This is a genomic window from Cupriavidus taiwanensis (genome assembly GCF_900250115.1).
GTDB lineage: Bacteria > Pseudomonadota > Gammaproteobacteria > Burkholderiales > Burkholderiaceae > Cupriavidus > Cupriavidus taiwanensis_B.
In genome coordinates, this window is record NZ_LT984803.1 from 165751 (window position 1) to 220232 (window position 54482).

The 54482-nt window shown below is 68.8% G+C and carries 55 protein-coding genes, 1 pseudogene and 2 riboswitches (2 of these 58 only partly in view); of the genes and pseudogenes, 37 read left to right on the forward strand and 19 right to left on the reverse strand.

Going from position 1 to position 54482, the window contains the following annotated elements; translation table 11 throughout:
- Positions 1–396, forward strand: partial view of an ATP-dependent protease ATPase subunit HslU gene (gene hslU, locus CBM2586_RS00825; protein ID WP_115663292.1) — the 3' portion only. It extends 936 nt beyond the left edge of the window; 396 of the gene's 1332 nt are visible here — the last part of the coding sequence; its start codon lies off the left edge, out of view; its stop codon occupies positions 394–396.
- A 210-nt stretch (positions 397–606) separates the two neighbouring features.
- On the forward strand, positions 607–900 hold the full coding sequence (locus CBM2586_RS00830; protein ID WP_115663291.1) for a hypothetical protein: 294 nt from the start codon (positions 607–609) through the stop codon (positions 898–900).
- A gap of 81 nt (positions 901–981) precedes the next feature.
- On the opposite strand, the gene CBM2586_RS00835 is transcribed toward CBM2586_RS00830, so the two are convergent.
- Both CBM2586_RS00835 and CBM2586_RS00840 read right to left on the reverse strand, forming a co-directional pair.
- The gene (locus CBM2586_RS00835; RefSeq protein ID WP_115663290.1) at positions 982–1593 is read right to left on the reverse strand and encodes a response regulator transcription factor; all 612 of its coding nucleotides are present in this window, start codon (positions 1591–1593) and stop codon (positions 982–984) included.
- Entirely contained in the window at positions 1590–2984 is a 1395-nt protein-coding gene (locus CBM2586_RS00840) for an ATP-binding protein (RefSeq protein ID WP_115663289.1), read from the reverse strand. Before CBM2586_RS00840 ends, CBM2586_RS00835 begins: the two co-directional genes overlap by 4 nt.
- A gap of 186 nt (positions 2985–3170) precedes the next feature.
- On the opposite strand from CBM2586_RS00840, the gene CBM2586_RS00845 reads away from it, so the two are divergent.
- Positions 3171–3662 (forward strand): copper chaperone PCu(A)C, encoded by a 492-nt coding sequence (locus CBM2586_RS00845; RefSeq protein ID WP_115686625.1) that lies wholly within the window; start codon positions 3171–3173, stop codon positions 3660–3662.
- A gap of 20 nt (positions 3663–3682) precedes the next feature.
- Here CBM2586_RS00845 and CBM2586_RS00850 read toward each other — a convergent pair whose 3' ends face one another.
- A complete protein-coding gene (locus tag CBM2586_RS00850; RefSeq protein WP_115686626.1) occupies positions 3683–4618 on the reverse strand; it encodes a LysR family transcriptional regulator in 936 nt (311 codons plus the stop codon).
- 93 nt (positions 4619–4711) lie between these two features.
- Here CBM2586_RS00850 and CBM2586_RS00855 point away from each other — a divergent pair, with 93 nt between their 5' ends.
- On the forward strand, positions 4712–5266 hold the full coding sequence (locus CBM2586_RS00855) for a DMT family transporter (protein ID WP_115686627.1): 555 nt from the start codon (positions 4712–4714) through the stop codon (positions 5264–5266).
- Here CBM2586_RS00855 and CBM2586_RS00860 read toward each other — a convergent pair.
- Positions 5215–5469, reverse strand: coding sequence for a cysteine-rich CWC family protein (locus CBM2586_RS00860; RefSeq protein WP_115686628.1), 255 nt, complete (start codon positions 5467–5469; stop codon positions 5215–5217). The genes CBM2586_RS00855 and CBM2586_RS00860 overlap by 52 nt on opposite strands.
- Positions 5470–5842: 373 nt before the next feature.
- Here CBM2586_RS00860 and argB point away from each other — a divergent pair, with 373 nt between their 5' ends.
- The 5 genes from argB to metW all read left to right on the forward strand — a co-directional run bounded on the left by argB (position 5843) and on the right by metW (position 10516).
- A complete protein-coding gene (gene argB / locus CBM2586_RS00865) occupies positions 5843–6760 on the forward strand; it encodes an acetylglutamate kinase (RefSeq protein WP_039008462.1) in 918 nt (305 codons plus the stop codon).
- A 71-nt stretch (positions 6761–6831) separates the two neighbouring features.
- Positions 6832–7791 (forward strand): pyrimidine 5'-nucleotidase, encoded by a 960-nt coding sequence (locus CBM2586_RS00870; protein WP_115686629.1) that lies wholly within the window; start codon positions 6832–6834, stop codon positions 7789–7791.
- The gene (gene slmA, locus CBM2586_RS00875) at positions 7788–8450 is read left to right on the forward strand and encodes a nucleoid occlusion factor SlmA (RefSeq protein ID WP_115686630.1); all 663 of its coding nucleotides are present in this window, start codon (positions 7788–7790) and stop codon (positions 8448–8450) included. Before CBM2586_RS00870 ends, slmA begins: the two co-directional genes overlap by 4 nt.
- A 276-nt stretch (positions 8451–8726) precedes the next feature.
- Positions 8727–9908: a homoserine O-succinyltransferase MetX gene (gene metX, locus CBM2586_RS00880; RefSeq protein ID WP_115663282.1), complete on the forward strand. Its 1182-nt coding sequence runs from the start codon at positions 8727–8729 to the stop codon at positions 9906–9908.
- Positions 9905–10516, forward strand: coding sequence for a methionine biosynthesis protein MetW (gene metW, locus CBM2586_RS00885; protein WP_013955295.1), 612 nt, complete (start codon positions 9905–9907; stop codon positions 10514–10516). The genes metX and metW overlap by 4 nt, the downstream gene beginning before the upstream one ends.
- A gap of 31 nt (positions 10517–10547) precedes the next feature.
- Here the strand turns inward: metW and CBM2586_RS00890 are convergent, their stop codons facing one another.
- The gene (locus CBM2586_RS00890; RefSeq protein ID WP_115663281.1) at positions 10548–10976 is read right to left on the reverse strand and encodes a VOC family protein; all 429 of its coding nucleotides are present in this window, start codon (positions 10974–10976) and stop codon (positions 10548–10550) included.
- A 61-nt stretch (positions 10977–11037) separates the two neighbouring features.
- Here CBM2586_RS00890 and CBM2586_RS00895 point away from each other — a divergent pair, with 61 nt between their 5' ends.
- A complete protein-coding gene (locus CBM2586_RS00895; RefSeq protein ID WP_115663280.1) occupies positions 11038–11634 on the forward strand; it encodes a TetR/AcrR family transcriptional regulator in 597 nt (198 codons plus the stop codon).
- A 10-nt stretch (positions 11635–11644) separates the two neighbouring features.
- Here the strand turns inward: CBM2586_RS00895 and CBM2586_RS00900 are convergent, their stop codons facing one another.
- The gene (locus tag CBM2586_RS00900; protein ID WP_115663279.1) at positions 11645–12559 is read right to left on the reverse strand and encodes a LysR family transcriptional regulator; all 915 of its coding nucleotides are present in this window, start codon (positions 12557–12559) and stop codon (positions 11645–11647) included.
- Between the two features lie 111 nt (positions 12560–12670).
- Between CBM2586_RS00900 and CBM2586_RS00905 the strand changes: the two genes are divergently transcribed.
- Together CBM2586_RS00905 and CBM2586_RS00910 are read left to right on the forward strand one after the other, a co-directional pair.
- Positions 12671–13558 carry a DMT family transporter gene (locus CBM2586_RS00905; protein WP_115686631.1) on the forward strand — a complete coding sequence of 296 codons (888 nt, stop codon included), beginning with the start codon at positions 12671–12673 and terminating at the stop codon, positions 13556–13558.
- Between the two features lie 116 nt (positions 13559–13674).
- Complete coding sequence (locus tag CBM2586_RS00910) at positions 13675–14523, forward strand: acyl-CoA thioesterase (RefSeq protein ID WP_115686632.1); 849 nt, start codon at positions 13675–13677, stop codon at positions 14521–14523.
- A gap of 9 nt (positions 14524–14532) precedes the next feature.
- Here CBM2586_RS00910 and CBM2586_RS00915 read toward each other — a convergent pair whose 3' ends face one another.
- Positions 14533–15792 (reverse strand): muropeptide transporter, encoded by a 1260-nt coding sequence (locus CBM2586_RS00915; protein WP_115663276.1) that lies wholly within the window; start codon positions 15790–15792, stop codon positions 14533–14535.
- Positions 15793–15891: 99 nt separating this feature from the next.
- Between CBM2586_RS00915 and CBM2586_RS00920 the strand changes: the two genes are divergently transcribed.
- Together CBM2586_RS00920 and CBM2586_RS00925 are read left to right on the forward strand one after the other, a co-directional pair.
- Complete coding sequence (locus CBM2586_RS00920; RefSeq protein WP_115663275.1) at positions 15892–16860, forward strand: M48 family metallopeptidase; 969 nt, start codon at positions 15892–15894, stop codon at positions 16858–16860.
- A 94-nt stretch (positions 16861–16954) separates the two neighbouring features.
- Complete coding sequence (locus CBM2586_RS00925; protein ID WP_115686633.1) at positions 16955–19042, forward strand: S8 family peptidase; 2088 nt, start codon at positions 16955–16957, stop codon at positions 19040–19042.
- A gap of 69 nt (positions 19043–19111) precedes the next feature.
- Here CBM2586_RS00925 and argC read toward each other — a convergent pair whose 3' ends face one another.
- Positions 19112–20059: an N-acetyl-gamma-glutamyl-phosphate reductase gene (argC, locus tag CBM2586_RS00930; protein WP_115663273.1), complete on the reverse strand. Its 948-nt coding sequence runs from the start codon at positions 20057–20059 to the stop codon at positions 19112–19114.
- A gap of 220 nt (positions 20060–20279) precedes the next feature.
- Between argC and CBM2586_RS00935 the strand changes: the two genes are divergently transcribed.
- Positions 20280–20609 carry a type II TA system antitoxin MqsA family protein gene (locus tag CBM2586_RS00935; RefSeq protein ID WP_240987881.1) on the forward strand — a complete coding sequence of 110 codons (330 nt, stop codon included), beginning with the start codon at positions 20280–20282 and terminating at the stop codon, positions 20607–20609.
- A gap of 8 nt (positions 20610–20617) precedes the next feature.
- Here the strand turns inward: CBM2586_RS00935 and CBM2586_RS00940 are convergent, their stop codons facing one another.
- On the reverse strand, positions 20618–21394 hold the full coding sequence (locus CBM2586_RS00940; RefSeq protein WP_115663271.1) for an exodeoxyribonuclease III: 777 nt from the start codon (positions 21392–21394) through the stop codon (positions 20618–20620).
- 27 nt (positions 21395–21421) lie between these two features.
- On the opposite strand from CBM2586_RS00940, the gene pyrE reads away from it, so the two are divergent.
- Positions 21422–22126: an orotate phosphoribosyltransferase gene (pyrE, locus tag CBM2586_RS00945; RefSeq protein ID WP_115686635.1), complete on the forward strand. Its 705-nt coding sequence runs from the start codon at positions 21422–21424 to the stop codon at positions 22124–22126.
- A gap of 90 nt (positions 22127–22216) precedes the next feature.
- Complete coding sequence (locus CBM2586_RS00950) at positions 22217–23524, forward strand: patatin-like phospholipase family protein (protein ID WP_115686636.1); 1308 nt, start codon at positions 22217–22219, stop codon at positions 23522–23524.
- 18 nt (positions 23525–23542) lie between these two features.
- Here the strand turns inward: CBM2586_RS00950 and CBM2586_RS00955 are convergent, their stop codons facing one another.
- The 4 genes from CBM2586_RS00955 to CBM2586_RS00970 form a co-directional block, all read right to left on the reverse strand.
- The gene (locus tag CBM2586_RS00955) at positions 23543–24352 is read right to left on the reverse strand and encodes a polyphosphate kinase 2 family protein (RefSeq protein WP_115663268.1); all 810 of its coding nucleotides are present in this window, start codon (positions 24350–24352) and stop codon (positions 23543–23545) included.
- 99 nt (positions 24353–24451) lie between these two features.
- Positions 24452–25318, reverse strand: coding sequence for a diaminopimelate epimerase (dapF, locus tag CBM2586_RS00960; RefSeq protein ID WP_115686637.1), 867 nt, complete (start codon positions 25316–25318; stop codon positions 24452–24454).
- Between the two features lie 41 nt (positions 25319–25359).
- Positions 25360–26253: a lipid A biosynthesis lauroyl acyltransferase gene (locus tag CBM2586_RS00965; protein WP_115686638.1), complete on the reverse strand. Its 894-nt coding sequence runs from the start codon at positions 26251–26253 to the stop codon at positions 25360–25362.
- The gene (locus tag CBM2586_RS00970; protein WP_115663265.1) at positions 26250–27155 is read right to left on the reverse strand and encodes a lysophospholipid acyltransferase family protein; all 906 of its coding nucleotides are present in this window, start codon (positions 27153–27155) and stop codon (positions 26250–26252) included. The genes CBM2586_RS00965 and CBM2586_RS00970 overlap by 4 nt, the downstream gene beginning before the upstream one ends.
- A 280-nt stretch (positions 27156–27435) precedes the next feature.
- Here CBM2586_RS00970 and metK point away from each other — a divergent pair, with 280 nt between their 5' ends.
- Positions 27436–28599, forward strand: a complete 1164-nt coding sequence (gene metK / locus CBM2586_RS00975; RefSeq protein WP_115663264.1) for a methionine adenosyltransferase — start codon at positions 27436–27438, stop codon at positions 28597–28599.
- 496 nt (positions 28600–29095) lie between these two features.
- On the opposite strand, the gene CBM2586_RS00980 is transcribed toward metK, so the two are convergent.
- Positions 29096–29239, reverse strand: coding sequence for a hypothetical protein (locus CBM2586_RS00980; RefSeq protein ID WP_172583290.1), 144 nt, complete (start codon positions 29237–29239; stop codon positions 29096–29098).
- 337 nt (positions 29240–29576) lie between these two features.
- Here CBM2586_RS00980 and CBM2586_RS00985 point away from each other — a divergent pair, with 337 nt between their 5' ends.
- Positions 29577–30521: a Kdo hydroxylase family protein gene (locus CBM2586_RS00985; RefSeq protein ID WP_115686640.1), complete on the forward strand. Its 945-nt coding sequence runs from the start codon at positions 29577–29579 to the stop codon at positions 30519–30521.
- 56 nt (positions 30522–30577) lie between these two features.
- Here the strand turns inward: CBM2586_RS00985 and CBM2586_RS00990 are convergent, their stop codons facing one another.
- Complete coding sequence (locus tag CBM2586_RS00990) at positions 30578–31981, reverse strand: coniferyl aldehyde dehydrogenase (RefSeq protein WP_115686641.1); 1404 nt, start codon at positions 31979–31981, stop codon at positions 30578–30580.
- Positions 31982–32253: 272 nt separating this feature from the next.
- On the opposite strand from CBM2586_RS00990, the gene CBM2586_RS00995 reads away from it, so the two are divergent.
- The gene (locus tag CBM2586_RS00995) at positions 32254–33933 is read left to right on the forward strand and encodes a GMC family oxidoreductase (protein ID WP_115686642.1); all 1680 of its coding nucleotides are present in this window, start codon (positions 32254–32256) and stop codon (positions 33931–33933) included.
- On the opposite strand, the gene CBM2586_RS01000 is transcribed toward CBM2586_RS00995, so the two are convergent.
- Positions 33930–35600, reverse strand: a complete 1671-nt coding sequence (locus CBM2586_RS01000; RefSeq protein WP_115686643.1) for an acyl-CoA dehydrogenase family protein — start codon at positions 35598–35600, stop codon at positions 33930–33932. The genes CBM2586_RS00995 and CBM2586_RS01000 overlap by 4 nt on opposite strands.
- 210 nt (positions 35601–35810) lie before the next feature.
- Positions 35811–35912, forward strand: a riboswitch (TPP riboswitch).
- 101 nt (positions 35913–36013) lie between these two features.
- On the opposite strand from CBM2586_RS01000, the gene thiC reads away from it, so the two are divergent.
- The 7 genes from thiC (at position 36014) to CBM2586_RS01035 (ending at position 42643) form a co-directional block, all read left to right on the forward strand.
- Positions 36014–37894 carry a phosphomethylpyrimidine synthase ThiC gene (gene thiC, locus CBM2586_RS01005; protein WP_115686644.1) on the forward strand — a complete coding sequence of 627 codons (1881 nt, stop codon included), beginning with the start codon at positions 36014–36016 and terminating at the stop codon, positions 37892–37894.
- Positions 37895–38050: 156 nt separating this feature from the next.
- Positions 38051–39241 carry an FAD-dependent oxidoreductase gene (locus CBM2586_RS01010; RefSeq protein ID WP_115686645.1) on the forward strand — a complete coding sequence of 397 codons (1191 nt, stop codon included), beginning with the start codon at positions 38051–38053 and terminating at the stop codon, positions 39239–39241.
- Positions 39242–39253: 12 nt separating this feature from the next.
- Entirely contained in the window at positions 39254–39451 is a 198-nt protein-coding gene (gene thiS / locus CBM2586_RS01015) for a sulfur carrier protein ThiS (protein ID WP_115686646.1), read from the forward strand.
- Between the two features lie 3 nt (positions 39452–39454).
- Positions 39455–40288, forward strand: a complete 834-nt coding sequence (locus CBM2586_RS01020; protein ID WP_115686647.1) for a thiazole synthase — start codon at positions 39455–39457, stop codon at positions 40286–40288.
- Complete coding sequence (locus CBM2586_RS01025; protein WP_115663256.1) at positions 40285–41418, forward strand: thiamine phosphate synthase; 1134 nt, start codon at positions 40285–40287, stop codon at positions 41416–41418. Before CBM2586_RS01020 ends, CBM2586_RS01025 begins: the two co-directional genes overlap by 4 nt.
- A 7-nt stretch (positions 41419–41425) precedes the next feature.
- Positions 41426–41962 carry a GNAT family N-acetyltransferase gene (locus CBM2586_RS01030; protein ID WP_115686648.1) on the forward strand — a complete coding sequence of 179 codons (537 nt, stop codon included), beginning with the start codon at positions 41426–41428 and terminating at the stop codon, positions 41960–41962.
- A gap of 231 nt (positions 41963–42193) precedes the next feature.
- Positions 42194–42643, forward strand: coding sequence for a PaaI family thioesterase (locus CBM2586_RS01035; RefSeq protein ID WP_115663254.1), 450 nt, complete (start codon positions 42194–42196; stop codon positions 42641–42643).
- Positions 42644–42666: 23 nt separating this feature from the next.
- Here the strand turns inward: CBM2586_RS01035 and CBM2586_RS01040 are convergent, their stop codons facing one another.
- Together CBM2586_RS01040 and thiD are read right to left on the reverse strand one after the other, a co-directional pair.
- Entirely contained in the window at positions 42667–43101 is a 435-nt protein-coding gene (locus CBM2586_RS01040) for a PGDYG domain-containing protein (protein WP_115686649.1), read from the reverse strand.
- 7 nt (positions 43102–43108) lie between these two features.
- Positions 43109–43945: a bifunctional hydroxymethylpyrimidine kinase/phosphomethylpyrimidine kinase gene (gene thiD, locus CBM2586_RS01045; protein WP_172587047.1), complete on the reverse strand. Its 837-nt coding sequence runs from the start codon at positions 43943–43945 to the stop codon at positions 43109–43111.
- 58 nt (positions 43946–44003) lie between these two features.
- Positions 44004–44118, forward strand: a riboswitch (S-adenosyl-L-homocysteine riboswitch).
- 120 nt (positions 44119–44238) lie between these two features.
- On the opposite strand from thiD, the gene ahcY reads away from it, so the two are divergent.
- The 6 genes and pseudogenes from ahcY to CBM2586_RS01075 all read left to right on the forward strand — a co-directional run bounded on the left by ahcY (position 44239) and on the right by CBM2586_RS01075 (position 49677).
- Complete coding sequence (gene ahcY, locus CBM2586_RS01050) at positions 44239–45657, forward strand: adenosylhomocysteinase (RefSeq protein WP_115663250.1); 1419 nt, start codon at positions 44239–44241, stop codon at positions 45655–45657.
- 181 nt (positions 45658–45838) lie between these two features.
- Positions 45839–46189 (forward strand): phage holin family protein, encoded by a 351-nt coding sequence (locus tag CBM2586_RS01055; RefSeq protein ID WP_115663249.1) that lies wholly within the window; start codon positions 45839–45841, stop codon positions 46187–46189.
- A 40-nt stretch (positions 46190–46229) separates the two neighbouring features.
- Positions 46230–47060 (forward strand): methylenetetrahydrofolate reductase [NAD(P)H], encoded by an 831-nt coding sequence (gene metF, locus CBM2586_RS01060; protein WP_111521693.1) that lies wholly within the window; start codon positions 46230–46232, stop codon positions 47058–47060.
- A 5-nt stretch (positions 47061–47065) separates the two neighbouring features.
- Positions 47066–47422 (forward strand): TfoX/Sxy family protein, encoded by a 357-nt coding sequence (locus tag CBM2586_RS01065; protein WP_115663248.1) that lies wholly within the window; start codon positions 47066–47068, stop codon positions 47420–47422.
- 123 nt (positions 47423–47545) lie between these two features.
- Positions 47546–48657: pseudogene (locus CBM2586_RS01070) on the forward strand (IS481 family transposase).
- A 261-nt stretch (positions 48658–48918) separates the two neighbouring features.
- The gene (locus tag CBM2586_RS01075) at positions 48919–49677 is read left to right on the forward strand and encodes a Mut7-C RNAse domain-containing protein (RefSeq protein WP_115663247.1); all 759 of its coding nucleotides are present in this window, start codon (positions 48919–48921) and stop codon (positions 49675–49677) included.
- On the opposite strand, the gene CBM2586_RS01080 is transcribed toward CBM2586_RS01075, so the two are convergent.
- Positions 49674–50261, reverse strand: coding sequence for a 5-formyltetrahydrofolate cyclo-ligase (locus CBM2586_RS01080; protein WP_115686651.1), 588 nt, complete (start codon positions 50259–50261; stop codon positions 49674–49676). The genes CBM2586_RS01075 and CBM2586_RS01080 overlap by 4 nt on opposite strands.
- A 104-nt stretch (positions 50262–50365) precedes the next feature.
- On the opposite strand from CBM2586_RS01080, the gene CBM2586_RS01085 reads away from it, so the two are divergent.
- The 4 genes from CBM2586_RS01085 to CBM2586_RS01100 form a co-directional block, all read left to right on the forward strand.
- Positions 50366–52330, forward strand: a complete 1965-nt coding sequence (locus CBM2586_RS01085) for a lytic transglycosylase domain-containing protein (RefSeq protein ID WP_115686652.1) — start codon at positions 50366–50368, stop codon at positions 52328–52330.
- 123 nt (positions 52331–52453) lie between these two features.
- Entirely contained in the window at positions 52454–53476 is a 1023-nt protein-coding gene (locus CBM2586_RS01090) for a complex I NDUFA9 subunit family protein (protein WP_115663244.1), read from the forward strand.
- Between the two features lie 199 nt (positions 53477–53675).
- Positions 53676–54374 (forward strand): glutathione S-transferase family protein, encoded by a 699-nt coding sequence (locus tag CBM2586_RS01095; protein WP_115686653.1) that lies wholly within the window; start codon positions 53676–53678, stop codon positions 54372–54374.
- A 65-nt stretch (positions 54375–54439) separates the two neighbouring features.
- Positions 54440–54482 carry the beginning of a multifunctional CCA addition/repair protein gene (locus CBM2586_RS01100; protein ID WP_115688590.1) on the forward strand. 1208 nt of this gene lie beyond the right edge of the window, so 43 of the gene's 1251 nt are visible here — the first part of the coding sequence; its start codon is at positions 54440–54442; its stop codon lies off the right edge, out of view.

Genomic DNA, 54482 nt, shown 5'->3' on the forward strand with positions numbered 1-54482 from the left:
TCCAAGCCGAGCGACCTGATCCCCGAACTGCAGGGCCGCTTCCCGATCCGCGTGGAACTGGAGTCGCTGTCGGTGCAGGACTTCGAGGCCATCCTGACGCAGACCGACGCCAGCCTGACCAAGCAGTACCAGGCGCTGCTCAGCACCGAAGAGGTCAACCTGGTGTTCGCGCCGGACGGCATCCGCAGGCTTGCCGAGATCGCGTTCTCGGTCAACGAGAAGGTCGAGAACATCGGCGCGCGCCGGCTCTACACGGTGATGGAGCGGCTGCTGGAGGACCTGTCGTTCCACGCCAGCAAGTCGTCCGGCGAGACCGTGACCATCGATGCGGCGTACGTGGACCAAAGGCTGGGCGACCTGGCCGGCAACGAGGATCTGTCGCGCTACGTGCTGTAAAGCCCGCAGCAAGGCAAGCGAAAGGCGCACGACGGTGCGCCTTTTTTCATGTCCGTGCGTTTCCACCTGCCACATCCCGGTAAGGCTCGTAAGCATTGGTAAGCCCGCTGGCCGGCGTTGCCGTGCGATGCGACCCTTGCGCACCTTGACGGTCGATTGACCGGTGCGGGAGCCACCGCATCCCCTCAACTCACTGGCAGGAGAAATCACATGGTTTATTACAAGACCCGCCGGGTCGTGCTCGCCACGGGCGGCCTGCTGGCCGCGCTGGCCGCTGCCACGGCCTTCCTTTGCATCCGTCCGGCCATGCCCGCGGCCGAAGCCGCGCAAGCGGGCACCCTCGGCGCGGCCGCCGCCGCGGCGGCGACGCTGGCACTGGATTCGGGCGCGCTGTTCACGCTGGCGGACCGCCATGCCGGCGACGCCATGCGCATTGCCGACAGCGCCGCGCCACCCGATGGCGCCGACGGCCTGGACTGGGACTACGTCCAGCTGCGCCTGTAAGCGGCGCCATGCCATGCCACGCAGAGCCACGTAGAAAGGCCGCGCACTGCGCGGCCTTTTGCGTGATGGGGGACAGCGCCGTCAGCGTGATACCGGCCGCTTGCCCAGCTTGCGCTGCAGGGTGCGCCGGTGCATGTTCAGCGCCCGCGCGGTGGCGGAGATATTGCCGCCATGCTCGGCCAGCACGCGCTGGATATGCTCCCACTCCAGCCGCGCCACCGACAGCGGCACCGGCTCTTCCAGCGCGGCCTGCGCCGCGTCCTCGGACACGCCCGCCATCAGCGCGGTCAGGATCGAATCGACATTGGCCGGCTTGGCCAGGTATTCGTCGGCACCCTGCTTGACCGCCGCCACCGCGGTGGCGATGCTGGCGTAGCCGGTCAGGATCAGGATGCGCGCGTCGGGCAACGCCTGGCGCAGCGGCGCCACCAGTTGCAGCCCGGACTCGGCGGGCGCGGTGCTGCCGGCTGCGGGCGGCGGCTCCAGGTGCAGGTCCAGCGTGACATAGGCAAAGTCGGTGCGCGCCGCCAGCGCCAGCGCGGTGCGGCCGTCGTGCGCCACCGCCACGGCATAGCCACGGCGCGTCAGCGCGCGCGCCAGCGTGCCGGCAAAGACTTCGTCGTCGTCGATCACCAGGAAGGGCGTGCCGGCCGGTGCGGTGGCTTCGGGTACCGGGGTGAAGGCTTCGTTCATAAGGCAGAGGGCACGGTCGCGGCCGGGGCCGCCGATGCGGAAAGCGTGGAAAGGGCAGGCAGGCGCAGTTCGGCAACGGTGCCGCCGCCGGGGCGGTCATGCCAGGCGAGTTCGCCGCCCATCTGCCGGGCGGCGCTTTGCGCCAGGTACAGGCCGATGCCCTGGCCGCCGTGCTGGCTGGCCACCGGGGTTTCGCCGAGCTGGCCGCGCAGCGCTTCGGGGATGCCGTCGCCGTGGTCGGCGACGCGGAACGACAGCCACGGCGCGGTGTTGCCCGGGGCCATGGCGATCTGCAGCTGCAGCGGCTGCGCGGCGCGTCCCGCGGCCTGCTGGCTGCGTGCGGCGTTGTCCAGCAGGATGGTCAGGATCTGGCCCACGCGCGCGGTTTCCACCGACTGGGCGCCGGCGCCCGGCGTGGCCGCGGCCTGCAGGCTGGCATTGGGGTGGCGCAGCTGCCAGCGTTCTGCAAACGCCGGCAGCCAGCCATCGATGCGCTGCGGCGCCAGCGTGGCCGGGTCTTCCCGCAGCCGCGCCAGCGTCGAGCGGCACAGCGCCAGTTGCTGCTCCATGGTCTGCAGATCGGGCAGATAACCGCTGATGGCGGCGGCGCCGCGGCCGGGGTCGGAGGCATCGGCGCGCAGCTCGCCGGCAATCACCGCCAGCGTTGCCAGCGGCGTGCCGATTTCATGCGCGACCGCGGCGGCCTGGCCGTTCAGGTCTTCGACGCGCGCTTCGCGCAGCAGCTGCTCGCGCGCCAGGTTCAGCTGCGCTTCGCGCTGGCGCAGCACGCCCGACAGTCGCGCCACGAACAGCGCGATCATCACCGCGCTCGCGACAAAATTCAGCCACATGCCGGCGAGGTGGTAGGTCACCGCGTTGTCCGGGTTGTGCAGGTCCAGCGGCACGTATTCGATCAGCAGCACCGTGTAGCAGGCCAGCGCGTACAGCGCCAGCGCGATCACCTGGCGCCACGGCAGGATGGCCGCGGCGATGGCCAGCCCCGGCAGGTAGAACGAGACGAACGGGTTGGTGGCACCGCCGGTATAGAACAGGATCGCCGACAGTGCGGTCAGGTCCACCAGCAGCTGGCCCATCAGCTCGGCCTCGCCGGGGGCGCTGTTGCGCCGCGTGTGCTGGCGCAGCCGCAGGCCGGTGAGCAGGTTGAACAGCGCCTGCAGGCCCAGCACCACCAGCAGCGGCGTGTAAGGCAGGCGGATGCCGGCAATCGGCTCGCACACCAGCACGGTCAGCGCCTGCCCGCCCAGCAGCGCCCAGCGCAGCCAGAACAGCCGGCGCAGCGTGACCTGGCCATGGCGCGCCGACCTGCCGGCCGGCAGGGGCGACAGGAAGGGGAAGTCGGGCAGGCGGGTCATGGCTGGGGCGGGGCGCATGGCGCGAGTGTATCAATGCCGCCGCGCGGCGCCGGCGCGTGCGACACCTTGCCGCATTGGCGCGTCGCCGCGCCGGCTGCCAGACTGGCTGGTTGCGTTGTCGATCGCGCGTGCCGGGCGGCCACGGCGGGCTCAGGCATGGGCGGTCCCCGCATGGTCTAATGTCTGCTTTCAGGAGAGCCTTTGATGCAAGCCAAGTTCCGTCCGGCCACGCTGGCCGCTTCCTTCGCCCTGGCCGCCACGCTGGCCTCGGGTGCCGCGCTGGCCCAGGTCGATGTCAGCAACGCCTGGGTGCGCGGCACGGTGCCGACCCAGACCGCTTCCGGCGCTTTCATGGTGCTGCACGCGCACCAGGACGCGAAGCTGGTCGGCGTGTCGTCGCCGGTGGCGTCTGCCGAGCTGCACGAGATGAAGATGGAAGGCAACGTGATGCGCATGCGCCCGCTCAAGTCGCTGGACCTGCCCAAGATGCAGAACGTCGAACTGAAGCCGGGCGGCTACCACGTGATGCTGATGGACCTGAAGGGCCAGCTCAAGCCCGGCGATACCGTGCCCATCACGCTGAAGATCGAGCAGGGCGGCAAGGTGGTCGAGCAGAAGGTCACGGCCGAAGTGCGCAGCATGGTGCCGGCTGCCGCCAGCGGCGGCCACGCCGGCCACGGCGACCACAAGCACTGACGATCGCCGGCGCCGCGGCGTCAGCCGCGCAGGCTGATAGGCTCGTCCGCTGCGGGGCTCGACGCCGCCGCCAGCACCCGCTCGCGCAACCAGGCGTGGGCGGGATCGGCCTCGGTGCGCTGGTGCCAGATCATGCTGAAGGTAAAGTCGTCCAGCGCGAACGGCGGCGCGAACACGGCGTAGCGCGGGTCGTCCTCGAGCGCGGCCAGGCTGCGCCGCGCCGTGGTCAGCACCAGGTTGGTCCCGGCGATCAGCGCCGGCGCCACGCTCCAGTGCGGCACCACGCAGGCGATCTTGCGCCGTCCCCCCAGCTTTGCCACGGCGGTGTCGATGGCATCCATGCGTTCGCTGTGGGTGGCCACCAGCACGTGCGAGCGCGCCAGGTAGGCCACCTGGTCGAGCCGGCCGGTATCGCGCACGGTGGCGGCATCGACCGCGCAGGCATAGCTTTCGCGGAACAGCTCGGCGGATTGCACGCCTTCGGGCTGGTGGCTGAACACCCCCAGCGCCATGTCGATCTCGCCGTCGGCCACTTGCGCGGTCATGCCTTCGCGGCTGGCCTGCGACACCACCAGGTCGATATTGGGCGCGGCCTTGCGCACCGCGCGCAGCAGCCGCGGCAGCACTACCAGCGCGCCGTAGTCGGACATCGCCAGCCGGAAGCTGCGCCGCGCGGTGACCGGCTGGAAGCCGCTCGGCCCCAGCAGGATACGCACCTGCGCCAGCGCCTCGGCGAGCGGGCCCGACAGCTCGTGCGCGCGCGCGCTCAGCACCAGCCCGCCCTTGCCGCGCACCAGGATCGGGTCGTCCAGCAGCTGCCGCAGCCGCCCGAGCGCATGGCTGACCGCCGGCTGGCTCAGGTGCAGCCGCAGTGCGGCGCGGGAGATGTGGCGCTCCGCCAGCAGCGCTTCCAGCACCACCAGCAGGTTGAGGTCGATTCCGCGTAGGCTATTCATTCGGCGAATATTAAACGTACGAAAGCAGAATTGGAAATTCGCAAAGCGATATTTCAAACTGCTGGCATCGCATCTTGCCCGATGGAGCGCCCCATGTCAGGCATCCAGCAGTCTTTTTCGATCCCGGCCTCGCTGTGGCTGCCGCTTGGCACCGCCGTGCTGGCCGGTGCCGCGATCCCGTTCCAGGCCGGGGCCAACGCCACGCTCGGGCGCATGCTCGGCCACCCGCTCTCGGCCACGCTGGTGTCGCTGCTGGTCAGCCTGGTGGCGCTGCTGCCGGTGCTGTGGCTGATGCGGGTGCCGCTGCCGTCGCCGGCGGCGCTGGCGCAGGCGCCGGCCTGGCTCTGGAGTGGCGGGGTGCTGGGGGTGTTCTATATCTCGGCCGCGCTGATCATGGCGCCCCGGCTGGGCGCCGCCGGCTTTATTGCCGCGGTGGTCGCCGGCCAGGTGCTGGCGGCACTGCTGGTGGACCAGTTCGGCCTGGCCGGGTTTGCGGTGCGCGCGCTGACGCCGGCGCGGCTGGCCGGCGCCGCGCTGATCGTCGCCGGCATGCTGGCGCTGCAATGGGACCGCGGTGCGGCGACCGCTCCGGCGCGTCAGCCGGCCGCCGGATCGGGTACGGAACCGGGGGTGGCGTCCGGCGCCTGATCGGCCTCGTGCCGGGCAGCCAGGCAGACCGGGCACAGGCAGCGCTGGCCCGGCACGATCTGCCGCGCCGGCAGCAGCGGCTGGCTGGCGCACCAGCACGCCGGCAGCCCGGCCACGTAGCCGCAGACAAAGCCGGCGCCGCAGCGGATGCAATGTTCGACCGGGCGCAACTGGCCGGTCAGCACCGCGCTGGCATCGCTCATGGCCGCCTCCGCGGGCGTGTCTGGAGGGAACGGTGTCGGTCAGGCGAGCGGCGCATGGCAGCGGACATGATGGAAGCAATTCGGGAACACTGTGCCGCGGCGCCAGCCCAATGGCTGATGGAGGCCGGCCTGGACCGTGGCTGCGCTTGTTGCATCGACGGAACGCGCCGGTGCCCCGCAGGCCGCTTGCAGCCGGTTCGCCGCGCCCCATTCGGCCGGCGCGCTTTCGCGCCGCGCGGTTTCTTGTAAAATCGGCGCCTGCCGTGGCCGGATGGCGCACTTTCGGGCGATCCCCGGGGGCGATCCGTCGGGCTTCCCCCCGGGGACGCGGCGGCTTAGCCATCATACCTGTTGATTCTCACGGATGTCCCCCATGAACGCCGACAACCCTGGGCCTGCCGCGACCGCGGTGGCCGCCATCGCTCCCGCACTGAAAGCCGAGATCCTCGCCGAGGCGCTGCCGTATATCCGCAAGTTCCACGGCAAGACCATCGTGGTCAAGTACGGCGGCAATGCCATGACCGAAGAGAAGCTCAAGCACGGCTTCGCGCGCGACGTGATCCTGCTCAAGCTGGTCGGCATGAACCCGGTGGTGGTGCACGGCGGCGGTCCGCAGATCGACGAGGCGCTGAAGAAGGTCGGCAAGGTCGGCACCTTCGTGCAGGGCATGCGCGTCACCGACGAAGAGACCATGGAAGTGGTCGAGTGGGTGCTGGGCGGTGAAGTCCAGCAGGACATCGTGATGCTGATCAACCAGTACGGCGGCCAGGCCGTCGGCCTGACCGGCAAGGACGGCGGCCTGATCCGCGCCAAGCGCCTGCAGATGCCCGACCGCGAGAACCCCGGCGCGTTCATCGACATCGGCTATGTCGGCGACATCGAGGCGATCAACCCGGCGGTGGTCAAGGCGCTGCAGGACGACGCCTTCATCCCGGTGATCTCGCCGATCGGCTTCTCCGACGATGGCCAGGCCTACAACATCAACGCCGACGTGGTCGCCGGCAAGATGGCCGAGATCCTCAAGGCCGAGAAGCTGGTGATGATGACCAACATCCCGGGCGTGATGGACAAGAAGGGCAACCTGCTGACCGACCTGTCCGCGCGCGAGATCGAGGAGCTGTTCGCCGACGGCACCATCTCGGGCGGCATGCTGCCGAAGATTTCGTCGGCGCTGGACGCGGCCAAGAGCGGCGTGCATTCGGTGCACATCATCGACGGCCGCATCGAGCATTCGCTGCTGCTGGAAATCCTGACCGAGCAGGCCTTCGGCACCATGATCCGCTCGCACTGAGCGGAGCCCCGGAGCGGCGCCGGCCCCGGCCGGCCGCTCCGGCATATCCCACCACCTCCGAGCTGCCCGGCGTGCCTTCCAGTCTTCCCTCATCGCGCCGTGTCCGCGCTCGCCTCTGCCGCCGCCCCGCGGGCAACACCTCGGGCGGCACGGTCTGGCTGTTCGATCTCGACAACACGCTGCACGACGCCTCGCACGCAATCTTCCCGGCGATCAACCGGCTCATGACCGCCTACGTGGCGCGCGTGCTCGGCTGCGACGAGGCCACCGCCAGCCGCGTGCGCGTGGACTACTGGCAGCGCTACGGCGCCACGCTGCTCGGCATGATCCGCCACCACGGCGTCGACCCGGCGGACTTCCTGCGCGCCGCGCATGAATTCCCGGCACTGGCCGAGATGGTGCGGGTGCGGCGCGGCCTGGCCGCGCACCTGCGGCGCCTGCCCGGGCGCAAGATCCTGGTCACCAATGCGCCGCAGGACTATGCGCGCGAGGTGCTGCGGATCGCGGGCATCCGCCATTGCTTCGAGCGCGTGGTGGCGATCGAGCAGATGTGGGTGCATGGCCATCTGCGGCCCAAGCCTGACCGCCGCATGCTGCGCCGGCTGCTGGCGCAGGCGCGCATCGCGCCGCATCGCGCGGTGCTGGTCGAAGACACCGTGTCGCACTTGAAGCGCTACGCCGGCACCGGCATCCGCACCGCGTGGGTGACGGGCTACCTGCGCACGGTCGCGCCGTCGCGCCCGCACGCGGTGCCCGCCGCGCCCGCCGCGCCCGCCGCCGCACACGACGACGGCAGCCGGCGCGACGCCGCGGTGCGCTCGACGCTGCAGGCCGAGGACCGCCGCCACGCCGGCCACGCCGTGCAGGAGCGCTCGGTCACGCTGGTGGCCGCCGAGGCCCAGGCACCGCAGGCCCAGCCCGGCAACGTGCCGCGCGTGCGCGCCCGCGTGCCGAACCGGCCGGCCTATGTGGACATAAAAGTACAATCGATGCATCAACTCCAACGACGAATGCGGAGAACCGGGTCATGACGCAAAGCAACGGGCGCGAACCAGAGGCGGTCATCGCGGGCAGCGAGCAGGACGCCGACCAGCAGCCGGCGGCGCCGGCGCGCAAGCGCCCGCGCCCCGGCGAGCGGCGCGTGCAGATCCTGCAGACGCTGGCGACCATGCTGGAGCACCCGCGCGGGGAGAAGATCACCACCGCGGCACTGGCCGCGCGCCTGAGCGTGTCCGAGGCCGCGCTGTACCGGCATTTCGCCAGCAAGGCGCAGATGTACGAGGGCCTGATCGGCTTTATCGAGCAGACCGTGTTCGGCCTGATCAACCAGATCACCGGCAAGGAAGAGCACGGCCTGCGCCAGGCGCACGCGATCGTGCGCATGCTGCTGTCGTTCGCCGAAAAGAACCCGGGCATGACCCGCGTGCTGACCGGCGAGGCCCTGGTGGGCGAGCACGAACGGCTGCAGGAGCGCATCAACCAGGTGGTGGATCGCATCGAGGCCTCGCTGCGCCAGTGCCTGAAGGTCGCGGTGACCCAGGCCGCGTTCCCGGCGGATGCCGATATTCCCGCGCGCGCCGCGCTGATCATGGCGGCGGTGCAGGGCCAGTGGCACCGCTATGCCAAGAGCGGGTTCCGCAAGTCGCCGTCGGACCATGCCGAGGCGCATCTGCGCGTGCTGCTGGCCTGAATGCAACCTGCCGGGCCGATTGCTCTATAATTGCCCGGTCGCGCCGATTTGATGACTGGCTTGCGGGCGCGCGGCGGCCACGGAACAGGTTCCGGGGGCTTGCCACTATAAATGCGGCTAAAGAGGTTGGGTCGGCGCCCCATGCCACCACGGCAGTGGATGGCGCCGGCACGCGGAATCCCGCAAGGAATCCAGCGAATCCCGACTTGGCTGCGACGCTTGATACGCAAATGCCGGTCGGGTTTTTTTATGCCCGTTCGCCACGGGCCGGATTCCATGACTGATGTCGCCCTGCCGACCGCCGCGCCTGCCGCGCTCGACCTGCCGCCCGATTCGGTCGGCGTGGTCGCGCCGCAGCGCATGCACTTTGCCGAGCCGCTGAAGCTGCGCAACGGCTCGTCCATCGCCGGCTACGACCTGATGGTCGAGACCTACGGCACGCTCAACGCGGACCGCTCCAACGCGGTGCTGGTCTGCCACGCGCTGAACGCCTCGCACCATGTCGCCGGCGTCTATGCCGACGCCCCGCGCGACGTGGGCTGGTGGGACAACATGGTCGGTCCCGGCAAGCCGCTCGATACCAACCGCTTCTTCGTCATCGGCATCAACAACCTGGGCTCGTGCTTCGGCTCGACCGGGCCGATGAGCCTGAACCCGGCCACCGGCGCGCCCTATGGCGCGGCCTTCCCGGTGGTTACAGTGGAGGACTGGGTCAATGCGCAGGCGCGCGTGGCCGACGCGTTCGGCATCACGCAGTTTGCCGCGGTGATGGGCGGCAGCCTGGGTGGCATGCAGGCGGTGGCCTGGAGCCTGATGTACCCGGAGCGCCTGCGCCACTGCATCGTGATCGCCTCCACGCCCAAGCTGTCGGCACAGAACATCGCCTTCAACGAAGTCGCGCGCAGCGCGATCCTGTCGGACCCGGACTTCCACGGCGGCAACTACTACGCGCACGGCGTCAAGCCCAAGCGCGGGCTGCGCGTGGCACGCATGATCGGCCATATCACCTACCTGTCGGACGAGGACATGGCCGAGAAATTCGGCCGCGAGCTCAAGAGCGAGGACATCCGCTTTTCGTTCGACGTCGAGTTCCAGGTGGAAAGCTACCTGCGCTACCAGGGCGACAAGTTCGCCGAGTACTTCGACGCCAACACCTACCTGCTGATCACGCGCGCGCTCGACTACTTCGATCCCGCGCTGGCCCACGGCGGCGACCTGACGCGGGCGATGGCGCAGACCAAGGCCAGCTTCCTGGTAGCCAGCTTCGGCACCGACTGGCGCTTCGCCCCGAGCCGCAGCCGCGAGCTGGTCAAGGCGCTGCTGGACAACAAGCGCCCGGTCTCGTACGCCGAGATCGACGCGCCGCACGGCCACGATGCCTTCCTGCTCGACGACCCGCGCTATCACAACCTGATGCGCGCCTATTACGACCGCATCGCCCAGGAGATCGGCGCATGAATGCCCTGGCCAATCCCAATATCCTGGCGCTGCGCCCCGACTTCCGCGCGATCGCGCGCTGGATCGAGCCCAATTCCACCGTGCTCGACCTCGGCTGCGGCGACGGCAGCCTGCTGCGCGTGCTGCAGGACGAACTGGACGTGCAGGCTTACGGCATCGAGATCCGCGACGAAGGCGTGCTGGCCTGCGCGCAGAAGGGCGTGCACGTGATCCAGCAGAACCTGGAAGGCGGGCTGGCGCTGTTCGAGGACAAGAGCTTCGACACGGTGATCCTGTCGCAGACGCTGCAGACCATCCACAACACCGCGCAGGTGCTGCGCGACACGCTGCGGGTGGGGCGCGAGTGCATCGTCTCGTTCCCCAACTTCGGCTACTGGCCGCACCGGCTATCGGTGTTCCGCGGCCGCATGCCGGTGTCGGAATCGCTGCCTTACCAGTGGTACAACACCCCCAACGTGCGCGTGCTGACCATCAGCGACTTCGAGGCCCTGGCGCCCAAGGTCGGCCTGCGCGTGATCGACCGCGTCGTGATGCACGAGGGCGTGACCGTCAACTGGGGCGGCAACTGGCGCGGCAGCCTGGCGGTGTACCGGGTCTGCGCGGCCTGAGCCGGGGGAGCGGGTTGAGCGGGTTGAGCGCCTAGCCCGGCCGCGCGCCGGCCTGGTACTGCGCGGCGAACTCCGCCGACGGCGGAATCGGCTTGATGATGTCGATCAGCACGCCGTTGGGATCGGCGGTAATGAAATGCCGCTGGCCGAAGGCCTCGTCGCGCAGCGCCTGCAGGATCGGCAGCCCGGCCGCGCGCAGGCGCTCATGGACGGCATCCGGGTCTTCCACCTCGAAGTTCAGCAGCAATCCCTGCGCGCGCTGGCCGCGCGCCGGCGCGGGAATGGTCTCGTGGCTGCCGTCGAGCAAGGCAAGGTTGACCGAGGGGTCGTCCGCCAGTTGCAGGTGCACGTACCAGTCGCTGGCAAACAGGGCCGTGAAGCCGAAATGCTGCTGATAGAACGCGGCCGTCCCGGCCACGTCGTCCGTCATGACGACCGGGTAATAGCTGGTGACTTTCATGGGGCTCCCGATATGAGATACATGCAGCCTGTATGTAAATCGATATTAAGATACAGGCTGCATGTTTGCAAGGAACCCCAGCGTGGCCCGCACCAACCGTGAACGTACCGAAGCCACGCGCCAGGCGCTGGCGGAAGCCGCGCGCGCGCTGTTCGTCAGCCGCGGCTACGCCGAGACCTCGACGCCTGACGTCTGTGCCGTCGCCGGCATCACGCGCGGCGCGCTGTACCACCACTTCGCCGACAAGCGCGACCTGTTCCGCTACGTGCTGGCGGCGGAAGCCGCGGCCGTCGCCGCCGACATCGAAGCCGCCACGCCGCCCGGGCAAGCTCCTGCCGCGGCGTTGCTCGGCGGCGCGCAAGCCTATCTGCAGGCGATGACGGTGCCCGGACGCACCCGCCTGCTGCTGGTGGAGGGGCCGGCGGTGCTGGGATTGCGCGAGATGCTGGCGCTGGACGAGGCCAACGCGGCCCGCACCCTGCGCCAGGGGCTCGCGGAGGCGGGGGTGGACGCAAAAGGCGTGGCGCCGCTGCTGTCGGCGGCGTTCGACCGCGCCGCGCTGGAGATCGAGGCCGGCGCCGATGCCGGCAGCGTGCGCGAGGCGATGCTGTGGCTGCTGCGCCGGGTGCTGGGGCAGGCCGGACTGGCTTCGGCGTAGCAAGGCAGCTTCAACGCGGCGCCTCGCCGGCGCTCGCTGCCAGGTGGTCGACAAAGGCCCGTACCTTGGGCGGCACATGCCGGGTCGGCGTGTACACCGCGTACGCCGTGCCGATGTAGGGCTCCAGGATGTCCCAGTCGCCCAGCACGGTGACGACCCGCCCACGCTCCAGTGCATCGCCCAGCGAGAAATCCGGCACCAGCCCGATGCCGGCATCGCGCTCGACCATGCTCATGATCGCCAGGCTGTTGTTCAGCGTCAGGCGCGGTGGGATGCGGACCTCCACCTTGTCGCCGCCGGCGTGGTGGCGCAGGGTCCAGCGCTCACCGAAATTGCCGTAGCCGAGGTACAGGCAGCGCGCGGCCGTCAGGTCGGCCGGCGTTGCCGGCGCGCCATGGCGGTCCAGATAGCCGGGCGAGGCCACCAGCCGGTAGCGCACCTCGCGCAGCGGCCGCGCCGCCAGGCCCGGTGCAAGTTCGCGCGCGATGCGCACGGCCACGTCCAGGCCCTCTTCGACTAGGTCGACCATGCGGTCGGCCAGCGTCAGCTGCAGGTCCAGCCCCGGGTATTTCGCCAGCAACGGCGGCAGCCGCGGCGCCAGCCAGGCTTGCCCGAACGACACCGGCGCGCTCACCCGCAACACGCCGTGCGGTGCGCCGCCGTGTTCGCCGGCGAGCGCGGTGACCTCGCGCGCGGCCGCGGTCATGCGCGCGCAGGCGGCGTAGACCGACTGGCCCGGTTCGGTCAGCGCGAACGCGCGCGTGGTCCGCTGCAGCAGGGTCGCGCCGAGGCGGGCCTCGAGCCGGGAGACATGGCGGCTGACCGCCGAGGGGGTCATGCCGAGGTCTTGCGCGGCGGCCGAGAAGCTGCCGCACTCGACCACGCGCGCAAACACCGCCATTGCATTGAGCGGCGCATCGAGCATGCTGGATCTCCTGTCTTTGACTTGTAGTCAAATAGTAATTGAGTCGTGGCTCCATTGTTGATCTGTGGGATGGGTGGAACAATGCGGCCATTGGCTAAACCGGAGTTCCTCATGTCTTCGCAACAACCCCGGCCGGGCGGGTCCTGGCGCATGGTCGCCGCCATGGTGCTGTCGGGCACCATCGGCTGGTTCGTGGTGACCAGCGGCCAGCCGCCTCTGGATGTGGTGTTTTTCCGCTGCCTGTTCGGTGGCGCCGCGCTGCTGGGCGTGCTGACCCTGCAGCGCGGCTGGGTGCGGATGTCGCGCGCCCAGGCCGGCTGGCTGGCGCTGGGTGGCGTTACGCTGGTGCTCAACTGGCTGGCGCTGTTCTCGGCGTACGCGTTCAGCGGCATCGCCATTGCCACGGTGGTCTCCCACACCCAGCCGTTCTTCCTGCTGCTGCTGACCTCGGTGCTGCAGCGCGAGCCGTTCCCGTTCGCGCGGCTGCCATGGCTGGTGCTGGCCTTTGCCGGCGTCATGCTCATCACCGGGGTGGAACACGGCGCCGGGGGCACGTCGATGGTCGCCGGCATCGGCCTGGGCCTGCTGGCGGCACTGCTGTATGCCGTGACGACGCTGGCCACGCGGCGGCTGCAGGCGCTCCCGCCGGGCCAGATCGCCGGGCTGCAGATGGTGCTGGGCGTGCTGATGCTGGCGCCGCTGGCGCACCCGGCGGCGGGCAGCTATGGCAGCGGCACCTGGGCGGCGCTGCTGGCGCTCGGGCTGGTGCATACCGGCGTGATGTACACGCTGCTGTACGGCGCCTTCCAGCGGCTGTCGGTGGTGTCGATCGCCACGCTGTCATTCATCTACCCGCTGGTGGCGATCGTCATCGACGTGATGGTGTTCGGCGTGGTGCTGGGGCCGCTGCAGGTGGCCGGCATGGCGCTGGTGCTGCTCGGCGTGGTCGCCAACCAGCTCGGCTGGGCGCTGCCGTTGCGGCGGCGGGCGCAAGGGTAAGGCGCAGACTGGTTGCGCGGACGGACGGCCGCGCTTGACCGGAATGCTGACTACGGTTAGTGTAGGCAGATAAACGAACGATCGTTCTATTCCACCGAGACCTGCCTGCTTCCGCCATGTCCACTGCGCCCCTGATCCACGCCGCCGCTGCCGCCAGCGAGCTCCATCCCTTCGACGACGCGCTGGCGCTGGTGCCGGCCGGCGAACACCGTTTCCAGGGCCGCACCACGCCGGCGTACTGGAACATGATCGGCCCGTTCGGCGGCATCACGGCGGCGACGCTGCTGCAGGCGGCGCTGAACCATCCGCAGCGCCTGGGCGAGCCGGTCTCGCTGACCGTCAATTTTGCCGGCCCGATCGCCGAAGGCCCGTTCGAGATCGAGGCGCGCCCGGTCCGCACCAACCGCTCGACCCAGCACTGGATCCTGGAACTGCGCCAGGGCGATGCCGTCGCCACCACCGCCACCGCGATGTTTGCGCTGCGGCGCGAAACCTGGGCCTGCGGCGAAGCGGCGATGCCCGAGGTGCCGGCCGCCGACGCGCTGCCGACGCTGGGCGGGTTTGCGCCGGTGCGCTGGCTCAAGGCCTATGACATGCGGCCGGTGCGCGGCGCCAAGCCGACCGCCGAGCCCGGCACCGAGCATCCGGACAGCCTGACCCAGTTCTGGCTGCGCGATGCGCCGGCGCGCACGCCGGACTTTGCCGCGGTGGCGGCGTGGGCGGACAGCTTCTACCCGCGCATCTTCCTCAAGCGCGCGGGCTTCGTGCCGGCCGGCACGGTGTCGATGACCACGTACTTCCACGCCGACGCGGTCACGCTGGCGGCGCTGGGCGACAGCCATGTGCTGGCCAGCGCGCAGGCGCAGGTGTTCCGCCAGGGCTTCTTCGACCAGCGCGCGCAGCTGTGGAGCGCCGCGGGCGAGCTGATCGCCAGCTCGCACCAGATCGTGTACTACAAGGAATAGGCCGGCCGCTCAGGCCACCGCTTCGCGCGCCTGGGCCTCGTAGCGGTGCACGGTGTGGCGCATCGCCCAGAGCAGCATCACGCCGGGCAGCGCCACCGCCACGGTGCCGAGATAGAACGGCGCCCAGCCCCAGGCCTCCACCATATAGCCCGAGGTGGGCCCCACGTAGACCCGGCCCACCGACGCCAGCGCCGACAGCAGCGCGTACTGCGTGGCCGAGAACGAGCGGTTGCACAGCGTCATCAGCAGCGCGACGAAGGCCGCCGTCCCCATGCCGCCGCACAGGTTCTCGACCGCGATGGTCGCGCCCATGGTCCACAGGTGCGGCGGCGTCACCGCCAGGATCCAGTAGCCCAGGTTCGACACCGCCTGCAGCACGCCGAACAGCATCAGCGAGCGGTACAGGCCCAGCCGCACCATCAGCGTGCCGCCGAACAGCGCGCCCAGGATGGTCGCGGCCAGCCCCAGGGTCTTGTTGACGATGCCGACCTCGCCCGCCGAAAAGCCGGCGCCGCGGATCAGGAAGGTGGTCGACAGGCTGCCGGCAAAGGCGTCGCCGAGCTTGTACAGCACGATCAGCAGCAGCAGCCACCAGGCCCCGGGGCGCGCGAAGAAGTCGCGCAGCGGGCCCACCACCGCCTCTTCCAGCGAGCGCGGCGCGCGCGCGGGCACGTCCGGCTCCGGCGCCCACATCAAGGTCAGCATGCCCACGCCCATCAGCGCCGCCATCAGCAGGTAGGTCTGCTGCCAGCCCAGCACGCGGTCCGCCAGCCACAGCGCCAGGCCGCCCGAGACCAGCATCGCCAGCCGGTAGCCCAGCACCTTGACCGCGGCGCCGGCGCCCCGCTCGGCCGGGCGCAGCACGTCGGTGCTATAGGCGTCGAAGACGATATCCTGCGAGGCCGACAGGAACGCCACCAGCGTGGCCAGCGCCGCCAGCATCCACAGCGCCTGCTGCGGCGGGCAGAACGCCATGCCGGCAATGCCCAGCACCAGCCCGGCCTGGGTCAGCAGCAGCCAGCCGCGCCGGCGCCCCATCAGCGGCGGGGTGTAGCGGTCCATCAGCGGCGCCCACAGGAACTTGAAGATATAGGCTTGGCCCACCAGCGAGAAAAAGCCGATGGTCTTGATGTCCAGCCCTTCGACCGTCATCCATGCCTGCAGCGTGCCGGAGGTCAGCGCCAGCGGCAGGCCCGAGGCAAAGCCCAGCATCAGCATGGCGCCGATGCGGCGGTTGCGGAAGATATCGAGATAGGTCTGGAAATTCATGGATGGGGCAGCCGTGTGCCGCCCGGGCGGCTGCGCGGGCGCCGTGTATTATTGCATCACCTGTTTGCCCGCTCTCCGATCGCGCCCAAGGAATCGCCCATGCTTCGCCGCCTGCAAGGTGTTCAGCGTCCCTCCCGACTGCGGCTGGCCCGCGCGCTGGCGCTGGCCGCGGTCGCGCTGCCGCTCGGCTGGAGCGTGCCGGCACCGGCGCAGCCGCAGGACGGCAGTGCCGGCGGCATCCGCGTGAACCCGGGCGGCTCGGCGGTGCGCAACATCGTGCCGGCCGAGGTGATCGAGCAGCAGGCGGTGCAGGAGTACGAGCAGCTCAAGCAGGAGGCGATCGCCAAGCGCGCCCTGGCGCCCGACAACCACCCGCAGCTGGTGCGCCTGCGCGCCATCGGCAAGCGGCTGCTGCCGCAGACCGCGCGCTGGAACGAGCGCGCGCGGCAATGGCAGTGGGAGATCAACCTGATCGGCTCGAAGCAGGTCAACGCGTTCTGCATGCCGGGCGGCAAGATCGCGGTCTACACCGGGCTGCTCGACCAGCTCAAGCTGACCGACGACGAAGTCGCCATGGTGATGGGGCACGAGATCGCGCATGCGCTGCAGGAGCATGCGCGCGAGCGCGCCGCCAAGTCCGAGATCACCAACCTCGGGGCCAACGTGATCTCGCAGCTGTTCGGCTTCGGCAACCTCGGCAATATGGCGCTGGGCACCGGCGCCCACCTGCTGACGCTGCGCTTCTCGCGCTCGGACGAGTCCGAGGCCGACCTGATCGGCATGGATGTGGCCGCACGCGCCGGCTACGATCCGCGCGCGGCGGTGTCGCTGTGGCAGAAGATGGGCAAGGTCTCGCAGTCCGGCGCCGAGTTCCTGTCGACCCATCCGTCCGGGCGCAGCCGCATCGCCGACCTGGAAAAGCACATGCCTGAGGTGCTGCCGCTGTATGCGCGCGCGATCCACACCACGGTAGACAAGCTGCCGCCCTACCGCCCCAATATGGCGGGGCTGGGCGATGCGCCGGTGGATGCCGGCGACGAGGACCGGCAAAAGCCGCTGAAGCGCTGAACGGCGCCGCGGCCGTCCGCGCCGCATTCAGGATAGCGTCGCGAGGGCCTGAAGCTGGCGCCCGGGACAATGCGACAACCGCAGGGGGACCCGCATGAGCCTGAACCGCATGAGCCCGTCGGAGCGGCGGGCCGCGTATATGCTGATCTTCGCCGGCTGCGAGGCCGAGCCCGACCGCTTCACCAGCGACCTGCCGGTCAGCTCCGAAGTCTGGCTGCTGTATGCCTCCGGCGAATCGTTCGAGGTGCCGCGCGGCCTGCTGCTCACGCCGCACCATGACGCCGGCATTGCCGCGCTGCGCACCGCGGTGCTGCGGCGCCTGCCGGCGCTGGCCGCACCGGCAGCGGAGCAGGCCGGCCAGCGCTTTGTTGCCGCCAATGAATCGCACCTGCTGGCGCAGATCGACTTCTTCGACATGCTGCGCCTGCTGCCGCTGACCCCTTGGTGGCAGCGAGAGGTGCGCGCGCCGATGGCCGGCATCAAATGGACGCCCGCCGCGCGCAGGGCGCTGGCGCTGAGCCTGACCGGCGATGCGCTGGTGCGCTGGCTGGGCGAGTCGGTGCTGGCCCATGTCGGCAGCGAGGCGGCGCTGGCGCGCTTCAAGGATATCGGCTATACCGCGGCGCGCACACGCTTCGGCGGCCTTGCCACGCCGGCCGGGCAGGCGCTGGGGCGGCTGGTCAATGTCGCCGCGCAGTACGTCGCGCTGACGCTGCTGGGCCTGCGCGACGACAGCTTCCCGCCCGGTGCCCTGGCGCGGCGGGTCACGCAGGCCAGCCGCCAGGTGCTGGAGGCGCTGTGGGACTGCCTGCGGGAGGATCGTGCGGCGGCCACCGTGCCAGGCGGGCGAGTGGCTGCGGGAATGGCCGCCGGCGAGATCGCCGATGCCGCCGATGCCGCCGCCATCGCGCCGCTGTGGCGCATCTCGGTCAACCGGCCGGCCGAGCACGCCGTGTTCGCCTCGCGCAAGACCGTCAAGGCCGATGCGGCCATCCGCGTGTTCGACACCGGCGGGCAGGGCGTGCGCTGGGCGGTGATCGATTCCGGCATCGATGCGCGCCATCCGGCCTTCTTCGATCCGCTAAAGCTGGACGGGCCGCTCCCCGTGCGCGACGGGTTGATCGCGCCGCGTCTGTCGCGCGTAGTCAGGACGCTGGATTTCACGCGCCTGTCGGCGATCACCAGCGGCCGCCTGCCACCCATGCCCAAGGGCAAGCGCGGTCCCGGCGAGGCTGAGCTGCGGCAGCGTGTCGCCGCGATCGCCGAGGACCTGGCGCATGGCCGCATCATCGACTGGTCGGTGATCGAGCCGCTGCTCGAAATCAGCCACGATGACCCGGCGCAGTATGTGGCGCCCGGCGGCAGCCATGGCACGCACGTGGCGGGCATCATCGGCGCCGGCTGGCCATCGGCGGCCTACCTGGCGCGACCGGACCCCATGCCGCTGCCGCCGGAACTGGCAGAAGCGGGCGATGTCAGCGGCATCTGCCCGCGCATCGAACTGCTGGACCTGCGCATTTTCGACGCGCAGGGCCGGGGCGACGAGTTTGGCATCCTGGGCGCGCTGCAGTACGTGCGCTGGCTCAACCAGAGCCGCGACCGGCAGTCGGTGCATGGCATCAACCTGAGCGTGGCGCTGCGCCATGACGTGCGCAGCTACGCCTGCGGCAGCACGCCGGTGTGCGTCGAGTGCGACCGCCTGGTCGCCAGCGGCGTGATCGTGGTGGCGGCGGCGGGCAACTACGGCTACGACGAGGCCTTCGCCGCCGAACACATGGGCGCGGGCTTCCGCGGCCAGACCATCACCGATCCCGGCAATGCGCGCGCCGTGATCACGGTGGGTGCGACCCATCGCACCGATCCCTACCGCTTCGGCATTTCCTACTTTTCCAGCCACGGCCCCACCGGCGATGGCCGCATCAAGCCCGACCTGGTCGCGCCGGGGGAGAAGATCACCTCGACCGTGCCCGGCGGCACGCTGGCGTCGATGGATGGCACCAGCATGGCGGCGCCTCATGTGTCCGGGGTCGCGGCGCTGCTGCTGTCGCGCAACAATGAGCTGATGGGCCAGCCCGAGACCGTCAAGACCATCCTGTGCGCCGCGGCCACCGACCTGGGGCGGGAGCGCGCCTTCCAGGGGGCCGGGCTGGTCGACGCGCTGCGCGCGCTGCAGCGCGTGTAAGCCGCGGCCGCGACGCGCAACAAAAAAGCCGGCAGTGCCGGCTTTTTCGATGTGCGGGAACGACAGGACTCAGGCGCGCAGTCCGCTGGCCTCGTCGGCACCCACATGCACGTTCATGCATTGCACGGCGGCGCCGGCCGCGCCCTTGCCCAGGTTGTCCAGGCGCGCCACCAGGTTCAGGCGCTCGGCGTTGCCGAACACGAACAGGTCGACGCGGTTGGTGTCGTTGTTGGCCTGGACATCGAAGAAACCGCCGTCGAGGTTGTCAGCGCTGTTGTACGGCATTACGCGCACGAACTGCTCGCCTTCATAGTGCTGGCGATAGATCTCGACGATCTGCTCCGGGCTGACCTTGCGCGCCAGGCGCTCGGCGAACATCGGCACCGTCACCGCCAGGCCCTTCAGGAAATTGCCGACGATGGGGTTGAAGATCGGCGCCTGCGCCAGGCCGGCCTGCACGCGCATTTCCGGCAGATGCTTGTGCTCCAGGCCCAGCGCGTAAGGACGCGGGCTGTTCAGCTTCGGATTACCGCCGGCCTCGAACTCGGCAATCATCGACTTGCCGCCGCCGCTGTAGCCGGTCAGCGAGAACGCCGACAGCGGGTAATCGGCCGGCAGCACGCCGGCATCCACCAGCGGGCGCACCGCCAGCACGAAGGCGCTGGCGTGGCAGCCCGGCACCGCGATGCGCTTGCTGGCGCGGATCTTGTCGCGCTGGCCGCGCGCCAGTTCGGGCAGGCCGTAGGCCCAGTTGTCGGCGGTGCGGAACGCGGTGCTGGCGTCGATCACGCAGGTGTTGGGGTTGGTCACCAGCGATACCGCCTCGCGCGAGGCCACGTCGGGCAGGCACAGGAAGGCGACGTCGGCGGCGTTCAGGAAGCGTGCTCGTTCGGCCGGGTCCTTGCGCTTGTCTTCGGCAATGCGCAGCAGTTCCACGTCGGAACGACCGGAGAGATAGTCAAGCAGCCGGAGACCGGTGGTGCCTTCCTGACCATCGACGAACACTTTGAAAACCATGGCTGACTCGCTCTTTGAAATGCGGGAAATGCGAAACCTCTCCTGCCAGGCGCAGGGGCGAACCCGCATTGTAGCGGGGATGGGGGCCTGTCGCAGGGGTTTGTACCGATTGGAGTCCCGCGCTTTGGCACAGTTCGCGGCTTGCGGGATTTAACCTGCTAGGTTAGTTTTCACGGAGAAAGGGACGGCGCATTACCCGCTGTGGCGGATCCGCGAGCTAGTGGCCACCGTGATTGAGCAGGTGCGCGGCGAATTCTGCTCGGCGTGTGGACAATACCTGACTGACTTCGAGAAGAGTGACCGCGTAATGAAGCGGATGAACGCATTCAACCGAGAGGTCAACGCGGCATTCGTCGATCCGGCCTATATCGTCAGCGTGCGCAAGAAACTGCGCCTGGACCAGCGCGAGGCAGGAGAGATATTTGGCGGTGGCGTCAACAGCTTCTCCCGCTACGAAACCGGCAAGACCAAACCTCCGCTGGCCCTCATCAAACTTCTGAAGCTGCTCGACCATCACCCGGAGCTCCTCGCGGAAGTCCGGGCGGCTTGAGCTCCCGCTCAGAGCGGAAAGTTGTAATCGATCGACAGCGGCGCGTGGTCGCTGAATTTCTCGTCCTTGTAGATCGAGCACAGCTGCGCGGTGTCTGCGATCTTCGGCGTGGCCAGGTGGTAATCGATCCGCCACCCCACGTTCTTGGCATAGGCCTGGCCGCGGTTGCTCCACCAGGTGTACTGTTCGGGGCGCGGGTCCAGCTTGCGGAACACGTCGACATAGCCGTGCACGTCGAACAGCTCGCCGATCCAGGCGCGTTCCTCGGGCAGGAAGCCGGAGTTCTTCAGGTTGCCCTTCCAGTTCTTGATGTCGATTTCCTTGTGCGCGATGTTGACGTCGCCGCACAGCACGATCTCGCGCCCGCTGGCCTTCAGCTGCAGCAGGTGCGGCAGGAACGCTTCCATGAAGCGGAACTTGGCCAGCTGGCGTTCCTCGCCGCTAGAGCCGGAAGGCACGTACACCGAAATCACCGCCAGGTGCGGATACTGCACTTCGACATAGCGGCCCTCGCTGTCGAATTCGGCATTGCCGAAGCCGGTGACGACCCGCTCGGGCTTGTGACGCGTGTAGAGCCCGACGCCGCTGTAGCCCTTCTTTTCGGCGTAATGGAAAAAGCCGTGGTAGCCGTGTGGCGCCAGGAACGCTTCCGTCATGTCGGCGGCCTGCGCCTTCAGTTCCTGCACGCAGACCATGTCTGCGTCCTGCTTGCCCATCCAGTCGAAAAAACCCTTCTTCGACGCGGAGCGGATGCCGTTGAGGTTGGCGCTGATAATCCGTAACATTCGGGGAAATTTTGAATTCAGAGAGAAATGATGACGCAGCAGAATCCGGCCGCCCTCAGTGCAGATAACGCGGGCAAAGACCTCAGCCAGACCTTTATCCGCTTTGCGCTCGACGCGGGCGTGCTGTCGTTCGGCGAGTTCGTGACCAAGGCCGGCCGCAAGTCGCCTTACTTCTTCAATGCTGGCCTGTTCAACCAGGGCGGCATGCTGGGCCAGGTGGCGCAATTCTATGCGAAAACCCTGCTGGCCTCGGGCGTGCAGTTCGACGTGCTGTTCGGGCCGGCGTACAAGGGCATCACCCTGGCCTCGGCGACCGCGGTGGCGCTGGCCGGCATGGGACGTGATGTCGGCTTCGCGTACAACCGCAAGGAAGCCAAGGACCACGGCGAAGGCGGCACGCTGGTCGGGGCGAAGCTGCAGGGCAAGGTGGTGATCGTCGACGACGTGATCTCCGCCGGCACCTCGGTGCGCGAATCGGTGAACCTGATCCGCGCGGCCGGTGCCGAGCCCGCCGCGGTGCTGATCGCGCTGGACCGCATGGAAAAGAGCGGCACCGCCGAGCAGGTCGGCACCCATTCGGCGGTGCAGGACGTGCAGCGCGAATTCGGCATCCCGGTGATCGCCATCGCCAGCCTCAAGGACCTGCTGGCCTATCTCGACGCCTCGCAGGATCCGGCGCTGAGCGCCTCGCGCGAGGCCGTGGCGGCCTATCGTCAGCGCTACGGCGTCTGAAACCGTTGAAGTGGCCGGGCGCTGTCAGCCAGCGCCCGGGGCGTGGCCGGTAGGCACACGGCTGACTTTCAGACCGGGAGGGAACGCGGCGTGGCGGCAAAGGAGCGGCAGGAAGGGGCAGTGCGGCAGGCGGCAGCGCCGTCCCCAACGGCGGAGTCCGCCGGCAACGGCGAGTCGCTGGCCGAGCGCGGCGCCCAGGTGCGCCCGCGCAAGCCGGTACGCAAGGCCGCCAAGGCCCCCGACCGGCCCGCGCACGAGGCCTATGCCGTGCGCGCCCTGGTGCTGCAGGGCGGCGGCGCGCTGGGCGCCTACCAGGCCGGCGTGTACCAGGGCCTGGCCGATGGCGGCATCTGTCCCAACTGGGTCGCCGGCATTTCGATCGGGGCGCTGAACGCCGCCATCATCGCCGGCAATCCGCCGCAGCGCAGGGTGGAGCAGTTGCGGGCGTTCTGGGAGCACATCTGCGCGCAGCCGTGGCTGCCGAGCCTGTCCTACACCTGGTTTGCCGATGAAGCGGCAAGCTGGCCCGAGCCGATGCGGATCTGGTTCGACGGCCTGCACGCGGCGCGCGCCATGCTGGAGGGTCAGCGCGGCTTCTTCCAGCCGCGCAGCTGGCCGGCGCTGATGTCGCGCTACTCGGACCCGACCCATGCCAGCTTCTACGACACCAAGCCGCTGAAGGCCACGCTGGAGCGCTTTGCCGACTTCGACCTGATCAACCATCGTCCCGACCTGATGCGGGTCTCGGTGGGCGCGGTCAATGTGCGCACCGGCAACTTCGCCTACTTCGACAATACCCGCGACAAGCTCTGCGCCGAGCATTTCATGGCCTCGGGCGCGTTGCCGCCCGGGTTTCCGGCGGTGGAAATCGATGGCGAGTATTACTGGGACGGCGGGCTGGTCTCGAACACGCCGCTGGCCGAGGTGCTGACCGCGCAGCCGCGGCGCGACGCGCTGATCTTCCAGGTCGACCTGTGGAGCGCGCGCGGCAAGCTGCCGCACGACCTGATCGACGTCGCCGAGCGCCAGAAGGACATCCAGTATTCCAGCCGCACCCGGGCCATCACCGACTATATGCGCGAGCAGCAGAACCTGCGCCGCATGCTCAACGAGGTGATGGCGCTGGTGCCCCAGTCAAAGCGCGACAACGCCTGGTACCGCCGCGCGGCCGAGCAGTCGTGCGATGCGCGCCGCAACGTGATCCAGCTGATCTACCGCGACAAGTCGTTCGAGAACCTGGCCAAGGACTATCAGTTCGGCCCGCTGACCATGCACGAGCACTGGACCAGCGGGCTCGAGGATATCCGCCAGACGCTGCGCCATCCGCAATGGCTGGCCATGCCCAGCCGCGAGCAGCCCTTCGTCACGCACGACGTGCATCGCGGCAACGGGGGCTGAGCACGGCGGCGCGCGGGCTCAGTCGACCTTGACCGTGGCCAGTTCCGGACGCGCCGGCGGATAGGCCGGCTTCAGGTCCGCGAACACCTGGGTCATGATCTCCGCCACCATCAGGTTGCGGTGCGTCTTGGAATCGGCCGGGACCACGTACCAGGGGCACTCGGGTGTGCTGGTGGCCATGATGGCGGCCTCGTAGGCGTCCATGTAGGCCTTCCAGTGCTTGCGCTCGGCAAGATCCTGGGTATCGAATTTCCAGTGCTTCTCGGGGTCCGCCAGGCGCGCCTCGAGCCGCGACTTCTGCTCGTCGCGCGAAATATGCAGGAAGCACTTGATGATGGTAGTGCCGGTCTCGGTCAGCATCGACTCGAATTCGCGGATCTGGCGCAAGCGCCGTTGGCACTCGGCGGCGTCGATCCAGTCGTGCACGCGCGTGATCAGCACGTCTTCGTAGTGGCTGCGGTTGAAGACGACGATCTCGCCCGACTTCGGCACCTGCAGGTGGATGCGCCAGAGGAAATCGCGCGCCAGCTCCTCGGGCGACGGCGCCTTGAAACCCACCACGCGGATGCCCAGCGGATCGAAGCTGCGGAACACGCTGCGCACGGTGCCGTCCTTGCCGCTGGTGTCCATGCCCTGCAGCACCACCAGCAGCTTGCGGCGGTGCTCGGCATAGAAGATGTCCTGCTGCGCGTCGAGCGCGTTGCTCAGCTCGATGATGCGGGCCAGGTCTTCCTCTTTCTTGCCGCATGACAGCGGCTTGCTGCCCGGGTCGAAGTCGGCAAGGCGGAATTGCTTGCCCGAGGTGATGCGGAAATCGTCCAGCGGCATGGGCGCTCCATTCGCGATGATCTGCGGGATCAGGGAATCGGGCGCCCCGTGACTGCGCTGCAAGGCGGGATGGGGACAAGGGGCGCGCAGCCCCTATGGTCAGGCCGGCAGGGCCGCCAGGTCAATGCTGCCTTCGAACACCGTGGTGGCCGGGCCGGTCATGCGCACCGGTGCGGCGCCGCCGTCCCAGGCAATGGTCAACTCGCCGCCATGGGTGTGGACCCGCACCGGCGAGTCCAGCAGGCCGCGCCGGATGCCGGCCACCACCGCCGCGCAGGCGCCGGTGCCGCACGCCAGGGTCTCGCCGGCGCCGCGCTCGTAGACGCGCAGGCGGATGGCGTGGCGGTCCTCGACCTGCATGAAGCCGGCATTGACGCGGTTGGGGAAGGCCGGATGGTGTTCGATCACCGGGCCGTCCTGCAGCACCGGGAAGTTCTCGACGTCGTCCACCACCTGCACCGCATGCGGGTTGCCCATCGACACCGCCGAGATCCATTCGGTGCGGCCGTTGACCTCGAGGCCGTACAGCGTGTCGGCGCCTTCGGCATGCGTGGGCAGGCCCTGCGCGCGGAACGGCACGCGCGCCGGTTCCAACTCGGGCGCGCCCATGTCCACCGTGACCTGGCCATCGTCCTGCAGCGTCAGCGTGATCACGCCGTTCATCACCTCGACGCGCACCGAACGCTTGTCGGTCATGCCCTGTTCGGTGACGAAGCGCACGAAGCAGCGCGCGCCATTGCCGCAGTGCTCGACCTCGCTGCCATCGGCATTGACAATGCGGTAGCGGAAATCGACGTCCGGGCGCGTCGGCTTCTCGACGATCAGGATCTGGTCCGCGCCCACGCCGAAATGCCGGCTGGCGAGCGCGCGCCATTGCGCCGGGGTCAGGTCGATGTGCTGGTGGATGCCGTCGAGCACGACAAAGTCGTTGCCCGCGCCATGCATCTTGGTGAACTTGAGTTTCATGGTGGGGATTGTAGCGGCGCGGCGCCGGACCTGCCGGGCGCTCAGTAGATCTCGGGCTCGCCCGGCAGGCGGTGCTTGAAGCGCTTGTGCACCCAATAATACTCAGGCACGCGCGGACGGATGCAGTCCTCGAAGAAGGCGTTCATGCGGCGCGTGTCGTCGGTCACACTGGCGCCCGGGTAGTCCTCCCACGCCGGCAGCACGCGCAGCACGTAACCCTGGTAGTCGGGCAGCATCTCGGTGTAGATGGGCACCACCCTGGCGCCGGTCAGGCGCGCCAGGCGCGAGACCGAGGTCAGCGTCAGCGCCTGCACGCCGAAGAACGGCACGAATTCCGAATCGCGCTCGCCGAAGTCCATGTCGGCGATCAGCTGCAGCGCTTCGCCCTTCTTCAGGCAGCGCAGGATGTCGCGCGCGCTGTCGTTGCGCGAGATCATGTTGGCGCCGAAGCGCCCGCGCGCCTGCTTGAGAAAGCCGTCGAACAGCGCGTTCTTCTGCTTCGTATAGAGCGATGCGCCGGAGCGGCCGACATGCTCGCGCAAGTGGATGGTGAGCCGGATCGCACCGGCTTCCACGCCCGACAGGTGCAGCGTGACCAGGATATGCGGCGTGCCGTCGAGCTCGGCCAGCCCGGCGTGGTCGTCGATCTGCACCCAGCGGCGCATCTGCGCCTCGCTGCCGGTCCAGAAGATGCCGCGCTCGGCAAAGCTGCGGAACAGGAGGCGAAAGCTCTGGCGCGACAGCGCGTCGATCTCGGCCTCGGTGCGGTCAGGGAAGCACAGGCGCAGGTTGGCCTGCACCACCTTGCGCCGCTCGCTGGGGACCCGGTACAGCAGGCTGCCCAGCGCCTCGCCGAAGCGCGCGACGAAGGGATAGGGCAGTTTGCCCAGCACGGTCAGCAGGCCGATGCCGAGCCACGTGAACACACGGCTCATGGGGTCGATCGATCGGTGGCCGGCCCGGTATCGCTGTCCATGGTGCCCGGCATGTCAGGGGTGCCCGCGCCGGCGGGTTGCTTGTAGCGGTTGTAGCCCCACAGGTATTGCGTCGGGCACAGGCGCACCAGTTCTTCGATGGTGCGGTTGATGACCGCGGCGGCGGCGGCCGGATCGCCCGGCAGCATGCCGCCGTCTTCGATCACGCGCAGATGGCCGCGATAGCCGGCGCCGCGCGGCAGCCGCTCGGCAAAGACCGCCACCACCGGCGCGCCGGTCAGTTGCTGCAGCCGGTGCACCAGCGCCATGGTGTAGGCGGGCTTGCCGAAGAACGGTGCCCAGTTGCCTTCGCCGCCGCTGGGCACCTGGTCGGGCAGGATGCCGACCGCCTGGCCGCGCTTGAGCGCCTTCACCAGCATGCGCACGCCGCGCGGCGTCGCCGGCGCCATATGCATGTTGGGCCGAGTGCGCATCTTTTCGATCCAGTCGCGCAGCCACGGCTGGTGCGGCGGCTTGAACAGCGCGGTCACCGGGCGGTGCAGCGCGTGGGATTGCGGCAGCACCTCGAAGCAGCCCAGGTGCGGGGTCAGGATGATGATGCCCTTGCCGCGCGCCTGCAGGGCGCCCAGCTCGGGCCACAGGTGGTCGTCAAAGCCGTAAAGCTTCGCGCCGATCTTGCTGCGGCTCCAGAAGTAGGGCATCTCGATGATCATGCGCCCGGCCGAGCGGGCGGCTTCGTCGATCATCGCCTCGGTGGCATCAGGGAATGCAAGCCGGAAATTCTCCCGCAGGCGCTGGCCATAGCGGCCTGGCAGCCGTGCCATCAGCAGGCCCAGCGCGCCGCCCGCGGCCTGCAGCAGCCGCAGCGGAAAACGGGAGATCAGCCAGAATAAAAAAGTCATCAGGCGTGGAAAAACGGGGTCTGGGCAGGTCCGCCGCCGGGTCTGTGCCGGGATCAGACGGGCAGGCAGGCGTTGGTCCGGCATGGCGGCAAGGTGTCGTACCGCACCCCCGTGGCGCTGCAACGGCGCCTGCAGGCGCGTATAATAGCGTGTATCGCCGAGTTAACTGACAACTTGCGGGGCGATGCGGCTCTAACCGGGCTGCCTGAAATACCGCTAAAGCGTCGCCGCCATGAACCGAACAGGCTGGCACGCAATAGCCAACCTGGAGAATAAGTTCGTGGCAAACGACTTCCTTTTTACTTCGGAATCCGTCTCCGAAGGCCATCCCGACAAGGTCGCCGACCAGATTTCCGACGCCGTCCTCGACGCCATCCTGGCGCAGGACAAGTATGCGCGTGTGGCAGCTGAGACGCTTTGCAACACCGGTCTGGTGGTGCTGGCCGGGGAAATCACCACGACCGCCAACGTCGACTATATCCAGATCGCGCGCGACACCATCAAGCGCATCGGGTACGACAACACCGATTACGGCATCGACTACAAGGGCTGCGCCGTGCTGGTGGCCTATGACAAGCAGTCGCCCGACATCGCCCAGGGCGTGGACCGCGCCTCGGACGACTACCTGAACCAGGGCGCCGGCGACCAGGGCCTGATGTTCGGCTATGCCTGCGACGAGACCCCGGAACTGATGCCGTTCCCGATCTACTACGCGCACCGCCTGGTCGAGCGCCAGTCGCAGCTGCGCCGCGACGGCCGCCTGTCGTGGCTGCGCCCGGACGCTAAGTCGCAGGTCACGGTGCGCTATGTCGACGGCAAGCCGCACAGCGTGGACACCGTGGTGCTGTCGACCCAGCATGCCCCGGACATCACCCAGGCGCAAATCCGCGAGGCCGTGATCGAGGAGATCATCAAGCCGGTGCTGCCGGCGGAGATGCTCAAGGAAACCAAGTACCTGGTGAACCCGACCGGGCGCTTCGTGATCGGCGGGCCGCAGGGCGACTGCGGCCTGACCGGGCGCAAGATCATCGTCGACACCTACGGCGGCGCCTCGCCGCACGGCGGCGGCGCGTTCTCGGGCAAGGACCCGTCCAAGGTCGACCGCTCGGCTGCCTACGCGGCGCGCTATGTGGCCAAGAACGTGGTGGCCTCGGGCCTGGCACGGCAGTGCCAGGTGCAGGTCAGCTACGCCATCGGCGTGGCGCGGCCGATCAACGTGACGGTCTATACCGAAGGCACCGGCAAGATTCCGGACGCCAAGATCGCGGAGCTGGTGCAGGAGCATTTCGACCTGCGGCCGAAGGGCATCGTGCAGATGCTGGATCTGCTGCGGCCGATTTATGAGAAGACGGCTGCCTACGGGCACTTCGGTCGCGAAGAGCCGGAGTTCTCCTGGGAGGCTACGGACAAGGCAGCTGCGCTGCGTGCGGCGGCTGGGTTGTAAGAGGTACTTCGGGAGTTTGGACTTCGGTATGCCCCGCCGGCTTGTAAGGGTTGGTGGGGTTTTTTGATTTTTGGTTGCTGGGTGCTGGGTGCTGGGTGCTGGGTGCTTGTCGGTGGTCGGTGGTCGGTGTTGGTGACATGCTGTCGGCGTTTGAACCGCTGGGTTCCTCCCTGCCGGGCGGGTCACTTTTTGGCCGAGCGCCAAAAAGTAACCAAAAAGCGCGTCGCCTGTGCGGCTGGCAATCAATTTGACGGTGTTGGCGGTTCGGGCGGTGGTGCTTTCCGTTTGGGCGTGGGTGCCCGTTCGGCCCTGCTACGCTATGTGAGTCAGGGGCGGTGCCTGCGATGACCCACTATTGAACAATCCCAATGAAGGTGTAGGCAGCCTGCTGCCGGCCGTATCGCGGGGACGGCTGCTGCGCAGGCTCGATGGCGCTGGCGGGCATTCGGCGTTTGCGCGAACGCAACCGAAGACCCTGTGCGCTGTTGCCAGCCCCTCACGGGCCGGCGGCGCCAAGCGAGCGCAGCGACGCGTTCGGTGCCGGGGCCCACGCCCCGCGATACTGACGGCGCAGCAGCCGCAGGCGTTCCTGCGACAACGCCAGCAGCAGGCGGCCACTCCGCGCTCTGGGCTCGTTCAACCATCCTTCCAACGCCCCTGCCACGGTCGCGCACCCCCGCGGCAGGCAGTCCCGCTATGTGAGGAAGCCCCGCCCCGTACGAAACCCCCCAGGCACACTACGATAAACATGCCGCCCGCAGGGCCGTAAACGCGCTTTTTGGTTACTTTTTGGCGCTCGGCCAAAAAGTGACCCGCCCAGCAGGGCGGAACCCAGCGGTTCAAATGCCGACAGCATGTCACCAACAGCGACCAACCCCAGTGAAGGATTGCGCCCCATCCTCCACCCTCCCCACAATAGTAAAATCCCCCAACCACCAAAATTCCTTGCCCGGGGACCCCGTCCCCAGAGGACTCCCATGCCCGCTGCACCAGCCGTTGCCACTGCCACCACGCCGACCCGCTCCGCAGCCGCCGGCAGCCTCGACCTGATCCGCCCGCAGCCCTATGCCGACTGGGCCCCGCAGGTCACCCCGGAGGAACGCGCCATCCTGCGCCGCGAGCTTGAGCAAGGCGCCGTGCTTTACTTCCCCAACCTGAAATTCGAGTTCCAGCCGGGCGAAGAGCGCTTCCTCGACAGCCGTTATTCCGACGGCAAGTCCAAGAACATCAACCTGCGCGCCGACGACACCGCGGTGCGCGGCGCGCAGGGCACCGAGCAGGACCTGTCCGACCTCTACACGCTGATCCGCCGCTACGCCGACAGCAGCGAGTCGCTGATCCGCACGCTGTTCCCGGAATACATTCCCCACATGACCCGCGCCGGCACCTCGCTGCGGCCCAGCGAGATTGCAGGGCGCCCGGTCAGCTGGCGCAAGGACGACACCCGCCTGCACGTCGATTCGTTCCCGTCCAACCCGATGCTGGGCAAGCGCCTGTTGCGCGTGTTCCACAATATCGACCCGGCCGCGCCGCGCGTGTGGCGCGTGGGCGAGCCGTTCGGCGACTTTGCGCAGAAGTTCGTGCCCAAGACCCACGGCATGTGGCCGGGGCAGGCGGCGCTGATGAAGCTGCTGCATATCACCAAGCGCAAGCGCTCGGAATACGACCACCGCATGCTGCAGCTGCATGACCTGGCCAAGGCCGACCTGGACTACCAGGCCAACGTGCCGCAGCAGGAATTCCACTTCCCGCCGGGTGCGACCTGGATCGTCTTCAGCGACCAGTTGCTGCACGCCGCGATGCGCGGGCGCGCGATGATGGAGCAGACCATCTACCTGGCGCCGCAGGCGATTTCGGATCACACCCATTCGCCCGAGGCAGTGTTGTCGCGCATGCTCGGGCGGCCGATGCTGGTGTCGTGAGCGCGGCCCGCGCGTGAGCGGTCTTGACGCGGCCTTGACGCGGTCTTGGCGCAGCCTTATCGCAGCAGCAGCCGCAGCATCGTTTCGAAGGTCTTGCCGTAAGGCGGCTTGAGCAGGCCGGCGCCGTTCAGGCTGGCCTGGTGGAACACCGGCTTCACCTTCGAAAACGTATCGAAGCCCGCCTGCCCGTGGTACGCGCCCATGCCGCTGGCGCCGACGCCGCCGAACGGCAGGCCGTCCTGGGCGATATGGAACAGGGTGTCGTTGACGGTAACGCCGCCGGCGACGGTCTGCTTGATCACATGGTTGATGGCGCCGCGGTCGCGCTCGAAAACGTACAGCGCCAGCGGGCGCGGGCGCGCGTTGATGTAGTCCACGGCATCGTCGAGCGTGCGGTAGCTCACCACCGGCAGCACCGGCCCGAAGATTTCCTCGCGCATCGCGGTCACGCCTGCGGGCACGTCCAGCAGCAGCACCGGCGGCAGGCGCCGCGCCTGCGCGTCGGGCTGCGCCTGCGACAGCGGCACCACGGTCGCGCCTTGCGCGGCGGCCTCGTCGACCAGCGCTGCCAGCCGCGCGAAATGCCGCGGGCTGATGATGCTGGTGTAGTCGGGGTTGCGCGCCAGGTCGGGATAGAGCCGGCCGACGCAGCGGCGCGCCGCCTCCGCCAGCTGATCCCGCAGGTCCGCCGGCACCAGCACGTAATCCGGCGCGATGCAGGTCTGGCCCGCGTTCATCAGCTTGCCCACCAGGATGCGCTCCACCGCGCGCTCCAGGTCGGCCCCGGCGCCGACGATGGCCGGCGACTTGCCGCCCAGCTCCAGCGTCACCGGGGTCAGGTTGGTGGCCGCCGCGCACATCACATGGTGGCCCACCACGGTCGAGCCGGTGAACAGCAGGTGGTCGAACGGCAACGCGGTGAAGGCGCTGGCCACTTCGGCATCGCCGTTGACCACCATGATCTCGTCCGGCGCAAAGTGCTGCGTCACCAGTTGCGCAAACAGCGCGGCGAAGCGCGGCGTGTATTCCGACAGCTTCACCATGGCGCGGTTGCCTGCCGCCAGCGCGCCGGCGAGCGGCCCGATGGTCAGGTACAGCGGGTAGTTCCAGGGCACCACGATGCCCACCACGCCGAGCGGCTGCGGCACCAGCCGCGAGCGTCCCGGGCGGAACCAGAACCCGGTCGGCGCGCGCCGCACGCGCATCCAGCGCTTGCCGTGGCGCAGGGCATCGTCGATGCCCGCGACGCTTGGGAACACCTCCAGCAGCGCGGTTTCCTGGCGCGGGCGGTTGGTGAAATCGGCATGGATCGCCGCGGCAATGCCGGCCCGGTTTTCGGTCACCAGGCGCCGCAGGCGCTGCAGGCGATCGGCGCGCACGCTCCAGGCGGGCAGCTGGTCACGCCGCGAGGCGGCATGCATGGCACCGAAGACGGACGACAGGTCGGGAACTTCTCGCATGGCTGCGCTCCTGGATTTGCGCGCACATTGGCGCACCATCGCGCACGATAAGGCAGGGCGCCAGCCAGCACAATCGAAGCGTCCTACCAGAAGGCCGATTCAAACGCCCGTCCGGCATGCCCGCGCATTTGGGTGCCGCCGCCCTTTTCCAGCGGCTGAGCCAGCGCCTACACTGAATCTCACGGCTTGCCATCCGCTGGACGGACAGGGCGCGCGCGCCGGCGCAGCCCGGCTCACGCATGCGCGCCGCCTGCGGAATCGCGGGGAGACAGATGGAAACCACCTATGACTACGTCATCGTCGGCGCGGGCTCGGCGGGCTGTGCGCTGGCGGGGCGCCTGGCCGACAGCGGCGACGACACCATTGCGCTGGTCGAGGCCGGGCACCACGACCACCATGTGCTGGTGCGCACACCCGCCGCGCTGGCCGCGATGCTGCCGCGCGCGGGCGCGCGCAACTATGGCTTCCACACCGTGCCGCAGCCGGGCCTGAACGGCCGCCGTGGCTACCAGCCGCGCGGGCGCGGGCTGGGCGGCTGCTCGTCGATCAACGCCATGATCTACACGCGCGGCCGGCCCGCCGACTACGATGCCTGGGCCGACGCCGGCTGCGATGGCTGGTCCTGGGACGACGTGCTGCCGTACTTCCGCCGCGCCGAATGCAACGAGCGCCTGGCGGGCAGCGACGATGATCCGCTGCACGGCGGCAACGGCCCGCTGCATGTCAGCGACCTGCGCACGCCCAACCCCTTCGCCGAGCGCTTCATCGAGGCCGCGCAGCAGGCCGGCTACCCGCGCAACGACGATTTCAACGGCGAAGAGCAGGAGGGCATCGGCTGGTACCAGGTCACGCAGCATGCGGGCGAGCGCTGGAATGCCGCGCGCGCCTACCTGCACGGCGGCAACGCGCGCGACCGCGCCTGCAATGGCGGCCGGTCCCGGCTGCGCGTGCTGACCGACACCCAGGCCCTGCGCATCGTCTTCGAAGGCCGCCACGCCGCCGGGGTGCTGGTGCAGCGTGATGGCCGCCAGCAGCTGCTGCGCGCGCGTCGCGACGTGATCGTGTGCGCGGGCACGTTCGGCTCGCCGCAGCTGCTGATGGTCTCGGGCGTCGGACCCGCCGCGCACCTGCGCGAGCACGCCATCGACGTGGTCCATGACCTGCCCGGCGTGGGCGCCAACCTGCAGGACCATCTCGACGTGGTGCTGCACAAGCGCACCGCCGTGCCCGAGCTGTTCGGCGTGTCGTTCGGCGGCCTGGCGCGGCTGCTGGCCGAAATGCTGCGCTACCGGCGCGAGCGCGCCGGCATGATGTCGAGCAACTTCGCCGAGGCCGGCGGCTTCGTGCGCAGCCACCCGGCACTGCCCGAGCCCGACCTGCAGCTGCATTTCGTGGTCGGCCTGGCGGACGACCATATGCGCAAGCTGAATCTCGGTCATGGCTATTCCTGCCATGTCTGCCTGCTGCGTCCGCGCAGCCGCGGGGTGGTCCGCCTGGCCGCGGCCGATATCCGGCGCGCGCCGCTGATCGATCCGAAATACCTCAGCGACGCGCGCGACCTCGACGACATGGTGGCCGGCGTGCGCATCGTGCGCAGCATCCTGGCGCAGCCGCAGCTGGCCTGCTTCGGCGGGCGCGAACTCTATACGGCCGGCCTGCGCGCCGATGGCAGCGACGATGCCGCCGTGCGCGAGCTGATCCGCGCGCGCGCCGACACCATCTACCATCCGGTCGGCACCTGCCGCATGGGCATGGATGCGATGGCGGTGGTGGATCCCCAGCTGCGCGTGCGCGGCGTGGAAGGCTTGCGCGTGGTCGATGCCTCGGTGATGCCCACGCTGATCGGCGGCAACACCAATGCGCCCGCGATCATGATCGGCGAGCGCGCGCACGACCTGATCCGCTACGCGCCGCGGGTGATGCTGCGGGTGCTGGAGTCGATGGAGGCCTAGCCCTCGAAGCCGCGCGACGCCACCCGGCCGAGCGCGTCGGCATCGGCGTCCAGCGTGCCGAACACGCGCCCGTGCTGGCGCCCGAGCCGGCTGGCGACGAACAGCTCGGCGTGCGCGGGATCGGCATGCGCCAGCATCAGCGCCGCCTGCGCGGTCAGCACCAGGCCCTGCGCAAAGCGGCGCGCGCTGGCTTCGAGCTGGTCGGCGTTCTCGCGCAGCATGGCCTGCAGCGAGGCCAGTTCGGCGCGCACCGCCGGGTGGCCGCCGGCGCGGCGCGACAGGTCCTGCAGCAGGCGCGCGCCATCGTCCGGATTGCGCTGGAGCGCGCGCAGCACGTCCAGGCACATGATGTTGCCCGAGCCTTCCCAGATCGAATTGACCGGCGCCTCGCGGTACAACCGCGCCATCGGGCCCTCTTCGACATAACCATTGCCGCCCCAGACTTCCATCGCTTCGCCGGTGGCTTCGAGCGTGCGCTTGCACACCCAGAACTTGGCCGCGGGCGTGACCACGCGCTTCCATGCGGCGGCGAGCGGGTCGGGGTTGTCGCCCTCGGCCTGCGCGAAGGCGTGGCCCAGTTCCATCATCAGCAGCGTGGCGGCTTCGGATTCCAGCGCCAGGTCCGCCAGCACGTTGCGCATCAGCGGCTGGTCGCACAGCAGGCGGCCGAAGGCGCTGCGGTGGCGCGCGTGATGCAGCGCCTGCACGTAGGCCGCGCGCAGGATCGCCGCGCTGCCGATCACGCAGTCCAGCCGCGTGCTGGTGGCCATCTCGATGATGGTCGGGATGCCGCGGCCTTCCTCGCCGACCAGGATGCCGGTGGCGTCGCGGAACTCGACTTCGCTGCTGGCATTGGAGCGGTTGCCGAGCTTGTCCTTGAGCCGCTGGATCTGCACCGCGTTGCGGCTGCCATCATCGCGAAAGCGCGGCACGAAGAAGCACGACAGCGGACCGTCTTCGGCGCCCATGCGCGCCACCACCAGGTGCGCATCGCACATCGGCGCGGAGAAGAACCACTTGTGGCCGGTCAGCGCGTATTCCGCGCCGCGGCCTTCGCCGCGCACCGGGCGCGCCACGGTGGTGTTGGCGCGCACGTCGGAACCGCCTTGCTTCTCGGTCATGCCCATGCCGATCATGATCGCGGTCTTGTCGCGCCATGGCAGGTCGCGCGCATCATGCTCGGTCGCATAGAGGCGCGGCTCCAGCTCGGCGAACAGCGCGGCTTCCTTGCGCAGCACGGGGATGCTGGCAAAGGTCATGGTGGGCGGACACAGCGATCCCGATTCCACCTGAGCCTGCAGGAAGTAGCCCGCGGTGCGCGCCGCCCAGGCGCCCGCACGCGGCTGCGCGAAGGGCAGGGCCTGCAGCTGCTGGCTGCGCAGCAGACCCAGCAAGGCGTGCCAGCCGGGGTGGAACTCGACCGTATCGATGCGCTCGCCGGTGCGGCTGTGGGTATGCAGCTCGGGGGTATGGCGATTCGCGTCGGACGCCCATTGCTGCACTTCCGACTCGCCCAGCCGCGCGCCGAACTGCGCCAGCGCCGCGGCATGCCAGCCGCCGCCGAGCCGTTCCAGCGCGGCGCGGACAATGGGATCGCTGCCGAAGAGGTTGTAGTGCGCAAGGTCGGGCACCTGGTTGAAGACGCGGTGCGTGGCGGCGTCGGTCATGATGGGTGTCTCCTGGATCGGTTCGATGCTTGCCGTTTGCTTGCATGGTAGGGCACGGGACAGGTGTTTGAGTGCGTGTTGATGCGCTTTATGCTGATTTTTGCGCTGCACCATGCACGATTCGATACCTGAGCGCAAAGCTGTGGCACCACCAGCCGCGCGGAACTGGCACTGGCGCCCACCGGTGCTCTGTGCTTAAATTCACCCCGTTGGATGAAACAGGGGTGCCGTGCGGATGGGCCGCGCGGCTGAGAGAGTCCCTTCGAACCCGATCCGGGTAGTACCGGCGTGGGAAGTTTCAGCAAGACCAAGCCTCTTGTCCCTCCGGGACTCGCCCCTCCGGCCACAAGCCCAGGCGGCGCTCACAGGGCTCCTGGTTTCGTCCACCCCGCAAGAGAGAGAGGACGACACCCATGGCCCGTACTGCCCCCGCTGCATCCTTCGAATCGCTCGAAAGCGATCTCGACCAGAAATTCGCCTACCCGGCTTCGAGCAAGACCTACCTGACCGGCACCCGCCCGGACATCCGCGTGCCGCTGCGCACGATCCTGCAGACCTCCACGCGCACCGAGAAGGGCGAGATGCCCAACCCGCCGATCCCGGTGTATGACACTTCGGGCCCGTACAGCGATCCGGACGTGCATATCGATCTGAAGGCCGGCCTGCCGCCGGTGCGCGCCAAGTGGATCGAAGAGCGCGGCGACACCGAGGTGCTGCCCGGCCTGTCGTCGGAATACGGTCGCGACCGTGCCAACGACCCGGCCACCGCGCACCTGCGCTTTGCCCAGCTGACCAACCCGCGCCGCGCCAAGGCCGGTGCCAACGTGTCGCAGATGCACTATGCGCGCAAGGGCATCATCACGCCGGAAATGGAATACGTGGCCCTGCGCGAATCGCTGAACCTGCAGGCGCTGTACGACAAGCCCGAATACAGGGCGCTGCTGCGCCAGCACCCCGGCAATGCGCTGGGCGCCGGCCTGCCGCTGCGTCCGGAAGACATCACGCCCGAATTCGTGCGCCAGGAAATCGCCTCGGGCCGCGCGATCATTCCCGCCAACATCAACCACACCGAGCTGGAGCCGATGGCGATCGGGCGCAATTTCCGCGTCAAGATCAACGGCAACCTGGGCAACTCGGCGGTGACCTCGTCGCTTGCCGAGGAAGTGGAAAAGATGGTGTGGTCGATCCGCTGGGGCGCCGACACCATCATGGACCTGTCCACCGGCAAGCACATCCACGAAACCCGTGAATGGATCCTGCGCAACTCGCCGGTGCCCATCGGCACGGTGCCGATCTACCAGGCCCTGGACAAGACCGGCGGCATCGCCGAGGACCTGACCTGGGAGATGTTCCGCGACACGCTGATCGAGCAGGCGGAGCAGGGCGTCGACTACTTCACCATCCACGCCGGCGTGCTGCTGCGCTACGTGCCGCTGACGGCCGACCGCGTCACCGGCATCGTGTCGCGTGGCGGTTCGATCATGGCCAAGTGGTGCCTGGCGCATCACAAGGAAAACTTCCTGTACACGCACTTTGACGAGATCTGCGAGATCATGAAGGCCTATGACGTGTCGTTCAGCCTCGGCGACGGCCTGCGTCCGGGCTGCATCGCCGACTCCAACGACGATGCCCAGTTCGGCGAACTGCGCACGCTCGGCGAGCTGACCGCGAAGGCGTGGCAGCATGACGTGCAGGTGATGATCGAAGGCCCGGGCCACGTGCCGCTGCAGCGCATCCAGGCCAACATGGACGAAGAACTCAAGCATTGCTACGAGGCGCCGTTCTACACCCTGGGACCGCTGGTCACCGATATCGCCCCGGGCTACGACCACATCACCAGCGGCATCGGCGCGGCCAATATCGGCTGGATGGGCACGGCCATGCTGTGCTATGTCACGCCCAAGGAGCACCTGGGCCTGCCGGACAAGGAAGACGTGCGCGAGGGCATCATCACCTACAAGATCGCCGCCCACGCGGCTGACCTTGCCAAGGGCTGGCCGGGCGCGCAGCTGCGCGACAACGCGCTGTCCAAGGCGCGCTTCGAGTTCCGCTGGGAAGACCAGTTCAACCTGGGCCTCGACCCGGAACGCGCGCGCTCGTACCACGACGCCACGCTGCCGGCCGAGGGCGCCAAGATCGCCCACTTCTGCTCGATGTGCGGGCCGAAGTTCTGCTCGATGAAGATCACGCAGGAAGTGCGCGACTACGCGGCCTCGCTGCCCAGGGAAGCGCAGCAGGGCATGGAAGAAAAGTCGATCGAGTTCCTGAAGAAGGGCAGCAAGATCTACTCGTAAGGCAGTTGCAGAAATTCTGCCGAAGCCACGGCAGGACGGGCATGGCCTCGCAAGCCATGCCCGCGCAAGATCCGCCGCCGCGCAGCGCCCCGCGCGGCGGCACCGATAACAAGGAGGCCGGACGCGGCCGCATGGCGCGCCCGGCACAACACCCTCATGACAGCAGTGCAGTCGTTTGACGTCGCCATCCTCGGTGCCGGCCTTGCCGGCCGCCTGGCCGCCTGGTTGCTGGTACGCGGCGGCGCCCGCGTGGCGCTGGTGGAGCGGGCCGGGCCGGACGGCGCGGGTTCGGCCGCCTACGTGGCGGCGGCCATGCTGGCGCCGCTGGCCGAGTCGGCCATCGCCGAGCGCCGCATCGTCGACCTCGGCATCGCCAGTGTCGATCTGTGGCGCGCGTGGCTGGCCGAGCTGCCGGAGCCGGTTTTTTTCCAGGAAGACGGCACGCTGGTGGTCTGGCATGCGCGCGACCGCGCCGAGATGTCGCTGTTCACCAGCCGCGTGCGCGCGGTGGCGCCGCCGGAGCTGGTGGCGCAGCGGCTGCGCGCGCTCGACGGCAAGGGCGTGGGCGAGGTCGAGCCGGCGCTGGCGGGCCGCTTTCCGCAGGGACTGCTGCTGGCCGGCGAAGGCCAGCTCGACAACCGCGGCGCGCTGCGCGCGCTGCTGTCGTGCGCGGTCAGCGAAGGCGTGCATTGCGTGTGGGAGGCGGGCGAGGTCGATGCCGGCTCGCTGCCCCAGCTCGGCATCCACGCCAACGTGGTGCTGGACTGCCGCGGCCTGGGGGCACGCAGCGCCTGGCCGGCGCAGCCGGGTGGCAGCCAGCCGGGCCTGCGCGGGCTGCGCGGCGAAGTGGTGCGCGTGCATGCGCCCGACGTGAAGCTGCACCGCCCGGTGCGCCTGCTGCATCCGCGCTATCCGATCTATATCGCGCCCAAGCCCAACGACCTGTATGTGATCGGCGCGACCGAGCTGGAAAGCGAGGACGATTCGCCGATGAGCGTGCGTTCCGCGCTGGAGCTGCTGTCGGCGGCGCATTCGCTGCACCCGGCCTTCGGCGAGGCGCGCGTGCTGGAGCTGAACGTGCAGCGCCGTCCGACCCGCCCCGACCACCTGCCGGCGATCCGCGTCGACCAGCACGCGCGCGTGGTGCGCGTCAACGGTCTGTACCGCCATGGCTTCCTGATCGCCCCGGCGGTGACCGAGGCGGCGTGCGCGGTGGTGGGCGCGCTGCTCAACGGCGATCCCGCCGCGCATGCCGTGCCGGCCGCGCTGCGCTGGCCCGGTATGATCGAGGCGGTGACCGAAGCGCCGGCGCCCATCGTTGGCGCGCGCTCCGGCACGCTGCATTAATGCAAGACTGACATGGATATCCTGCTCAACGGCCGACCGCTTGCCCTTGCCGAACCCGCCACGCTGGCGGACGCGGTGAGCGCGGCGCAGATCGCGCCCCCCTTTGCCGCGGCGGTCAACGGCCAGTTCGTGCCGCGCGCCGCGCACGCCAACACCCCTCTTGCGGCCGGCGACCGCATCGACCTCGTGCAACCCGTGACGGGAGGCTGACCCATGACCTTCGAACCTTCCGCAACCCTGCGCGACCCGTTCGTGCTGTATGGCGAGTCGTTCGGCTCGCGCCTGCTGCTGGGCACCGCGCGCTATCCGTCGCCGGCCACGCTTGAAGCGGCCGTGCAGGCATCCGCGCCGGCCATGATCACGGTCGCGCTGCGCCGCCAGGGCGCGGTGGGCGACGGCGAGGGCGGCCAGGCGTTCTGGCAGATGCTCAAGGCGCTGAACGTGCCGGTGCTGCCCAACACCGCCGGCTGCTTTACCGCGCACGAGGTCATCACCACCGCGATGATGGCGCGCGAGGTGTTCGAGACGCCGTGGATCAAGCTCGAGCTGATCGGCGACGACTACACCCTGCAGCCCGACACGCTCAACCTGCCGGCGGTGGCCGAGACCCTGATCAAGGAAGGCTTCAAGGTGCTGCCGTATTGCACCGAAGACCTGGTGCTGTGCCGCCGCCTGCTCGACGTCGGCTGCCAGGCGCTGATGCCTTGGGCCGCGCCGATCGGCACCGGCCGCGGCGCGGTCAACCCGCATGCGATGCGCGTGCTGCGCGAGCGCCTGCCGGATACGCCGCTGATCGTCGATGCCGGCCTGGGCCTGCCGTCGCATGCGGCGCAGGTGCTGGAGTGGGGCTACGACGGCGTGCTGCTCAACACCGCGGTGGCGCAGGCCGCCTACCCGGTCGACATGGCACGCGCGTTCGCCCAGGCCGTGGCCGCGGGCCGCACCGCCTACCTGGCCGGGCCGATGCCCGAGCGCGAAGTGGCGCAGGCCAGCACGCCGGTGGTCGGCATGCCGTTCTGGCACGCAGACACGGAGCAACGCGCATGACCCGCCGCCCCGTCCATGCCCCCAGCGACGGTCCGTTGCGCGCGGCAGTGCTGGAACACTATGGCGAGACCTTCGGCATCGACGACAAGCCGTGGCAGGCCTGGCGCCTGGAAGACGCGCCCGCGCAGCCCGGCGCGCACGATGTGCTGCTGTCCGACGGCGAAGCCGCCGAGGAAGTCATCACACGCGTCGCGGCCAGCGGCGCCACGCTGATCGAGACCGACCGCGAAGGCGGCCAGTGGATCGACACGGTGCGCTCGCCGATGGGCACCTGGGTGTTCTCGGTTGCCGCGGACAGTGACCAGCCGCATTCGGCCGCGTTCGTCGCGGTGCTGCTGGCGAGCCTGTCGCTGCATTTCCCCGCGCATGACGCGTTGGCGCTGGCGCGCGCCTGGGCGCCGGGCTCGGCCGACTGGCCATCGGATTTCGCGCGTTTCCCGCACGTGCGCCATGCCGCGCTGGTGACGCCGGAGCAGGCCGTAGAGCCGTTTGCGCCGTGCCCCCCCCTGGGCCTGTATGTGGTGGTGCCGAGCGCCGGATGGATCGAGCGCCTGGCCCCGTTGAACGTGCCGACGGTGCAACTGCGCTTCAAGTCCGACGATCCCGCCGCGGTGCGCGCCGAGATCGCGCGCGCGGCCAGGGCCATGCAGGGCTCGTCGTCGCGCCTGTTCATCAACGACCACTGGCAGGCGGTGATCGACTACCACGCCGCCAACGGCGCGCAAAGCGGCATCTACGGCATCCACCTCGGCCAGGAAGACCTCGACGACGCCGACCTCGATGCGATCCGCGCGTCCGGCCTGCGGCTGGGCGTTTCCACGCACGGTTACGCCGAGATGCTGCGCGTCGCGGCGATCCGCCCGAGCTACCTGGCGCTGGGCGCGATCTTCCCGACCACGACCAAGGTGATGCCGACGCAGCCGCAAGGCATGGGCCGCTTCCGTGCGTACGCAAAGCTGATGCAGCCGGTGATCCCGTCGCTGGTCGGCATCGGCGGCGTCAATGCGACGAATATGCGCGAAGTGCTCGCCGTGGGTGTTGGCAGCGCCGCCGTGGTGCGCGCCGTCACCGAGGCCGACGACGTGCCGGCCGCGGTGGCCCGCCTGGTCAGCCTGTTCCCGGCCGGCTGAGCGCGCCGTGGCCGCCCCGCGCATTCGCCTGGCACAGGCGGATGACCTGCCGCGCCTGCCCGAGATCGAACTGGCGGCGGCGGCGCTGTTTCCGGAGGGCGACGTGCCTGCGCTGCTGCGCCTGGTCAGCACGCCGGACTCGGCGCTGGTCGCGGCGCAGCGCGAAGGGCGGCTGTGGGTGGCCGACCATGGCGGCGAAGTCGCCGGCTTCGCACTGGCCAGCCGCAATGGCGCATGCGGCTATCTCGATGAAATGGACGTGCATCCGGACCATGGCCGGCGCGGCATCGGGCGCGCGCTGGTCGGGACCGTGCAGGGCTGGGCCCGGGCGAGCGGACTGCAGACGCTGAACCTGACCACGTTCGCGCATTTGCCCTGGAATGCGCCGTTCTATGCCTCGATGGGGTTTCGGCTGCTGGACGGCAGGGAGCTTTGCCCGTTGCTGTCAGAGGCGCTGGCAGCACAGCGCGCCGCCGGATTGCGGCAGCGCGTGGCGATGCGGCAGGCTCTCTGCGCCAGTGGTTTTGTTCCCCTCTCCCTTTGAGAGAGGGGCGGGGGAGAGGGCAGCGCCTCGTTGTGCCATCGCACTTCGTCGATGCTCCGGCCCTCTCCCCAGCCCCTCTCCCGCTCGCGGGAGAGGGGAGCAATCCGCACCCGGTGATGTGCACCGCGTCGCCAAGATTTGTGCGACATTCGCCCAGCGCGGGAATCGAACCGGACCCCGCCGCTATGATGTCGGGCAGCATTCCCCGCCATCCACCCAGCATCGCGCACCATGTCGACCCAGCTCCCCGCAATCGTCCCCGCCGCGCCCGGCACGCCTGAAAAGCCCTATTTCGGCATCGACGTGCCGCTGATGCGTTATTTCGGCCTGCAGCCGGAGTTGATCGAAGAGGGCTACTGCCGCACGCGGCTGCCGGCGCACCCGCAACTGGTGAACAGCCGCGGCGACGTGCACGGCGGCACGCTGATGGCGACGCTGGACTTCACGCTGAGCGGCGCGGCGCGCTCGCACGCGCCCACGGAAACCGGCGTGATCACCATCGACATGTCGACCCACTTCCTGGCCGCCGCGCGCGGCGAGCTGACGCTGGAAGCGCGCTGCCTGCGCCGCGGCGCGCGCATCGCCTTCTGCGAAGGCGAGGTGAAGGACGCGGCCGGCACCGTGGTGTGCGTGGCGCGGGCCGCGTTCAAGCTGGTGCCGCTGTCCAGCGGCGGCAACTGATTCCCGCCTGAAAACCAGGCCGCTCAGTCCTGCAGCGGCCGGTACACCTGTTCGAATCTGGCGCGCTCGGTGATGCCATAGTCGCCGGGCGCGTATTGCATCAGCCAGTCGCCCGGCTTGCCGTGCAGCACGTCGCCACCGGCGCTGCGCTCGATGCTGAAGGCCTCGCGCATCTCGCGCGCCAGCACCGGGATCGGTTTGTTGCGATAGGCGCCGTCCTGTCCATGCGCCAGCGGCGGGATGGCTTCGTACTTGGGGTCGAAGCGGTCGCGCGACACGCACCAGCGGTCGCCGGTGGCGCTGGTGATCAGCGCATCGCCGGGCTGGTAGCGGTTGGGGCCTTCGCGGCTGACCAGCTCGCCAGCCTCGGTGGCGAACGTCACCTCGACGACTTCATGCTTGAGGTAGAAGGCCGCGTCGGGGTCGCTGCGCAGATCGATATCGGCAAGCCTCTGCATCTGCCGCTCAACCCAGCGCACGCGGCGCGAAAGCGTGGTTCAGCGGGCCATTACCGCTGCCCAGCCGCAATCCCGCGCCGGCCGCAATGGCCTGCGCCACATAATCCAGGGCCTTGCCCGCCGCATCTTCCAGCGCATCGCCACGCGCCAGTTGCGAGGCGATTGCCGCCGCCAGCGTGCAGCCGGTGCCGTGCAAATTGCGGGTTTCGACGCGCGGGTGCGTGAACACGCGCACGGTGCCGTCCTTGAGCATCAGCAGATCGTCCAGCCCGCCGGCGATGCCTGCCGCGCCATCGTCTTCGAGGTGGCCGCCCTTGAGCAGCACCGCCGGGCAGCCCATCGCGATCAGGTCGGCGGCGGCCTGCTCCATGTCGGCGCGGCGCGCGATCTTGCGGCCCAGCAGGTAGGAGGCTTCCGGCAGGTTGGGCGTGACCAGCAGCGCGCGCGGGAACAGCAGCCGCACCATGGCCTGCGTGGTGGCGTCGTCCGACAGCGTCGCGCCGGAGGTCGAGATCATCACCGGATCCACCACCAGCTTGCGGATGCCATGCCGGTCCGCCGCCGCGGCCACGGCCTCGACGATGGCGGCGGTGCCCAGCATGCCGGTCTTGGCCGCGTCCACGCCGATATCGCCGGCGACCGCGTCGATCTGCGCGGCCACCATGTCGGCCGGGATCGCATGCACGCCGGTCACGCCCAGCGTGTTCTGCGCGGTGATCGCGGTGATCGCGCTCATGCCGAAGCAGCCCAGCGCGGAAAAGGTCTTCAGGTCGGCCTGGATGCCGGCGCCGCCGCCGGAGTCGGAGCCGGCGATGGTCAGGGTGCGGGGTGGCGTTGGAATCATCTGTGCGGAAATCAAGGAGGGCCGGTGCGCAAGGCTTCCGGGCACGCTACAATACCGCCACTCCGAGGAGCGTTGCAACGGATGGCGGCTCGCGCAGCACATCGCGCGGCCGGCGGCACAGCCGCCCCTGCCATCCGCCAGGCTCGGACTGTCTTCAACGGCGCTCGCTGATCCGTGGTCCGCACGGAAGCGAGTCGACCTATCCGCGTGCTTCGCATGAGCCCGAGCGCCATGCACGGCCGCCAGATTCCCGTACTCGTCAACTGCGTGCCACTCTTCACCGGGAGTGAAACATGAACGCTGTGACCGACCTGAAGCACGACTACCTGGTCGCCGACATCAACCTGGCCGGCTGGGGCCGCAAGGAAATCGCCATTGCAGAGACCGAGATGCCCGGCCTGATGGCGATCCGCGATGAATTCGCCGCCGCGCAGCCGCTCAAGGGCGCGCGCATTGCCGGCTCGCTGCACATGACGATCCAGACCGCGGTGCTGATCGAGACGCTGCAGGCGCTGGGCGCCGACGTGCGCTGGGCCTCGTGCAACATCTTCTCGACCCAGGACCACGCCGCCGCCGCGATCGCCGCGGGCGGCACGCCGGTGTTCGCCTTCAAGGGCGAATCGCTGAAGGAATACTGGGACTTCACGCACCGCATCTTCGACTGGGCCGACGGTGGCACGCCCAACATGATTCTCGACGACGGCGGGGACGCCACGCTGCTGCTGCACCTCGGGGCGCGCGCCGAGAAGGACCAATCGGTGATCGCCAACCCGGGCAGCGAGGAAGAAACCTTCCTGTTCGCCGCGATCAAGGAAAAGCTGGCCAGTGACCCGTCGTGGTACAGCCGCAACCTGGCAGCCATCCGCGGCGTGACCGAGGAAACCACCACCGGGGTGCACCGCCTGTACCAGATGGCGCAGAAGGGCGAGCTGCGCTTCCCCGCGATCAACGTCAACGACTCGGTCACCAAGAGCAAGTTCGACAACCTGTACGGCTGCCGCGAATCGCTGGTCGACGGCATCAAGCGCGCCACCGACGTGATGATCGCCGGCAAGATCGCCGTGGTCGCCGGCTACGGCGACGTGGGCAAGGGCAGCGCGCAGGCGCTGCGCGCGCTGTCGGCGCAGGTGTGGGTCACCGAGATCGACCCGATCTGCGCGCTGCAGGCCGCGATGGAAGGCTACCGCGTGGTCACCATGGACTACGCCGCCGAGCATGGCGATATCTTCGTCACCTGCACCGGCAACTACCACGTCATCACCCATGAGCACATGGCGAAGATGAAGGACCAGGCCATCGTCTGCAATATCGGCCACTTCGACAACGAGATCGACATCGCCTCGATCGAGAAGTACGAGTGGGACGAGATCAAGCCGCAGGTCGACCACGTCAAGTTCCCCGACGGCAAGAAGCTGATCATCCTGGCCAAGGGCCGCCTGGTGAACCTGGGCTGCGCCACCGGCCATCCGTCGTACGTGATGAGCAGCTCGTTCGCCAACCAGACCATCGCCCAGATCGAGCTCTGGCAGGAACGCGACAGCGGCAAGTACCCGGTCGGCGTCTACACGCTGCCCAAGCATCTGGACGAGAAGGTCGCGCGCCTGCAGCTGCGCAAGCTCAACGCGCAGCTGACCGAGCTGACCGAGCAGCAGGCCGCGTACATCGGCGTGAAGAAGGAAGGGCCGTACAAGGCGGATCACTACCGCTATTGATGCGCGCAGCGAGGTAGCAACTCCCCTCTCCCGCGTGCGGGAGAGGGGCAGGGGGAGAGGGCAGGAGCCTCAACGAAGCCTGGCGCCTCGAATCGAGATGCGCCGGCCCTCTCGCCCGACCCCTCTCCCTTGAATGGGAGAGGGGAGCAACCACGCCATCGAAGCCAACCAAGGAACCGTCATGAGACTACTGGTCGTCTGGATCATCAACGCCGTCGCGCTGTTCGTCTTGCCCTACCTCATCCCGTCGATCCACATCAAGAGCTTCGGCTCGGCGATGCTGGCGGCACTGGTGCTGGGCCTGGTCAATACGCTGATCCGTCCGATCCTGGTGATCCTGACCCTGCCGGTGACGCTGCTGACGCTGGGGCTGTTTATCTTCGTCATCAACGCGCTGCTGTTCCTGTTCGTCGGCAACCTGCTGTCGGGCTTTACCGTCGGCGGCTTCTGGGCGGCCTTGCTGGGCTCGATCCTGTACAGCGTGATCTCGTGGCTGCTGGCCAGCCTGCTGCTGGGCAACCGCGACGACTGACCTTATTTCGCGCGCCGCGCCAACGCGGTGCGCCACCATCATGCAAGACCGCTACTTCAGCTTTGAATTCTTCCCGCCCAAGACGGCGGAGGGCACGGAGAAGCTGCGCAACACGCGTGCGCAGCTGGCACCGCTCAAGCCCAAGTACATCTCGGTGACGTTCGGCGCCGGCGGCACCACGCAGCAGGGCACGCTCGACGCCGTGCTGGAAATCCAGCGCGAAGGCATCGAGGCCGCGCCGCACCTGTCGTGCGTGGGCTCGTCGCGCGAGAGCATCCGCGCGATCCTGCAGCAGTACCGCGACGGCGGCATCCGCCATATCGTCGCGCTGCGCGGTGACATGCCGTCGGGCATGGGCGAGATCGGCGAGTTCCGCTACGCCAACGAACTGGTCGAGTTCATCCGCGCCGAGACCGGCGACTGGTTCAATATCGAAGTCGCCGCCTACCCCGAGTATCACCCGCAGGCGAAGTCGCCGCGCCATGACCTCGACAACTTCGTGCGCAAGGTCAGGGCCGGTGCCGACTCGGCGATCACGCAATACTTCTACAACGCCGACGCGTACTTCCGCTTTGTCGACGACGTGCGCGCGCTGGGCGTGGAGGTGCCGATCGTGCCGGGCATCATGCCGATCACCAACTACTCGCAGCTGATGCGCTTTTCCGAGATGTGCGGCGCCGAAGTGCCGCGCTGGGTGGCCAAGCGGCTGGAAAGCTTTGGCGACGACCGGGAATCGATCCGCGCCTTCGGGCTGGACGTGGTCACCGCGCTGTGCGAGCGCCTGCTGGCGGCTGGCGTGCCGGGCCTGCACTTCTACACGCTCAACGCGGCCGGCGCGACCAAGGCGATCTGGCAGCGGCTGAAGCTGTAAGCGCCATGGCCACGTGCCGCGCCGATCCCTTCATCGAACACCTGCTCGAGCTGATGGGGCCGCTGGCGGCGCGTATCGGCCCGGTCACCGCGAAACGCATGTTCGGGGGCCACGGGCTGTTCTATGACGGGCTGATGTTCGCGCTGGTGTCGGGCGGCACCTGCTACCTGAAGGCGGATGACGCCACGCGCGGCAAGTTCGACGCCGAGGGCAGCGCGCCTTTCCGCTACCACTCGGCCAGGCGCGAGGTCACCATGCGGCACTACCTCAGCCTGCCGCCCGCCGCGCTGGAATCGCCGGCGGCAATGACGCCGTGGGCCAGGCTCGCGGTCGAGGCGGCGCTGCGGCTCGGGAACGCTTGAGCCCAGTCCGACTGCCAGGGTTTTGCTCCCCTCTCCCGCGCGCTGTATGGACCGGGGACATAGGTAACAGGTGTGCCAGGACATGGGTAACACTTTTCCCGCTTAGTCAGCGGGAGGAAAACGTTGCCCTGGAGCCAAACCACCGTGAAGCAGCAAAGAGAAGAGTTCGTCCGCCTGGCACGCCAGGCGGACGCCAATATTGCGGAGCTTTGCCGCCGCTTCTGCATCAGCCGCAAGACCGGCTACAAGTGGTTGAACCGAGAGGATCTGGACGACCGAACTCGGCGGCCACATAGCTCTCCCGGCCGAACTCCAGCTGCCATCGAAGAGAGCGTGCTAGCGATACGAGCCGAACATTCGGCCTGGGGCGCCCGCAAGATCGCACGCGTGCTGGAGCGCGACCACCGCATCCAAATCGCCCCGAGCACAGTCAATTGGGTGCTGCGCCGCCATGGCTTGATCGATCCGGCCGCCAGCGCGGCCGCTACAGCATGGCAGCGCTTCGAGCACGACCGGCCCAATGCACTATGGCAAATTGACTTCAAAGGCCACTTCGCTACCGACACGCAGAGGTGCCACCCGCTCACGGTCTTGGACGATCACTCCCGGTTCAATGTGCTGCTCAAGGCCTTGGGCAACGAACAGTTTGAATCCGTACAGGAAGCGTTAGAGATGGCTTTTGCGCGCTATGGGCTGCCCGAACGGATCAATGCAGACAACGGCCCGCCCTGGGGTTCCCCAGTGCCCGAGCATTAACCACGCTGGGCGCGTGGCTGATTCGCCTGGGCGTGCGGCTCAGTCATAGCCGACCTGGCCATCCTCAGACCAACGGTAAGGACGAGCGCTTCCATCGAACCATGCAGGCTGAGCTGTTGGCCAACCAGCGTTTCCGGGATCTGGACGATGCCCAGCAGCACTTCAGCCATTGGCGCCACGTGTACAACTTCAAGCGCCCCCACCACGCGCTGGATATGGAGACCCCCGCAAGCCGCTATGCGCCTAGCCCACGGGCGATGCCGCGCGAACTCCCGCCCATCGAGTACGGCAGCAATGACATCGTGCGAAAGGTAGGCGACGGCGGGCGCATCTGCTTCCGAGGAAAGACGTTCCGGGTCGGACGAGCCTTGGTCGGAACGCCCGTAGCGCTGCGCCCTCGCGTGGATCTGGACGGCACCTTTGACGTCTACTTCTGCCATCAAAAGGTCGCCACAATAGACCTACAGCAGGCCGATTAAACTGGAGACTGGACTGTTACCCATGTCCTGGCACATGTGTTACCCATGTCCCCGGTCCATACAGCGCGCGGGAGAGGGGCCGGGGGAGAGGGCAGGAGCTTCTACGAAGTGAAACGATGTCGGCTGCGTCAGGCGCCGGCCCTTTCCCCACCCCTCTCCCGCAAGCGGGCCAGGGGAGCTTGCTGCGGGCGGCGCAAGCCAGCTTCGTGCGCAGGCGTAGCTGCTGACCACGCCCGCCGCAATCGGTGCCATACTCGCCCCATGGTCACCGCCACCTTCCGCTTCTACGAGGAACTGAACGACTTCCTCGCGCCGGACCAGCGCCGGCGCGACCTGTCGTGCGTGTGCGCGCGCGCCGCCACGGTCAAGCACATGATCGAGGCGCTGGGGGTGCCGCATACCGAGGTCGAGCTGGTCCTGGTCAACGGCGAGTCCTGCGGCTTCGAGCGGCAGCTGCGTGACGGCGACCGGGTCTCGGTCTATCCCAAGTTCGAACGGATCGACGTGTCGCCGCTGCTTCGGGTACGCGAGCAGCCGCTGCGGGTGATGCGCTTTGTCGCCGACGCCCACCTCGGCGGGCTGGCGCATCTGCTGCGCATGACCGGCTTCGACACGCTCTACGATAACCATTTCGAAGACAGCGAGATCGAGCGCATTGCGGTCGACGAGGGCCGCATCGTGCTGACGCGCGACCGGGAGCTGCTCAAGCGCCGCGGCATCACGCACGGCTGCTATGTGCGCGCGCTCAAGTCGCGCCAGCAGGTGCGAGAGATCTTCGCGCGGCTGGACCTGGCGCGCAGCGCCCGTCCGTTTTCGCTGTGCCTGGACTGCAATGCGCCGCTGCGCGCGCTGGACGCGGCCGGCGCCGCCGGCCGCGTGCCGGACGGCGTGCTGGCGCGCCATCGCAGCTTCGTCACCTGCGACCGCTGCCGGCGGGTGTTCTGGGAAGGCTCGCACTGGCGCTGCATGCGCGCGCTGGTCGATGAGCTGGTGCAGGACGCCGGGACCGCTGCGGGCTAGAACGCGCCCGCTTCCGTCACGATCCAGTCCATGGCGATGTCGTGCGGCTGCGCCGGCAGCGCAATACGGCAGGCGTCGTAGCCGATGCCGATGGCGAGCGGCCGCGGCACCAGCGCCGCCAGGGTACGGTCGTAGAAGCCACCGCCGTAGCCCAGGCGGAACTTGTCCGGGCTGAAACCGACACAGGGAATGATCAGCGCATCCGGCATCGCGGCCTCGGTGCCGTCCGGCACCGGGATGCCGTAGTGGCCGGTGGCCATGGGCGCATCCGGCGTCCACAGGTGGAAATCGAGCGGCGTGCCGGGGCGGCTGACCGAGGGCAGCGCGGCATGGCGGCCGGGCACGGCGGCGAGCCACTGCGCCACCGCGGGGCGCGCGTCGAACTCCTGCTGGATCGGCCAGTAGAAGCCCAGGCAGCGCACTGCCAGGCCCGCCAGCAGTTCAGACAGCGCGGCGGCGATGCGGGCATCGGCGGCGGCGCGTGCGGGCAGGGCGGCGCGCTGCGCCAGCAGCTGCGCGCGCAGCGCGCGGCGATCGGCGCCGGAGGGGGGGGAAGCGGAGGTAGTCGCGGGAATGGAAGACATGGCGTGGGATAATGCCCTCGTCCGAACCAACACGGACGGCGAAGCCGCGGCCTTTGGCACAACGGTGCGGGCGCCGGCGCCGCCGTCATCGACAAGGAAGAAGAATGCTGAAGGGAGTATATCTGCAGCGTGCAGGGCGGGCCGCCTGGATTGCGCTTGCATGTGCATTGCTTGTCACGCCGGTCCACGCGCAGAAGCGCCCGCAGGCGGTCTCGCGCGCGCCCTCGACGGTGATCCCCAGCGATCCCGACGAGGCCTTCACCGCGCTGCGCGAAGCCGCGCGCAAGAACGACGTCGAACGCGCCTACGAGATCTCGGCCACGCTGGTGGATTACCCGGTGCCGTCCTATGTCGAGTACTTCCGCATCAAGCCGCAGCTGTTCGACGCCAGCGGCCTGGCCCGCGTCGATGCGCCGGACGACCAGGTGCGCGTGTTCCTGCAGCGCTACAAGGGCGACGCGATTGCCGACCGCATGCGCAATGACTGGCTGCTGGTGCTGGGCAAGAAGCGCGACTGGGCCAATTTCGATGTCGAATACCCGCAGTTCGCGCTCAAGGACGATACCCAGGTCGAGTGCTATGCGCTGCTGTCGCGCGCGCTCAAGGGCCAGAACGTGGCTGCCGATGCGCGCAATGTGCTGAGCGATCCCAGGTACTACGGCGAAGGCTGCGTCGACTTGATCGGCTATCTCGCCCAGAGCCAGCAGATCCAGCGCAGCGACGTGGCCTTCCAGGCGCGCCTGGCGCTGGAGCAGAACTACCTCACGCTGGCCGGCAAGATCGCCGCGCTGCTGCCTGATGCGCGACCTGAGGCGCGCGTGGACGGCGATACCCTGGCCACCATCGTCAAGATGGCGCGCAACGACCCCGCGCAGGCGGCGGCCTATCTCGGCACGACCCAGGGCGCGCTGTCGCGGGACGAGCAGGGCGCGGCCTGGGGCGTGATCGGCCAGTTCGCGGCCAAGAAGCTGTTGCCCGATGCGGCCGGCTACTACCGCCGCCAGATGGACCTGGGCGGCAACCAGTGGCTGTCCGACGACAGCCAGGAATGGCGCGTGCGCGCCGCGCTGCGCCAGGGCGACTGGAAGCAGGTGCGCCAGGCGGTCGAGCTGATGCGCCCGGAGCTGCGCGCCAAGGACCCGGCCTGGATCTACTGGTACGGCCGCGCGCTCAAGGCCGACGGCCGCGACACCGAGGCCCAGCAGAACTTCCAGCAGATTGCCGGCCAGTTCAATTTCTACGGCCAGCTCGCCAGCGAGGAACTTGGCAACCGCATCACGCTGCCGCCGCGCACCACCGTCAGCGACGCCGAGGCCATGGCGATGCGCACGCGCCCCGGTTTCCAGCGCGCGCAGAAGTTCTACGCCATGAATCTGCGCTTCGAGGGCAACCGCGAGTGGAACTGGGAACTGCGCAACATGAGCGACCGCGAGCTGCTGGCCGCGGCCGAATATGCGCGCCGCCTCGAGCTGCTCGACCGCACCGTCAACTCGGCCGACCGCACCCGCAACGAGCATGACTTCGCGCTGCGCTTCCTGATGCCGTACCGCGACATCATGCAGCGCGCCACCGACGAGGTCGGCCTGGACATGGCGTGGGTGTACGGCCTGATCCGCCAGGAATCGCGCTTCGTCATGAATGCGCGCTCGTCCGCGGGGGCGCATGGCCTGATGCAGGTGATGCCGGCCACGGCAAAGTATGTGGCGCGCAAGATCGGCATGAGCGACTTTTCGCCGTCGATGATGGGAGATCCCACCATCAACATCCAGCTCGGCACCAACTACCTGAACATGGTGCTGACCGACCTGGACAGTTCCTGGACGCTGGCCTCGGCCGCGTACAACGCCGGTCCGGGCCGGCCCAAGGCCTGGCGCAGCACGCTGGCACGGCCGGTGGAAGGCGCGATCTTTGCAGAGACCATCCCGTTCACTGAAACGCGCGGCTACGTGAAGAATGTGCTTTCCAACGCTACGTACTATGCTGCATTGATGAGTGGCCGGCCGCAGTCGCTGAAATCGCGCCTGGGCACGGTCGCGCCGTCGGCGGTGACCACTACCAGCCTGCCCTGAAGCCGTCTTTTCCGGTCCGCCTGCCCCGGCATGGGGCAGGCAAGACGGGCCTGCCGGCGTAGCGCCGCAGGACCGGGCTGGCGCGGGTGCCGCGGCGTGCTTCTTTCCTGGCACGGAGGCATCATGCAGACCAGCAACGTCCTCGTCATCGGTGGCGCCGGCTTCATCGGCAGCCATCTCGTCTCGCGCCTGGCCGGCACGGCCTCGGCTTCCGGCGCGCCGCTCGAGCCCGGCGCCAATCCCGATTCCCCCATCGCCCCGGACCGCATCGTGGTCGGCACGCGCAATGTCGAGCATGCGCAGCACCTGCTGCTGCTGCCGCGCGTCGAGGTGGTGGAACTGGGCCTGGCCGACAATGCCGCGCTCGACGACGCGATCGGCTCGCTCGGCCTGGACGGCATCGTCGTCAACCTGGTGGGCGTGCTGCACGGCGAGCGCGCCGATCCCTACGGCGAGGCCTTTGCCAGCGCGCATGTTGAACTGGTGCGGCAGATCGTGGCTTCCTGCCTTTCCACCGGCGTGCGCCGGCTGTTGCATATGAGCGCGCTCGGCGCCGACAGCAACGGCCCGTCGATGTACCTGCGCAGCAAGGGCGACGGCGAGCGCATCGTGCGCGCCAGCGGGCTCGACTGGACCATCTTCCGGCCCTCGGTGGTGTTCGGCCCCGACGACCATTTTCTCAACCTGTTCGCGCACATGCAGCAGCTGGCGCCGGTGGTGCCGCTGGCATGCGCGCATGCGCGCTTCCAGCCGGTGTTCGTGCAGGACGTGGTGCAGGCCTACCTGAACGCCATGGTGAACCCGGCCACCATCGGCCACGGCTACGAACTGGGCGGGCCGCAGGTCTATACGCTGGAGGAGCTGGTGCGCTTTGCCGGGCGCGCCTCGGGCCATCCACGCCCGGTGATCGCGCTGCCCGATGCGCTGGCGCGGGTGCAGGCCGCGGTCATGGAGCATATGCCGGGCGAACCGCTGCTGTCGCGCGACAACCTGGATTCGATGCAGCTCGACAACGTGCTGGAGCGCCCGCTCGCGCCGGAGCTGAACCTGCACCCCGTGCACCTGGAGGCGGTCATGACCGAAGCGCTGTCCGGGCGCAACCGCGATGCCTCGCTGACGCACATGCGCGCCAGCGTGCATCGCTGAGACGCTATCCATGGCCCGGCCTATGTGACCGGATTTCATATCGGTTGCGAGCGCAATTCACTTTGACGCGGGCGGCCGCGCTGGCAAAATGACTGGTCCGGCGCGCGGCTGCCACGCCGTCCAGCGGGGCCGCGGCGCGTGGATCGCGCCTCGCGTCCGTGCCGTCTCTCCCTCCGTTTCCTCCCCCAAGGACCTCACGATGAAGCTCGTCATCGGCAACAAGAACTATTCCTCCTGGTCGCTGCGCCCCTGGCTGCTGCTGCGCCAGGCCGGCATTGATTTCGAGGAAGTGCAGGTGCGCCTGTTCACCGGCAGCTTCGCCGCCGAGATCGCCCGCTACTCGCCCGCGGGCAAGGTGCCGGTGCTGGTCGACGGCGATGTCACCGTGTGGGATTCGCTGGCGATCTCCGAATACGTGGCCGAGCGCTTCCCCGACCGGCAGCTGTGGCCGGCCGACCCGGCCGAGCGCGCGGTGGCGCGCGCGATCTGCGCCGAGATGCACTCGGGCTTTGTCAACGTGCGCAACCAGTTGCCGATGAACGTGACCGCGGTGCTGCCCGGGCGCGGCTGGAACGTGGCGGTGCAGCGCGAGGTGGAGCGCATCGCCGCGATCTGGGACGAGCTGCGCAAGCAGCATGCGGCGCGCGGGCCGTTCCTGTTCGGCACCTTCACCGTCGCCGACGCGTTCTATGCGCCGGTGGTGAGCCGCTTCGCTACCTACGGCATCCACCTGCCGGACGAGACCGAAGACGCCAAGGCCTATGCCGATTTCATGCTGGCGCTGCCAACGATGCAGCAATGGATTGCCGGCGCGCGCGAGGAGCGCGACTTCCTGGCCGATGACGAACCGTACCGCACGGCCCCGGATCTTGCCGATGCGATAATCGTCACCCACTAGCAATAACGCCGGCGCCGGGACACTGCCCCGCGACCCCCGTGCCGGCGCATGAAGAGGCCACAACCATGCAGGTGTATGCCGTGGGCGGCGCGATCCGCGACGAACTGC

Excerpts from the sequence above, each read along its gene's own strand:
- CBM2586_RS00830 (WP_115663291.1), top strand. The coding sequence starts at position 607 with ATGGTTTATTACAAGACCCGCCGGGTCGTGCTCGCCACGGGCGGCCTG.
- CBM2586_RS00835 (WP_115663290.1), bottom strand. The coding sequence starts at position 1,593 with ATGAACGAAGCCTTCACCCCGGTACCCGAAGCCACCGCACCGGCCGGC.
- CBM2586_RS00840 (WP_115663289.1), bottom strand. The coding sequence starts at position 2,984 with ATGCGCCCCGCCCCAGCCATGACCCGCCTGCCCGACTTCCCCTTCCTG.
- CBM2586_RS00845 (WP_115686625.1), top strand. The coding sequence starts at position 3,171 with ATGCAAGCCAAGTTCCGTCCGGCCACGCTGGCCGCTTCCTTCGCCCTG.
- CBM2586_RS00850 (WP_115686626.1), bottom strand. The coding sequence starts at position 4,618 with ATGAATAGCCTACGCGGAATCGACCTCAACCTGCTGGTGGTGCTGGAA.
- CBM2586_RS00855 (WP_115686627.1), top strand. The coding sequence starts at position 4,712 with ATGTCAGGCATCCAGCAGTCTTTTTCGATCCCGGCCTCGCTGTGGCTG.
- CBM2586_RS00860 (WP_115686628.1), bottom strand. The coding sequence starts at position 5,469 with ATGAGCGATGCCAGCGCGGTGCTGACCGGCCAGTTGCGCCCGGTCGAA.
- argB (WP_039008462.1), top strand. The coding sequence starts at position 5,843 with ATGAACGCCGACAACCCTGGGCCTGCCGCGACCGCGGTGGCCGCCATC.
- slmA (WP_115686630.1), top strand. The coding sequence starts at position 7,788 with ATGACGCAAAGCAACGGGCGCGAACCAGAGGCGGTCATCGCGGGCAGC.
- metX (WP_115663282.1), top strand. The coding sequence starts at position 8,727 with ATGACTGATGTCGCCCTGCCGACCGCCGCGCCTGCCGCGCTCGACCTG.
- metW (WP_013955295.1), top strand. The coding sequence starts at position 9,905 with ATGAATGCCCTGGCCAATCCCAATATCCTGGCGCTGCGCCCCGACTTC.
- CBM2586_RS00890 (WP_115663281.1), bottom strand. The coding sequence starts at position 10,976 with ATGAAAGTCACCAGCTATTACCCGGTCGTCATGACGGACGACGTGGCC.
- CBM2586_RS00895 (WP_115663280.1), top strand. The coding sequence starts at position 11,038 with ATGTTTGCAAGGAACCCCAGCGTGGCCCGCACCAACCGTGAACGTACC.
- CBM2586_RS00900 (WP_115663279.1), bottom strand. The coding sequence starts at position 12,559 with ATGCTCGATGCGCCGCTCAATGCAATGGCGGTGTTTGCGCGCGTGGTC.
- CBM2586_RS00905 (WP_115686631.1), top strand. The coding sequence starts at position 12,671 with ATGTCTTCGCAACAACCCCGGCCGGGCGGGTCCTGGCGCATGGTCGCC.
- CBM2586_RS00910 (WP_115686632.1), top strand. The coding sequence starts at position 13,675 with ATGTCCACTGCGCCCCTGATCCACGCCGCCGCTGCCGCCAGCGAGCTC.
- CBM2586_RS00915 (WP_115663276.1), bottom strand. The coding sequence starts at position 15,792 with ATGAATTTCCAGACCTATCTCGATATCTTCCGCAACCGCCGCATCGGC.
- CBM2586_RS00920 (WP_115663275.1), top strand. The coding sequence starts at position 15,892 with ATGCTTCGCCGCCTGCAAGGTGTTCAGCGTCCCTCCCGACTGCGGCTG.
- CBM2586_RS00925 (WP_115686633.1), top strand. The coding sequence starts at position 16,955 with ATGAGCCTGAACCGCATGAGCCCGTCGGAGCGGCGGGCCGCGTATATG.
- argC (WP_115663273.1), bottom strand. The coding sequence starts at position 20,059 with ATGGTTTTCAAAGTGTTCGTCGATGGTCAGGAAGGCACCACCGGTCTC.
- CBM2586_RS00940 (WP_115663271.1), bottom strand. The coding sequence starts at position 21,394 with ATGTTACGGATTATCAGCGCCAACCTCAACGGCATCCGCTCCGCGTCG.
- pyrE (WP_115686635.1), top strand. The coding sequence starts at position 21,422 with ATGATGACGCAGCAGAATCCGGCCGCCCTCAGTGCAGATAACGCGGGC.
- CBM2586_RS00955 (WP_115663268.1), bottom strand. The coding sequence starts at position 24,352 with ATGCCGCTGGACGATTTCCGCATCACCTCGGGCAAGCAATTCCGCCTT.
- dapF (WP_115686637.1), bottom strand. The coding sequence starts at position 25,318 with ATGAAACTCAAGTTCACCAAGATGCATGGCGCGGGCAACGACTTTGTC.
- CBM2586_RS00965 (WP_115686638.1), bottom strand. The coding sequence starts at position 26,253 with ATGAGCCGTGTGTTCACGTGGCTCGGCATCGGCCTGCTGACCGTGCTG.
- CBM2586_RS00970 (WP_115663265.1), bottom strand. The coding sequence starts at position 27,155 with ATGACTTTTTTATTCTGGCTGATCTCCCGTTTTCCGCTGCGGCTGCTG.
- CBM2586_RS00985 (WP_115686640.1), top strand. The coding sequence starts at position 29,577 with ATGCCCGCTGCACCAGCCGTTGCCACTGCCACCACGCCGACCCGCTCC.
- CBM2586_RS00990 (WP_115686641.1), bottom strand. The coding sequence starts at position 31,981 with ATGCGAGAAGTTCCCGACCTGTCGTCCGTCTTCGGTGCCATGCATGCC.
- CBM2586_RS00995 (WP_115686642.1), top strand. The coding sequence starts at position 32,254 with ATGGAAACCACCTATGACTACGTCATCGTCGGCGCGGGCTCGGCGGGC.
- CBM2586_RS01000 (WP_115686643.1), bottom strand. The coding sequence starts at position 35,600 with ATGACCGACGCCGCCACGCACCGCGTCTTCAACCAGGTGCCCGACCTT.
- thiC (WP_115686644.1), top strand. The coding sequence starts at position 36,014 with ATGGCCCGTACTGCCCCCGCTGCATCCTTCGAATCGCTCGAAAGCGAT.
- CBM2586_RS01010 (WP_115686645.1), top strand. The coding sequence starts at position 38,051 with ATGACAGCAGTGCAGTCGTTTGACGTCGCCATCCTCGGTGCCGGCCTT.
- thiS (WP_115686646.1), top strand. The coding sequence starts at position 39,254 with ATGGATATCCTGCTCAACGGCCGACCGCTTGCCCTTGCCGAACCCGCC.
- CBM2586_RS01020 (WP_115686647.1), top strand. The coding sequence starts at position 39,455 with ATGACCTTCGAACCTTCCGCAACCCTGCGCGACCCGTTCGTGCTGTAT.
- CBM2586_RS01025 (WP_115663256.1), top strand. The coding sequence starts at position 40,285 with ATGACCCGCCGCCCCGTCCATGCCCCCAGCGACGGTCCGTTGCGCGCG.
- CBM2586_RS01035 (WP_115663254.1), top strand. The coding sequence starts at position 42,194 with ATGTCGACCCAGCTCCCCGCAATCGTCCCCGCCGCGCCCGGCACGCCT.
- CBM2586_RS01040 (WP_115686649.1), bottom strand. The coding sequence starts at position 43,101 with ATGCAGAGGCTTGCCGATATCGATCTGCGCAGCGACCCCGACGCGGCC.
- thiD (WP_172587047.1), bottom strand. The coding sequence starts at position 43,945 with ATGATTCCAACGCCACCCCGCACCCTGACCATCGCCGGCTCCGACTCC.
- ahcY (WP_115663250.1), top strand. The coding sequence starts at position 44,239 with ATGAACGCTGTGACCGACCTGAAGCACGACTACCTGGTCGCCGACATC.
- CBM2586_RS01055 (WP_115663249.1), top strand. The coding sequence starts at position 45,839 with ATGAGACTACTGGTCGTCTGGATCATCAACGCCGTCGCGCTGTTCGTC.
- metF (WP_111521693.1), top strand. The coding sequence starts at position 46,230 with ATGCAAGACCGCTACTTCAGCTTTGAATTCTTCCCGCCCAAGACGGCG.
- CBM2586_RS01065 (WP_115663248.1), top strand. The coding sequence starts at position 47,066 with ATGGCCACGTGCCGCGCCGATCCCTTCATCGAACACCTGCTCGAGCTG.
- CBM2586_RS01075 (WP_115663247.1), top strand. The coding sequence starts at position 48,919 with ATGGTCACCGCCACCTTCCGCTTCTACGAGGAACTGAACGACTTCCTC.
- CBM2586_RS01080 (WP_115686651.1), bottom strand. The coding sequence starts at position 50,261 with ATGTCTTCCATTCCCGCGACTACCTCCGCTTCCCCCCCCTCCGGCGCC.
- CBM2586_RS01085 (WP_115686652.1), top strand. The coding sequence starts at position 50,366 with ATGCTGAAGGGAGTATATCTGCAGCGTGCAGGGCGGGCCGCCTGGATT.
- CBM2586_RS01090 (WP_115663244.1), top strand. The coding sequence starts at position 52,454 with ATGCAGACCAGCAACGTCCTCGTCATCGGTGGCGCCGGCTTCATCGGC.
- CBM2586_RS01095 (WP_115686653.1), top strand. The coding sequence starts at position 53,676 with ATGAAGCTCGTCATCGGCAACAAGAACTATTCCTCCTGGTCGCTGCGC.